54 protein-coding genes (2 of these 54 cut by a window edge) are annotated in these 57,671 nt (G+C 42.1%); 29 read left to right on the forward strand and 25 right to left on the reverse strand.

The window, feature by feature from the left end:
- Nucleotides 1-362 carry the beginning of a DUF2911 domain-containing protein gene (locus tag BMW86_RS26640; protein ID WP_177189410.1) on the reverse strand. 502 nt of this gene lie to the left of the window's left edge, so the window shows 362 of its 864 coding nt (coding positions 1-362); it begins with the start codon at nt 360-362; its stop codon lies beyond the left edge, outside the window.
- Between the two features lie 164 nt (nt 363-526).
- On the reverse strand, nt 527-943 hold the full coding sequence (locus BMW86_RS26645; protein ID WP_089785926.1) for a DoxX family protein: 417 nt from the start codon (nt 941-943) through the stop codon (nt 527-529).
- 497 nt (nt 944-1,440) lie between these two features.
- Here BMW86_RS26645 and BMW86_RS26655 point away from each other — a divergent pair, with 497 nt between their 5' ends.
- From BMW86_RS26655 to BMW86_RS26665, 3 genes are all read left to right on the forward strand, one after another.
- A complete protein-coding gene (locus tag BMW86_RS26655) occupies nt 1,441-2,010 on the forward strand; it encodes a Crp/Fnr family transcriptional regulator (RefSeq protein WP_089785931.1) in 570 nt (189 codons plus the stop codon).
- 246 nt (nt 2,011-2,256) lie between these two features.
- Nucleotides 2,257-2,931, forward strand: a complete 675-nt coding sequence (locus BMW86_RS26660; protein WP_089785933.1) for a type 1 glutamine amidotransferase domain-containing protein — start codon at nt 2,257-2,259, stop codon at nt 2,929-2,931.
- Between the two features lie 74 nt (nt 2,932-3,005).
- Nucleotides 3,006-3,311, forward strand: coding sequence for a putative quinol monooxygenase (locus BMW86_RS26665; RefSeq protein WP_089785935.1), 306 nt, complete (start codon nt 3,006-3,008; stop codon nt 3,309-3,311).
- Between the two features lie 146 nt (nt 3,312-3,457).
- On the opposite strand, the gene BMW86_RS26670 is transcribed toward BMW86_RS26665, so the two are convergent.
- From BMW86_RS26670 to BMW86_RS33405, 4 genes are all read right to left on the reverse strand, one after another.
- The gene (locus BMW86_RS26670; RefSeq protein ID WP_089785937.1) at nt 3,458-4,126 is read right to left on the reverse strand and encodes a hypothetical protein; all 669 of its coding nucleotides are present in this window, start codon (nt 4,124-4,126) and stop codon (nt 3,458-3,460) included.
- 22 nt (nt 4,127-4,148) lie between these two features.
- Nucleotides 4,149-4,817, reverse strand: a complete 669-nt coding sequence (locus tag BMW86_RS26675) for a hypothetical protein (protein WP_089785938.1) — start codon at nt 4,815-4,817, stop codon at nt 4,149-4,151.
- 198 nt (nt 4,818-5,015) lie between these two features.
- Nucleotides 5,016-5,534 (reverse strand): hypothetical protein, encoded by a 519-nt coding sequence (locus tag BMW86_RS26680; protein ID WP_089785940.1) that lies wholly within the window; start codon nt 5,532-5,534, stop codon nt 5,016-5,018.
- 325 nt (nt 5,535-5,859) lie between these two features.
- The gene (locus BMW86_RS33405; RefSeq protein WP_143056760.1) at nt 5,860-6,012 is read right to left on the reverse strand and encodes a universal stress protein; all 153 of its coding nucleotides are present in this window, start codon (nt 6,010-6,012) and stop codon (nt 5,860-5,862) included.
- A 164-nt stretch (nt 6,013-6,176) separates the two neighbouring features.
- Between BMW86_RS33405 and BMW86_RS26685 the strand changes: the two genes are divergently transcribed.
- Nucleotides 6,177-7,187: a hypothetical protein gene (locus tag BMW86_RS26685; RefSeq protein ID WP_089785943.1), complete on the forward strand. Its 1,011-nt coding sequence runs from the start codon at nt 6,177-6,179 to the stop codon at nt 7,185-7,187.
- Nucleotides 7,188-7,623: 436 nt separating this feature from the next.
- Complete coding sequence (locus BMW86_RS26690) at nt 7,624-8,007, forward strand: hypothetical protein (RefSeq protein ID WP_089785945.1); 384 nt, start codon at nt 7,624-7,626, stop codon at nt 8,005-8,007.
- Nucleotides 8,008-8,122: 115 nt separating this feature from the next.
- Here BMW86_RS26690 and BMW86_RS26695 read toward each other — a convergent pair whose 3' ends face one another.
- Nucleotides 8,123-8,809: a hypothetical protein gene (locus BMW86_RS26695; protein ID WP_089785947.1), complete on the reverse strand. Its 687-nt coding sequence runs from the start codon at nt 8,807-8,809 to the stop codon at nt 8,123-8,125.
- A gap of 471 nt (nt 8,810-9,280) precedes the next feature.
- Nucleotides 9,281-11,665 carry an ABC transporter permease gene (locus BMW86_RS26700; RefSeq protein WP_089785949.1) on the reverse strand — a complete coding sequence of 795 codons (2,385 nt, stop codon included), beginning with the start codon at nt 11,663-11,665 and terminating at the stop codon, nt 9,281-9,283.
- Nucleotides 11,666-12,068: 403 nt separating this feature from the next.
- On the opposite strand from BMW86_RS26700, the gene BMW86_RS26705 reads away from it, so the two are divergent.
- The 6 genes from BMW86_RS26705 (at nt 12,069) to BMW86_RS26730 (ending at nt 19,965) form a co-directional block, all read left to right on the forward strand.
- Entirely contained in the window at nt 12,069-13,304 is a 1,236-nt protein-coding gene (locus BMW86_RS26705; RefSeq protein ID WP_089785951.1) for an aspartate aminotransferase family protein, read from the forward strand.
- A gap of 10 nt (nt 13,305-13,314) precedes the next feature.
- Nucleotides 13,315-14,340: a zinc-dependent alcohol dehydrogenase gene (locus BMW86_RS26710; protein ID WP_089785953.1), complete on the forward strand. Its 1,026-nt coding sequence runs from the start codon at nt 13,315-13,317 to the stop codon at nt 14,338-14,340.
- Nucleotides 14,337-15,020 (forward strand): HAD family hydrolase, encoded by a 684-nt coding sequence (locus tag BMW86_RS26715; RefSeq protein WP_089785955.1) that lies wholly within the window; start codon nt 14,337-14,339, stop codon nt 15,018-15,020. Before BMW86_RS26710 ends, BMW86_RS26715 begins: the two co-directional genes overlap by 4 nt.
- 5 nt (nt 15,021-15,025) lie before the next feature.
- Nucleotides 15,026-16,159, forward strand: a complete 1,134-nt coding sequence (locus BMW86_RS26720; protein ID WP_089785957.1) for an MFS transporter — start codon at nt 15,026-15,028, stop codon at nt 16,157-16,159.
- 282 nt (nt 16,160-16,441) lie between these two features.
- Nucleotides 16,442-18,451, forward strand: a complete 2,010-nt coding sequence (locus BMW86_RS26725) for a gluzincin family metallopeptidase (RefSeq protein ID WP_089785959.1) — start codon at nt 16,442-16,444, stop codon at nt 18,449-18,451.
- Nucleotides 18,452-18,456: 5 nt separating this feature from the next.
- A complete protein-coding gene (locus BMW86_RS26730; RefSeq protein WP_089785961.1) occupies nt 18,457-19,965 on the forward strand; it encodes an MBL fold metallo-hydrolase in 1,509 nt (502 codons plus the stop codon).
- Between the two features lie 9 nt (nt 19,966-19,974).
- Here BMW86_RS26730 and BMW86_RS26735 read toward each other — a convergent pair whose 3' ends face one another.
- Nucleotides 19,975-20,481 carry a DinB family protein gene (locus BMW86_RS26735; RefSeq protein WP_089785963.1) on the reverse strand — a complete coding sequence of 169 codons (507 nt, stop codon included), beginning with the start codon at nt 20,479-20,481 and terminating at the stop codon, nt 19,975-19,977.
- A gap of 353 nt (nt 20,482-20,834) precedes the next feature.
- Between BMW86_RS26735 and BMW86_RS26740 the strand changes: the two genes are divergently transcribed.
- The 4 genes from BMW86_RS26740 to BMW86_RS26755 all read left to right on the forward strand — a co-directional run bounded on the left by BMW86_RS26740 (nt 20,835) and on the right by BMW86_RS26755 (nt 23,409).
- Entirely contained in the window at nt 20,835-21,458 is a 624-nt protein-coding gene (locus BMW86_RS26740) for a DUF1349 domain-containing protein (protein WP_255373018.1), read from the forward strand.
- Nucleotides 21,459-21,678: 220 nt separating this feature from the next.
- Complete coding sequence (locus BMW86_RS26745; protein ID WP_089785967.1) at nt 21,679-22,233, forward strand: phage tail protein; 555 nt, start codon at nt 21,679-21,681, stop codon at nt 22,231-22,233.
- 30 nt (nt 22,234-22,263) lie between these two features.
- Nucleotides 22,264-22,806 carry a phage tail protein gene (locus BMW86_RS26750; protein WP_089785969.1) on the forward strand — a complete coding sequence of 181 codons (543 nt, stop codon included), beginning with the start codon at nt 22,264-22,266 and terminating at the stop codon, nt 22,804-22,806.
- A 33-nt stretch (nt 22,807-22,839) separates the two neighbouring features.
- Nucleotides 22,840-23,409, forward strand: a complete 570-nt coding sequence (locus tag BMW86_RS26755; RefSeq protein WP_089785971.1) for a phage tail protein — start codon at nt 22,840-22,842, stop codon at nt 23,407-23,409.
- Nucleotides 23,410-23,551: 142 nt separating this feature from the next.
- Here the strand turns inward: BMW86_RS26755 and BMW86_RS26760 are convergent, their stop codons facing one another.
- The 3 genes from BMW86_RS26760 to BMW86_RS26770 all read right to left on the reverse strand — a co-directional run bounded on the left by BMW86_RS26760 (nt 23,552) and on the right by BMW86_RS26770 (nt 27,180).
- Nucleotides 23,552-25,378 (reverse strand): asparagine synthase-related protein, encoded by a 1,827-nt coding sequence (locus BMW86_RS26760; protein ID WP_177189411.1) that lies wholly within the window; start codon nt 25,376-25,378, stop codon nt 23,552-23,554.
- Nucleotides 25,379-25,497: 119 nt separating this feature from the next.
- A complete protein-coding gene (locus tag BMW86_RS26765) occupies nt 25,498-26,175 on the reverse strand; it encodes an alpha/beta hydrolase (RefSeq protein WP_089785975.1) in 678 nt (225 codons plus the stop codon).
- Between the two features lie 6 nt (nt 26,176-26,181).
- Nucleotides 26,182-27,180, reverse strand: a complete 999-nt coding sequence (locus tag BMW86_RS26770) for an alpha/beta hydrolase (protein ID WP_089788144.1) — start codon at nt 27,178-27,180, stop codon at nt 26,182-26,184.
- A gap of 170 nt (nt 27,181-27,350) precedes the next feature.
- On the opposite strand from BMW86_RS26770, the gene BMW86_RS26775 reads away from it, so the two are divergent.
- Nucleotides 27,351-28,385, forward strand: a complete 1,035-nt coding sequence (locus BMW86_RS26775; protein WP_255373019.1) for a sigma-54 interaction domain-containing protein — start codon at nt 27,351-27,353, stop codon at nt 28,383-28,385.
- Here the strand turns inward: BMW86_RS26775 and BMW86_RS26780 are convergent.
- Genes BMW86_RS26780 through BMW86_RS26800 form a run of 5 tightly spaced genes read right to left on the reverse strand, consistent with a single transcriptional unit; the run spans nt 28,370 to nt 33,384 of the window.
- Nucleotides 28,370-28,681, reverse strand: coding sequence for a GNAT family N-acetyltransferase (locus BMW86_RS26780; protein WP_255373020.1), 312 nt, complete (start codon nt 28,679-28,681; stop codon nt 28,370-28,372). The two genes, BMW86_RS26775 and BMW86_RS26780, sit on opposite strands and share 16 nt — an antisense overlap.
- Nucleotides 28,674-30,008, reverse strand: a complete 1,335-nt coding sequence (locus BMW86_RS26785; protein WP_089785979.1) for a sigma-54-dependent transcriptional regulator — start codon at nt 30,006-30,008, stop codon at nt 28,674-28,676. The genes BMW86_RS26780 and BMW86_RS26785 overlap by 8 nt, the downstream gene beginning before the upstream one ends.
- Nucleotides 29,977-32,199 (reverse strand): tetratricopeptide repeat-containing sensor histidine kinase, encoded by a 2,223-nt coding sequence (locus tag BMW86_RS26790; RefSeq protein ID WP_089785981.1) that lies wholly within the window; start codon nt 32,197-32,199, stop codon nt 29,977-29,979. Before BMW86_RS26790 ends, BMW86_RS26785 begins: the two co-directional genes overlap by 32 nt.
- Nucleotide 32,200: 1 nt before the next feature.
- The gene (locus BMW86_RS26795) at nt 32,201-32,674 is read right to left on the reverse strand and encodes a Dps family protein (protein ID WP_089785983.1); all 474 of its coding nucleotides are present in this window, start codon (nt 32,672-32,674) and stop codon (nt 32,201-32,203) included.
- Nucleotides 32,675-32,688: 14 nt separating this feature from the next.
- A complete protein-coding gene (locus BMW86_RS26800; RefSeq protein ID WP_089788148.1) occupies nt 32,689-33,384 on the reverse strand; it encodes a M17 family peptidase N-terminal domain-containing protein in 696 nt (231 codons plus the stop codon).
- A gap of 231 nt (nt 33,385-33,615) precedes the next feature.
- On the opposite strand from BMW86_RS26800, the gene BMW86_RS26805 reads away from it, so the two are divergent.
- The gene (locus BMW86_RS26805; protein WP_089785985.1) at nt 33,616-34,395 is read left to right on the forward strand and encodes an Fpg/Nei family DNA glycosylase; all 780 of its coding nucleotides are present in this window, start codon (nt 33,616-33,618) and stop codon (nt 34,393-34,395) included.
- Nucleotides 34,396-34,467: 72 nt separating this feature from the next.
- Here the strand turns inward: BMW86_RS26805 and BMW86_RS26810 are convergent, their stop codons facing one another.
- The gene (locus BMW86_RS26810) at nt 34,468-35,595 is read right to left on the reverse strand and encodes a TlpA disulfide reductase family protein (protein WP_089785987.1); all 1,128 of its coding nucleotides are present in this window, start codon (nt 35,593-35,595) and stop codon (nt 34,468-34,470) included.
- A gap of 367 nt (nt 35,596-35,962) precedes the next feature.
- On the opposite strand from BMW86_RS26810, the gene BMW86_RS26815 reads away from it, so the two are divergent.
- Entirely contained in the window at nt 35,963-36,328 is a 366-nt protein-coding gene (locus BMW86_RS26815) for a hypothetical protein (RefSeq protein WP_089785989.1), read from the forward strand.
- 371 nt (nt 36,329-36,699) lie between these two features.
- Here the strand turns inward: BMW86_RS26815 and BMW86_RS26820 are convergent, their stop codons facing one another.
- Nucleotides 36,700-37,539, reverse strand: coding sequence for an SDR family NAD(P)-dependent oxidoreductase (locus BMW86_RS26820; RefSeq protein ID WP_218149236.1), 840 nt, complete (start codon nt 37,537-37,539; stop codon nt 36,700-36,702).
- An 80-nt stretch (nt 37,540-37,619) separates the two neighbouring features.
- A complete protein-coding gene (locus BMW86_RS26825) occupies nt 37,620-38,525 on the reverse strand; it encodes a helix-turn-helix domain-containing protein (RefSeq protein WP_089785993.1) in 906 nt (301 codons plus the stop codon).
- A gap of 262 nt (nt 38,526-38,787) precedes the next feature.
- Between BMW86_RS26825 and BMW86_RS26830 the strand changes: the two genes are divergently transcribed.
- Nucleotides 38,788-39,150 (forward strand): hypothetical protein, encoded by a 363-nt coding sequence (locus BMW86_RS26830; RefSeq protein ID WP_089785995.1) that lies wholly within the window; start codon nt 38,788-38,790, stop codon nt 39,148-39,150.
- On the opposite strand, the gene BMW86_RS26835 is transcribed toward BMW86_RS26830, so the two are convergent.
- The 3 genes from BMW86_RS26835 to BMW86_RS26845 all read right to left on the reverse strand — a co-directional run bounded on the left by BMW86_RS26835 (nt 39,116) and on the right by BMW86_RS26845 (nt 40,768).
- Nucleotides 39,116-39,595, reverse strand: a complete 480-nt coding sequence (locus BMW86_RS26835) for a hypothetical protein (RefSeq protein WP_089785997.1) — start codon at nt 39,593-39,595, stop codon at nt 39,116-39,118. The genes BMW86_RS26830 and BMW86_RS26835 overlap by 35 nt on opposite strands.
- 139 nt (nt 39,596-39,734) lie before the next feature.
- Nucleotides 39,735-40,052 (reverse strand): hypothetical protein, encoded by a 318-nt coding sequence (locus tag BMW86_RS26840; protein WP_089785999.1) that lies wholly within the window; start codon nt 40,050-40,052, stop codon nt 39,735-39,737.
- Entirely contained in the window at nt 40,052-40,768 is a 717-nt protein-coding gene (locus BMW86_RS26845) for a DUF899 domain-containing protein (RefSeq protein ID WP_089786001.1), read from the reverse strand. The genes BMW86_RS26840 and BMW86_RS26845 overlap by 1 nt, the downstream gene beginning before the upstream one ends.
- 322 nt (nt 40,769-41,090) lie before the next feature.
- On the opposite strand from BMW86_RS26845, the gene BMW86_RS26850 reads away from it, so the two are divergent.
- Nucleotides 41,091-42,200, forward strand: coding sequence for an acetate/propionate family kinase (locus tag BMW86_RS26850; RefSeq protein WP_089786003.1), 1,110 nt, complete (start codon nt 41,091-41,093; stop codon nt 42,198-42,200).
- Nucleotides 42,201-42,209: 9 nt separating this feature from the next.
- The gene (locus BMW86_RS26855; RefSeq protein WP_218149237.1) at nt 42,210-44,600 is read left to right on the forward strand and encodes a phosphoketolase family protein; all 2,391 of its coding nucleotides are present in this window, start codon (nt 42,210-42,212) and stop codon (nt 44,598-44,600) included.
- A 192-nt stretch (nt 44,601-44,792) separates the two neighbouring features.
- Here the strand turns inward: BMW86_RS26855 and BMW86_RS26860 are convergent, their stop codons facing one another.
- Nucleotides 44,793-45,083, reverse strand: coding sequence for a hypothetical protein (locus BMW86_RS26860; protein WP_089786006.1), 291 nt, complete (start codon nt 45,081-45,083; stop codon nt 44,793-44,795).
- A gap of 184 nt (nt 45,084-45,267) precedes the next feature.
- Between BMW86_RS26860 and BMW86_RS26865 the strand changes: the two genes are divergently transcribed.
- Genes BMW86_RS26865 through BMW86_RS26885 form a run of 5 tightly spaced genes read left to right on the forward strand, consistent with a single transcriptional unit; the run spans nt 45,268 to nt 52,722 of the window.
- The gene (locus tag BMW86_RS26865) at nt 45,268-46,290 is read left to right on the forward strand and encodes an efflux RND transporter periplasmic adaptor subunit (protein ID WP_089786008.1); all 1,023 of its coding nucleotides are present in this window, start codon (nt 45,268-45,270) and stop codon (nt 46,288-46,290) included.
- Nucleotides 46,291-46,293: 3 nt separating this feature from the next.
- Nucleotides 46,294-49,353, forward strand: a complete 3,060-nt coding sequence (locus BMW86_RS26870; protein ID WP_089786010.1) for an efflux RND transporter permease subunit — start codon at nt 46,294-46,296, stop codon at nt 49,351-49,353.
- Nucleotides 49,340-50,641, forward strand: a complete 1,302-nt coding sequence (locus BMW86_RS26875; protein WP_089786012.1) for a TolC family protein — start codon at nt 49,340-49,342, stop codon at nt 50,639-50,641. The genes BMW86_RS26870 and BMW86_RS26875 overlap by 14 nt, the downstream gene beginning before the upstream one ends.
- A gap of 43 nt (nt 50,642-50,684) precedes the next feature.
- Nucleotides 50,685-51,461 (forward strand): hypothetical protein, encoded by a 777-nt coding sequence (locus BMW86_RS26880; protein ID WP_089786014.1) that lies wholly within the window; start codon nt 50,685-50,687, stop codon nt 51,459-51,461.
- Nucleotide 51,462: 1 nt separating this feature from the next.
- Entirely contained in the window at nt 51,463-52,722 is a 1,260-nt protein-coding gene (locus BMW86_RS26885) for a Na+/H+ antiporter (protein WP_089786016.1), read from the forward strand.
- On the opposite strand, the gene BMW86_RS26890 is transcribed toward BMW86_RS26885, so the two are convergent.
- A complete protein-coding gene (locus tag BMW86_RS26890) occupies nt 52,716-52,952 on the reverse strand; it encodes a hypothetical protein (protein ID WP_089786018.1) in 237 nt (78 codons plus the stop codon). The two genes, BMW86_RS26885 and BMW86_RS26890, sit on opposite strands and share 7 nt — an antisense overlap.
- Before the next feature lie 336 nt (nt 52,953-53,288).
- Between BMW86_RS26890 and BMW86_RS26895 the strand changes: the two genes are divergently transcribed.
- The 3 genes in view from BMW86_RS26895 to BMW86_RS26905 are tightly spaced (at most 33 nt apart) and all read left to right on the forward strand, a layout consistent with a single transcriptional unit that may run on beyond the window.
- Nucleotides 53,289-55,592: a PAS domain-containing protein gene (locus BMW86_RS26895; protein WP_089786021.1), complete on the forward strand. Its 2,304-nt coding sequence runs from the start codon at nt 53,289-53,291 to the stop codon at nt 55,590-55,592.
- A gap of 33 nt (nt 55,593-55,625) precedes the next feature.
- A complete protein-coding gene (rluF, locus tag BMW86_RS26900; RefSeq protein ID WP_089786023.1) occupies nt 55,626-56,372 on the forward strand; it encodes a 23S rRNA pseudouridine(2604) synthase RluF in 747 nt (248 codons plus the stop codon).
- On the forward strand, nt 56,365-57,671 hold the 5' portion of the coding sequence (locus tag BMW86_RS26905) for an alpha-L-arabinofuranosidase C-terminal domain-containing protein (protein WP_089786025.1). Its footprint extends 181 nt past the window's final position; the window shows 1,307 of its 1,488 coding nt (coding positions 1-1,307); its start codon is at nt 56,365-56,367; its stop codon lies beyond the right edge, outside the window. The genes rluF and BMW86_RS26905 overlap by 8 nt, the downstream gene beginning before the upstream one ends.

A 57,671-nucleotide genomic window follows, 5' to 3' on the forward strand; every position in this document is an offset into this window, starting at 1 on the left:
TCGTACGACGTTACTCCGTAAAGAGTCGTGTCCTTATTCAATATCACAGTCCATTCGCTGGTGCCTGGAATAGTAAAGATTGAGTAAGTCCCTTTGCTTATGTTTTTATTGCTGATAACAACAGGCTTACTGAATCCAATCTTTGTACAATTTCCTGCACCAGTTCTCCACAATTTGTCGTACTTGACTAATTCGCCAAATACTTTGCGCCCTCTGGCTGCTGGTCTCTCGTAGTCTACTGAAATGTTCGTTAGTCCAATCTTTTGCTCAATTCTTCCTTTCGGACTTAGACTAGGAAAGATTGTTTGTGAAAAAGAAACAAATGGCACAGTTAGAAAAAATATAATTAAAAGTGTCCTCATTTTTAGTCTTTTTCGATACCACAATCTCGGACAGCACCTTGCCCATAACATTTTATTTCCGTTACTATACACTACTTTCATAAGAAAAAAAATATTACAATCTTTGCCTGCAGATAAAATGGAATAATTAAGTATGATTATGCTTGGTTATTCCCATTTCTCTTTTACAGTTGCTTTTTAAACAGAAGGCAATCAAGACTCCATTTGCCTGAACCTGCAAAAAAGAATGTCGCAAATAATAATAGCAATAAGAATGGCAATGTCTCTTCTCCTAAAATCTTTGCGTTTCCCATTATAAAAGTTATAACTGACATGTTTATAAGCAACAGAATAGATACAACCCTTGTAAATAGCCCAGGAATCAGGAAAATTCCCCCCAATAATTCTGTTGTTTTCCCAACATAGGCCATGAATGAGGGAAGAGGAAAGTGGATATCTTTTAACCATGCTGTATTCCCCTGCATGTGGTCCTTGTTGAAAACTTCCAATCCGTATTTCATTATAATAATACCGGTAATCACCCTGAGAATAACAAGCCATTTATCAAGGTAGAGGCTGGAAGTAAATAGTTTTCTGATCATAAGTTAATGTTTAAAATGATTTTGATAAGGCAAACCTAATCTAGCTCATTTTGAAACCCGGAAATTAATTGTAAAAAAGTGTAAATTGTAATGTAAAATCTTTGTAAACATGCATTCACGGGTGTTTTCACTGATTGGAATCATCGTTGTCCCTGCTACAATTTTGGCTTTTATTAATATGAAAACGTCTACTTCTTTTGATGAAGCTGGAACTAACAGCAAAAGAGTCAAAACTGCCAGGCATATTTACGCGCGATCAGAATCAGCTTATTGATCGGAATAAATTACTGAAAGAAGGATGGGAGGATGAAGGGGAATTCCTCTGTAATTTCTTCAATTTTACATCTTCTTCATTAAATTTGCCTATATTATATAGTAAGGTAATCAATAATTGTGTTTACTTTATTTTAATACACCCGTTATTGCAGTTCCAATATACAGAACTGCAGCTATAGCTTTCCCGGAAAGGGATGTTTATAGTTTTGTAATAATAAAACATGGAAAAACTAAGAAAACATATTGAGGCAATAACACCTTTAAACGATGAGGAATTTGAGTATATCAAAACTTTTTTTTCATTAAAAAAGGTACGAAAAAAACAATACCTCATTCATGAAGGAGATGAAGTGAAATATGAATATCTGGTAATAAAGGGCATTTATAAGGTGTTTTATATTGACAATGATGGGAAAGAACATATTTTGCAGTTCGCCCAGGAAAACTGGTGGATGTCTGACTATATTGGTTATTTTAAGCAAAAGCCTGCAAGCATGTTTGTTGAATGTTTAGAGAACGGTGAGGTACTGTGCCTGACACTTTATGGGAGAGAAAAACTATCTGCTGATCTTCATAAAATGGAACATTTTTTCAGGTTAAAGCTTACCAATGGGTTTGTTGCTTTACAACAAAGGATAGCATTATTACTTTCGAGTACACCGCAGGAACGTTATGAAGAGTTTTCACAATGGTATCCTGATTTGCTACAAAGAATTCCTAAAAAATATATCGCAGAATTTCTCGGTGTTAGCCGTGAAACATTAAGCAGGTTGCACTCTGATAGCAAGTAAGGGAAATACTTTGGCATTCTCCCTTCATAATGCCGGTTATATTATTTCTAATGAATCTGTTCTTCAAATTCCAATACAATGATCTTTCTCCCCGGATGAAGTCGATGCCGTCATTCTGAAAATGTGTGATTTGGATCACTCGTTAATTGTGATTCAGATCCTTTCTCTATGCCTTCCACGATAGTAATTTTGTTGTATAAAAATTATTCAATTAGATAATTGCATTACAATTAAAATTATTTAAAGATGAAAATTCTGATCATTGTTTCAAACGCCAATACTATTGGTCCTAATAACAGAAGAACAGGTGTCTTTTTACCTGAAGTGGCACATCCTTATGCCGAATTCAGCAGAGCGAATTACCAGATAGACTTTGCGAGCTTAACAGGCGATACGCCATATTTAGATGCACTTAATCTGGCGGATGATCCTGATAACCTGTCGTTTTTAACTGGCAAAGGATGGGCCTCGATGCAAAAAGCAGTTAAACTTTCAGATGTAGATGTTAGCGGTTATGATGCTATTTTTGTACCTGGTGGTTTGGCACCTATGGTTGATATGGCCGAGAATCCATTGCTTAAAAAGGTAATCGCAGAAACATATGAACGTAATGGTGTCGTTGGTGCAGTTTGTCATGGTCCGGTGTCTTTCCTGAATGTAAAACTTAGTGACGGGTCTTATCTGGTCAATGGCAAGAACATGGTTTCTTTTACAAATGAAGAGGAGGAGAACTATGCCAGGGCAGATGTGCCTTTCTATCTGCAAACAGCGCTCACTAACCAGGGAGCAATATACCATACTGCAGCCCCGTGGTCTGCTAACAGCATTGCAGATGACAATCTTGTAACTGGCCAAAACCCTGCCTCAGCTAAAGGGGCAGCCGAGAAAATGATTGCTATTTTAGAATCTTCGAAAGCATAAGTTCCTCATAACATTGCTCCTTTTTTGGAAGAGCAGCAATACTAAAATTTATTACATAAACTAAATATCAAAAAATGAATGAGATCCCTGTTTATACATTTGCCAAATGGCAGGTTAAAGAAGGTCAGTTGGATAGCGTGTTGAAACTTCTTACTGAAGTGGCTGAGCAAAGTAGCAAGGAAGAAGGGAATTTATTTTATAAAATCCACCAAAGTAAATCTGACGCAAACACATTGATATTATTTGAGGGATATACGAATGAAACTGCGTTGGAAGGACACCGCAATTCGGAACATTTCAAAACGCTGGTCATTGGAAAGATAATTCCAAAACTTGAAAACAGGGAAGTTATTATAACATCACAGCTTATTCCTGATTAGAGGTCATTCCATGGGGAATCTTAGTTTATTACCAATCCAATGAGGTCTTTCATCTGATAGTTTTGTTTAGAATGAGTTTGGTTAATAAATGCCTGGATAAAAAGAAGGAGCCGTTCCTTTCAGGGAACGGCTCTCATAATAAATCTTTACAGAATTACAGTCCCAAATGGCGGACAATAAGGAGGGCATGGTACACCACCATCTATAATCGGTGGATCAACGAACAGCATGCCTGCGCCTGTTGTCAACTGACATTTGCCAATTGCATTTTGTGCAGCATCCACTGGTACCAGTACAAATTTATGATCTCCATCTTTAGCAATACCATTGAACAAACGAATGCCTGCACAACCGGGAGCACTCAGTAATGTTTCAAAAGCTTCTCTGCCATATAAATTTGACTTGATAGTACCCGGTTTCAGATCCTGGTATGCTTTGATCATATCAGTAGCAACATCTTTACTGATAAAGTCACCTGTTTTATCAACATTACAATTACTCTCCCAGGGGTTATAATAAGGACTGATGCTTCCCTTACCTGCTATCACAGTAGTGATGTTTACGTTGTGGTTGTCTACAGCTACCAGCACTATTGAGTGATGACCTTCATGCATGGCATTTACTAAACGTATGCCTGCACAACCTGGAACGTTTAGTAACTTGTCAAACAATTCCCTGCGGTATAGAACAGCTCCGATACCATCGGGTGTCTGATGTTGATAAGTTGCCATCATTTCAAGGGCTTCGGTCATCGTAACGATGCTGCCGATTTTGCTGATGTTGGAAAGTAAGAGTCTTCTTTTCTGTGTGATCATAAATGGAAATTATGGGAGGGGATTATAAAACAGCGAGATCAGGTTGCGGACAATAAGGAGGGCAGGCCAACGTACCATCTCCAACAGGGAAATCAATGAAAAACATACCTGCATTTGTTGTTAGCTGGCATTTAACAATAGCATGATGCATAGCATCTACAGGTACCAGTACAATTTTTTGATCTCCTTCAGCAAAACCATTGAACAAACGAAGTCCTTCACAACCGGGAGCACTCAGTAGTGTTTCAATAAGTTCCCTGCCACATACATTTGACTTGGTGGTACCGGGATGCAGATCCTGATATTCTTTGATCATGTCAACAGCATCTGTTGTGCTGATGAATTCACCTGTCTGGCAAATTACGGGACAGTTTGTTTCCCATGGGTTATAATAAGGGCTGATGCCACCCTTACCTGCTATGAGAGCAAGGATGTTTTTGTTGAAACTGTCTACTGCTACCAGCAGAGGAGTGTGTGTCCCTTCATGCATAGCATTTACTATGCGGATGCCTACACAACCCGGAACGCTTAGTAACTTATCAATCAGTTCTTTGCTGTACAAAACGGCGCCTATGCCATTGGGCACCTGGCTTTGATAGGTTGCCATCATTTCAATGGCTTGGGTGAGGGTAATGAGCTCACCGATTTTCTCAATGTTGGACAGGAGAAGTTTCCTTTTCTGTGTGATCATAATGAGGATGTTTAGGAGGGTTAAATAATAATTTGTCTTCTTCTTGGCACTTCCTTTATTTGGGCAATTACAGCTGTCGGGTTGACCATTCTTTTGAGGAATGGTTTAGATAAGATACTTATTTTCCTTTGTATAAGCAAAAAAAATCCCTGAATTGTTAGTAAAACAACTCAGGGATGATCTATAATAACATGATACCTAGCTTTTTTCGCTATGACTCATCTTACCAACATACTTACCAGTAATGGTATGTTTGCTGTATTTAAGATTGTAACTTACTCCATAACCATCGTCTGTCTTTTTAACAGTAACGACGCCACTCACCAGCTTATCTAATATAGCTCCTGACTGCGGATACGCTACACCATTTTTGTAAGTATATCCAAGATATACGGCTGCGTATTTGAAGTTTTTAACAGGATTGTATCCTACAGAGTCTGAACTGGAGTAGGTGTAAGTCTGGCCATCAGCCAGAATCATAGAGTCGAGGTGAATATATACCTGACTGGCAGTACCTGTAAAAGTACTCGTTACGGCATCTGAAAAGATAAATCCATTTGAATATTCACTTCCGAGAGTAGTAAGTATGGTGGTATCACCCTTGCCTTCACCCATAGTGAATGAACTTACTGTGCCGAGTGTTGCTTTGTCATTGTTTTTTTTGCATGCAACTAAAAGCAAGGTTGCTGAAAGCAAACCAAGTCCTAATTTTTTCATAGGTAATTTGTTGTTTGAATTGTGATTTTACGGTTTTCTGATATGGTATAAAATATTGGGTCGGTTAACTATAATTATAGTTTTTTTGCTGATTGCGATGCAAATGTATGAAGAATTTATAATTTGTATGCTGTTGCTTAGTAATTAAAGTTTTGATATTTGGAATTTATTTTATTAATATCCAGGCTGACATCTCCATTTCTAAATGCCTCATTATTAAATAACTTTGAAAAATGTTGAGTAAACAGGAGGTTATAATTATTCAGCAGAAACTTTGTACGCAGGTCATTTTAGTACCCATATGCTTTTTAAGATTTTAATTTGATTAATTATCTCCTGGTAAAATTATAACAGGTACTGTTGGATGCCAGCAGATATGTACCACAACACTTTTGTGAAATAAGTCTATGAGTAGATTTCTTGACCTTGATGTTAAAACCAGTAAGTTGATGTGATGATCTTTTACAAACTGATTAATTCCAGTTTCAACATTTTAAATACCGTTTTTTAATGGTAAAACTATGGGGAAATTATACGATTATTGCAATGATATCAAATGCAATAGGCTTATGATCAGGCAGTAATTTATACTGCAGGCTTGTTAGTCGTACTAAAATGATTTGTTAAATCTCAAAAAAAACCATGGAACAAAATCAACACAGCCCACAACAATCATTTATTCCCGCAGGATGGATTGGCGGATTTTCTACACAACCCCCCGAACAACCCTATCCAAAGTCCGAACTTCTTTCATCCCTCCCTTTTGAAGGAAATATGGATCACATTCCAAGTATTAACCGTATGTTAAGGGCTAAGTGGCCGGAATTTAGCTGGGAGGTAATTAAAGGAGACCCCACTACAAGAAAGTATCAGATGTTTGCGCCGGATATATCCAGACTTGGGTATGATAATACAGGAAGAGTCTGGTCCATAATATGTCCTCAACAAGGTGTTTATTTTCCAACGGTTGGCGTTACGTTGAACGTTGAAGTTACTGTTACCGGAAACAGAGGTTGGATCAACGAGCTTGCATCTGTAGAAGATTTATTTGCAGCAGATGTAAAAATCCAACCTACAATTTGGTTCAGTTCGGACAGTGATAGTGGTTTTTTATGGGAACTGCTTCAGAAATTGAACAAAAAATGGTCTGACAAGTTACCCCTTAGCAAATCCAAAGGGATCAGGTTAAGTACATCTAATGAGGACGGCACCAATGACATAATTCAGGTACGGATGGGTGAATACCCTGATTACCCTTTTCCTGAACGAGCCAACCATTGGGGTGAGTATGCATGGGCCGTTGCAAATTTAGCAGTAACAATTGGGAGTATAAATTCGACTTCTGATTCAAAAGTGGACGATTTTAACAGCAAGGTCATGGAGCTTTTCAATTTGGGTTCCGGTAACCTGCTACAGGAAAACAATATTTTGATCTGGAACCTCTGGGCTGGGTCGCCTGAGTTGGTAAATCAGGAGGAATGGGCTGATCATGCAAATTATTGGCGGCATTCCATTGATGTAAACCATCGCCCACCTGAAGGTGAAGGGACCAGCATAACAGATATTAATGGAGCACCGTTTGACGTTAGCGAAATTAGTTTAGGAGTTAAAATTGCCGAATTTGCAGCATGGATTGCATGGCAGCTGGCATAAAGGAGCCACCTGAAAATATGCACTTTAGATCAGGTTGTTTTTAGCAGCTATTGTGTAGCTACTAATAGCAAGTGTTTAAATTCATTTCACTAATGAATTTCAGATAAATTATCTGCAAACAGGTTCGAACTTCGTCCCCGGTAGCCCGCTCTTAAAGGGTCACAGAAATGTGATCCTTTTTTCAGTATATTTGATAAAGACACGGATATGGCAAAGAGGATACTTTCTTTTAAAAGCAAAACGTTAGCCATTATATAAAGAAATGATAGGGAAGGCATTTCTGTAGAAGAGATTACAGAGAGACTTGTAAAAGAATACTTACAACCGGAAACTATTATAAAGATACCTGCACGGCCCTTGCCAGGACGATAAGCGCAAACCCATTAGAATGGCTGATCCCGGATAGTAATAATTATACCCCTCAAACCCTCATTGTATGAAAATGCTCCTTTTGATGCTTATGCTATTATCGACACCCAAAGCCGATAAGCCGCCGCATATTGCCGTCACTATTCAAAACACTACTACCAATACCGTAAACATTGGCCTGGCCTATTACGATGCCAGCAATAACTTCCTTGGCAGTGGTTCGCATAGCGTTGCGGCTAATGCATCGGCCACAGATACCCAAACTTTCGTAGCTTATAAGGTTGTTGTTACAGTAATCAGTGGCAGTTGTACCACACTGGATTTCTGGGATAGCAGTTATACTTACGACGGTGGCTGTGCATCTAATGTTGGTGGCGTAAGTGGTGGTACTTTTTATGCGTCCAGTTATATTAATTATGTTTTGCTGGTGAATAATAGGGGATGCCGCTAAAATAAAAGGCTTTCAACCTGAAAGCCTTTTTCTCCATAAACTTATCTGTCAGTTTCATGATAAGATCTGAAGGAAGGCTTCTGAAATAAATAAAGGCACTACGTTTAAAATATTACTACTTCCCGTCCATAGGAATTAGCCAGTCACTATGGTTAGCGAAAACCTTTGTCCGGTATTTAATTCCTTTAGGCGTACCGCCATCTGTATAATGTAAATGGCCGATTTGTCCAAAATACTGATCATTTAATCCAACACCAGCAACTACCATCACCTGCTCATATTCCTGCGTATCATACTCGTGACTTGTTCCAAGTGCATATTCATGATCACCAATATAAGTAGTAGCAACTACCGTAAATCTATGCGTGGAATATACAATGTTATCATTTTTGCCATGCTCCTCTCTATTATAATCTTTAGAGAAGTCATTCAGTAATGCCCACCTTTTGCTATCATCTGCCACTATTACCGTAGACTCATCCAGTCCATCTTTTAATCCACGCTGTACTGATCTAACCCTTGCATCAAGGCTACTAAACGATAAATGCCTTGCTGTAAAATCTTCAGAAAAGTCCATTTTGTTATAGTCCATCCATTTTTTATTCAGCTGGACAACCCCCGTATTTTTTAATTGAAAAGGAGTATTCGTACTGCGTGTATCTAAGGCAGAAACAGGCTGGTCCTGCATTGAAGATAATGATGGAGTAACTGCAGGGTAGCTTTTAGCAGCAGCAGAAATGTTATCTGCATTGGAATTGTTAGCAATAACGCGGTCTCTTTTATGATTGTAAATATTGGGCATAACAGTATTAACAATGTTCACTTCAAGATACGAAATTATACAATAATCTGTATTATACAGATTACAGCTTTAATCTGCTTATAGCTAATACGTGCTATGGCAGTCCCAGCTGAAAGAACGTATAATAGGGTTATTATTATGATGAGGGTTTATATGACATCGGTTAACAACAAATTTAAATCAAAAAGGGATAAATAGGGTAGTACCTCAGTTTGATTGCATAATCTTCGTGCCAGATGTTATTGATCAATAAATACACCTTATCTGACGTGAATATTAGGTGAAGTTAAATTGAAAAACAAATCCTGAACCCATATTCCCAAGCTAAATCAGAGAACTAAACAGTCAGATGTAGTGTATTTATGATCAATAACCTCTGGCAATCTACGCTGCCATAACATTCACTACCATAAATAGAGATTATGTCGTGAAATTTTTCATAAATCATGGTATAGAATATGCATAAATATGTTACTCTATCTTCAAACTCTTCACCGGATTCCCCAACGCCGCTTTTATCGTCTGCAAAACAATCAATACCCCTGTTATCGCAGCCAGCAATACTAAGGTAAGCAGAAACGGTGTCGCCGTAATATCTACCCTGTACACATAATCATCCAGCCATCTTTTCATGATCAGATAAGCTACCGGACAGGCAACAATACCTGCCACTGCAATCACCAGCATAAACTCCTTCACAAACAACGCTACAATACTGCTGATAGAAGCCCCTAATACTTTACGGATACCGATCTCTTTAGTCCGTTTCTGAATACTTAAAGAGATCATTCCCATCACGCCTAAAAGAACAATAATGAAGGAGAGGAGGGTAGCTGTATAGGCAGCCTGTTTAAGCTGTATTTCTGTCTTATATACCCTGGCAAGGCGGTCGTCCATAAATTTATACTCAAAGGGAGTTCCTGGCATTAACGCCGCCCATTTCTTTTGTACTGCAGCGATAGAATTGGTGCCTTTTAGTTTAAAAGAAAAATACCGGAAGATAGGATTCATCTTTAAATGCAGGATAAGTATCGGTTGTACCGCCTGCTGCATAGTAGTAAAATGAAAATCTTTTGTTACTCCTGTTACAGTAAATACTGTTCCCGAAGATTTATCCTTCACCTTTCTGCCTATCGCATCTGTAGGATTAGCAAACCCCAATGCTTTCGACATAGCAGCATTGATCACTACTTTACTGCTATCAACAGGCTCATTGAAAAACTGACCGCTTTCCATGGGAATACCATAGGTGTCTGCATAGTATGCATCAGTTGTCAGCAGAATAGAAGCGACGGATGTATTGGAATCAGCTTCCGCCCTATGAACACTCATACTACCTGAACTGGCGCCATCAGGGACTTCATACGATAAAGCTACATTTCGTACTTCCGGCATATCAGCAAACTGATTACGTATTCCCCGCATATGGTTGACACCTGCAGGCGTCCAGTCTCTCGGTACCTGTGCAGAGACTACATACTCTTTATTATACCCCAGATCTTTACTAAAGAACAACTGTACCTGTTTTGTAATAATAAAAGCGCCTATCAGCACAATAGCAGCTATAAAGAACTGAAAAGCTACCAGCGATTTCCGTAACAATACATTTTCCTTCACTGTCTTTAATTTCCCTTTCAGGGAATCCACAGATTTTAAAGAAGATAAAACAAAGGCCGGATACAACCCTGCTGCCAGACCGGTTAATAGTATCAGCAACAATGGGAAAGCAATAAAGTACAAAGGAAAAGAAGTAGGGATCTTTTTATCCAGCATTTGTCCGAAAGCAGGACTGGCCAGCTGATATATTACATACGCCAGCAATGCAGAGAAACAAACCAGTATAGTGGATTCTATCAGGAACTGCCATATCAGTTGCCGTCTCAATCCTCCTAATACTTTACGCATGCCGATTTCCTTCATCCGCGAAGAAGAACGGCTGACAGACATATTAATGAAGTTGATCACCGCCATTAACAGGATAAATAAAGCAATAGCAGATAACGTATATAACATCCGCTTCACCAGGTTATTATCTTTTTCAAGATAATAATTCTTCAAGGGAACAAGAAAAGGATGCAGATTTTCATATATCTGGGGAGATGTATTTGTCTTTAGTAAGGACGCAATAGGTTTCTCAAGACTAGCTGGTTGAACCCCATTCTGCAGCTCTACATAACTTACCGTAAATATATTATTCCAGCTATCAATATTTCTCCCAAAAAAAGAGAGCGCACTGAGAGGAAGATAAAAACAATTCGCATTATCATCATTCAGGCTGGATACAGAATTTTCTCCCGGTATCTTTACCACTGCAGTAACCAGGAAGTCGTGTTTGGAGCCAGCAAAGTTTTCCAGTGTAATTGCTTTCCCGGTCACATCCGTAACACCGAAATACTTTTTAGCCATTTCATCCGTCAGTACTATAGAAAAAGGATCATTCAAAGCCGTTCTGGCATCACCATACAATACTTTGAACCCATACATATTCAGGAGAGTACTGTCGCCGACCTGTAAACCCTGCCGGAAGCTCTTTTCGCCCACAGTAGCATTGGTTGTAATACCATCGAAACGATAATAATTCTTTACCAGAGAAGGATATTGTTCTTTTAATGCTTTAGACAAGGCCCCAACAGTAGCCATATCGTACCCCATATTAGGGTCTTTCCATTTACTTTCGATAATATAATGATTGCCGGCATTTTTCAGATGGACATTCACCTGTAATTCACTCCATACATAAGCCATAATCAGCATCGCAAAAGCAATACCTGTTGCCAGCCCGATGATATTCAATAAAGAATAAAAACGGCTTTTAATGATATTCCGCCAGGCGATCAGGATGTAGTTCTTCAGCATGTGGGTTATGGATTTTGGAAGAGTGCCATCAAACAAAATGCCGTGTTTTTATATATTGATAATGAATTGATTATGATATTAAAGTAGCTCAAAACTGTCCGTTTATGATACATCCGTTGTCCGGTTATGATAACGTTGTACCGTCTGCGTAGTAATGATATTTGTCCATTTTATAGCACATAAATCATTTTAGCAAAACAAAAAAAATAAAATATTGAGAATGGAATTCTATTTTGCAATTGTATTTAACCCGTATAAATTCCATTATCCAAATTGAACGTTATCTTATGTAACCCTTAACGCCACTCAATTCATGTAAACCCGAAAATGTAAGGACACAACAATGTCTTAAGGAAAATTTATTGCCCTCAGAATAATTCCACAATCCTAAAACCATCATCCCATGTCCAGTAGTGTCCATTTCACTAAAGGTAAAGGCATACGCCTCTACACGCCCCAGAATGAAGAGTACATTGATGCCGTATCCGGAACATTTAACCTCGCATTGGGTTATAGTCACCCGGAATTAGTAGACGTACTCAAAACACAGGTCGAAGACCTCATCCACGTCTCATCTTCCTTCACAGGAGAACTTGCTCAAAACGTATTAGACAGTATCCTCGATCATGCACCGGAACACATTACAGACGGCTGGATGCGGGATATTATCGGCTCCACTGCCAATGAAGGCGCAGTGAAAATTGCCAACAAGTATAACGGGAAAAATGAAGTGATCAGTCTGTCCATGTCTCACCACGGACAAACCCTGTTCGCTACCAGTATTTCCGGAAATGCTTTCCGCCGTAAATCATTCTCTAACACCATCTCCACTCAGAATGGGATCGTCCCTGCTCCCTATTGTTACCGTTGCCCGTATTCCGCAAAAGGAGCGCCTGCATGCGGCTTTTTATGTACCGAAGCTATCCACGATTATGTACAGTATTCCAGCTCCGGTAATGTCTCCTGTCTGATCATAGAACCTATTTTGGGTAATGGTGGCAACATCATCCCACCTGAAGGTTATTTCGAAAGGATCAGGAAGATTTGTGATGAACTGGACATCGTACTTATTGCAGATGAAGTACAGACAGGCATTGGCAGAACAGGCCATATGTTTGCCAGTGAATATTACGATATACAACCAGATATCATCACACTGGCCAAAGGATTAGGCGGTATCGGTATCCCGGCAGCTGCTATCCTGTACCGTGCTGAATATGCGGTGCTTGAAAAGTTTGAACATTCTTACACATCAGGTGGTAACCTGCTATCATTGACTGCCACACAAAAAACGATGGAAGTCGTTTCCAGAGAAGGATTTCTGGAAGATGTCCGCACAAACGGGAAGATCCTCGGTGAACTGCTGAATACGCTGAAAGAAGACTACGGACATATCATCGGAGATGTACGTGGTATCGGTTATATGTGGGGACTCGAAATCGTTGATAAAGACGGGGCTCCTGATGTAAATCTATCTAACAAAATCATCGACTTAGCGCTCACAGATCATAAAATGATTTTAAGAGGATCGCGTTATGGCTTTGGTAACGTCGTAAAAGTAAGACCCGCACTCACCGCTACAATAGACGATATAGAAGAGATCTATCTCCGTTTAGACAAATTATTCAGCCAGTTATAAACCACACCCCATGAAAGCAATCGTATATAACAACCCCTGGGATATCAGGATAGAAGAGAAGGAAGAACCGGCTATCATCTTACCGGATGAAGTAATTGTAGAAATACGTGCCACTGGTATCTGTGGTACAGACCTCAGTATTATTTCAGGAGAATACCTCGCAAGGCCACAGGTGATCATCGGACATGAATCTGCTGGTGTGATAGTAGAAAAAGGTAAAGGCGTAGATAATTGTAACGTAGGTGATCGTGTAATCATAGATCCCACTTACTATTGCGGTTACTGTGATAACTGCCGCAAAGGATTACGTAATCATTGCCTGCTGAAATCTACTACAGAAGCGGGCGTATCCATCGATGGTACTTTCACCCGCTATTTCAAAACTACCCAGCGTTTCATTTATGGTTTACATGATAACATTCCCTTTGAACAGGGCGCTATGTCAGAGCCATTAAGCTGTGTATTAACAGCTGTAAAGAAACTGGCTGTAACTCCCTTCATGCGTACTGCTATACTCGGTGGCGGTCCTATCGGCCTGCTATTCTACATGGCGTTGAAACAACACGGTATCCGGGAAGGTGTGATCTATGAAACATCAAAGAACAGGATCAAGCTGATAGAGCAGAACAACGTCCTCTCCAAAGGCTGGCAAATAGCGCCGGAATTCATCCCGCAGAAAAACCAGTACGACCTGATCATCGATACCACTGGTAGTTTACTGGAAAAATCCATGTTGGCAATTGCAGATGGCGGAAAAATTTCCCTGATGGGCTTACGTAACAATCAACAGACCATCAACCCCCGCGAGATAGCAGACAGAAGTATCTCTATCATCGGTTCCATCGATTCTCAGGATACTTTTAAACATGCGGTAGACCTCATCAACAGTGGCAGATTAGAACTGGAAAAGATCATCACCAATGGGTACAGTCTGAATGATTTTACCACAGCAGTGAAAGATCTCGGCTGTGATGTGGGTACCAGACAACGGAACAATAATATCTCCAGTCTTAAATCTTTTATCTCAATAACATGAAATACATCATCTTCGACATTGACGGTACTTTAACAGATACCACTGAAATAGACGATCAATGTTTTACACAGGCGATAGAAGATACATTTGGCTTCTACGACTTTGAAACAAACTATGGACATTATAAGAATACCACCGACTCAGGTATCATAGACCAGCTCTTCCGCGAAAGACTGGGCCGTTCTTACAACCCAGAAGAACAGCACAAATTCATTTTGCATTTTTGTAACTTACTGGAACAGGCGTATAAAAACAACCCGGACTGTATCCGTGAAATAAGCAAGGCTGCTAAGATCATAGAACTCCTCTGTCAGCAGGAACATCTCAGCATAGGACTGGCAACAGGTGGCTGGCGTGAATCCGCATTATTCAAGTTACGTTGTGCCGGCATCAATATTGATGGATGTACCGCAGCTTCTTTTGCACAGGACGCCATGGCCCGTCAGGATATCATCGGGCATACTATCCGCAGGATGAATGTAAAGCATCATCGCGAACAGCACGTATCCGATATCGTATACATAGGAGATGGCAACTGGGATTACCTGGCTACGATTGAATTAGGTATCCGCTTCATCGGTATAGAAAATAAAAGACTGGCTCATCTGAACGATATCATCAAAATTGCTGATTATGATGATTTACATCAGCATATCGGCATGATGCAACACATTGATTAAAACATATGACCATTAACACAAAGCGGTCTTACCGTATTGCCACCAGCATCTTTTTCTTTATAGCAGGCCTGACTTATTCAAGTTGGGCCTGCCGTATTCATGATATAAAAGCCCACTTCGGCCTTAACAACGCAGAACTGGGCAGCGTATTATTCTCCTTACCCGTAGGACTGATGATCAGCTTACCCATCTCAGGCTGGATGGTTACCCGTATCGGCAGCAGGAGAGTCCTCATCACCGCAGGTCTCTTTTTTCCTTTCATGCTTTGCATCATTGGCCTTAGTACACAAATCTGGCAACTGGTCATCGTTCTTTTTTTGTTCGGTTTCATGAACAACGTATTCGAAATAGCGATGAACACCCAGGCTGTAGGAATAGAATCCTTATACAAGCGATCTATCATGGCTTCCTTTCACGGACTCTGGAGTTTGGCAGGATTCACCGGTATCGGTATAGGGACGCTGGCAATCGCCTTAAAATGGCCAATACACATACATTTTATCACCATCGGGATCATCTGCTGGACATTGGTATTAATCTGCTGGAAAAACTTATTACCGGAAGATGAGGTATCTGAAGGATCCCAGCCCCTTTTCGCAAAACCAGACGGCCACATCTTAAAACTGGGATTAATAGCTTTTGCCAGCCTGGTAACAGAAGGCACCATGTTCGACTGGAGCGGGGTATATTTCCAGAAGATCATCAACGTCCCCGAATCACTAACAACAGTAGGATACATTGCCTTCATGGGTACAATGGCAGGGGGCCGCTTCGCAGCAGATTACATAGTCACCCGGTTTGGCGTGAAACATGTATTGCAGTGCAGTGGTATCATCAGTACCAGCGGACTATTACTGGCAATAATATTCCCCAACATATACACAGCTACACTGGGCTTTCTGTTAGTAGGTATCGGGGTCTCCTCTGTAGTTCCACTAGTACTGGCATTAGCCGGCAAATCCAAAACATTACCCCCGGGAGTCGCCATTGCAGCAGTATCCACAGTAGGTTTCCTGGGCTTCTTACTGGGCCCGCCACTCATTGGATTCATCGCAGAAGCAATGGACCTGCGCTGGTCCTTTGCACTGATAGCCATTCTGGGCTTTGGAACAACTTTACTGGCATCTAAAATAGAGTAGTGCCTCAGTTTGATTACATAATCTTCGCACCAGATGTTGTTGATCAATAAATACACCTTATCTGACGTGAATATTAGGTGAAGTTAAATTGAAAAACAAATCCTGCACCCATATTCCCAAGCTAAATCAGAGAACTAAACAGTCAGATGCAGTGTATTTATGATCAATAACATCTGGCAATTAACATTCAAACTGAGAATCGACGGGTAAAAAATACAAACAAGTTGGTATTTTTTACCTGTTATAAATTCGATATATTGTATTCCAAAGAAATGTACCCCAATGGATATGCTTGTCCCCAAAACAAAACTAGCTAAGCTCAATAAGCCAGTATCGCGCAAATTAAGAGCTTATGCCTTCGACCCTTCTCTATCATTGTTAACAGATACTGTACAGGTTAATAATATTGTTTACAAAGTTGAATGGGAAGAACTACAGCAGGCTGGAACAAAAACACTGCCTGCCGGTGAGTATATAGAGATCATTGATTATGACCCCGCTTCCGGTGTTTTTTATCCACCGGTAGATCTGAACGATCCATACTTACTGGCTCAGGACGGACTAAATCCCAGTGTCAGTAATCCGCAATTCCATCAGCAGATGGTCTATGCCGTGATAATGACCACCATAAAGAATTTTGAACGGGCATTGGGCCGGAAGATCCAATGGTCTCCTCATATTTATCTTACTGAAAGTAACAAAATAGGAGGTAGCAGTTTTGTACAAAGGTTGCGTATTTATCCGCATGCCTTAAGACAGGCAAACGCCTATTACAATCCTCAGAAAAAAAGCCTGCTCTTTGGATACTTTCCTGCAAAACCAGCAAATGTGCAGTTACAGTTACCCGGTGGTACTGTATTTACCTGCCTTAGTCATGATGTAATCGCACACGAAACAACACATGCCATCCTGGACGGACTGCATCAGCGATATATTGAAGATACGCATCCGGATACCCGGGCCTTTCATGAAGCATTTTCAGATATTGTAGCCTTATTTCAGCATTTTACTTTCCCTGAAGTACTAAAACACCAGATTGCCAAAACAAAGGGCGATCTGAATGCCCAGAATCTCCTTGGACAATTAGCCCAGCAGTTCGGCCTGGCAATGGGAAGTTATGGTAGCCTGCGTGATGCCATTGGGAAAACAGACCCGGTAACAGGAGAATGGACACCTCAGAAACCTGATCCGGAAGAATACGCTACTAAAATGGAATTCCATGATCGTGGCGCTGTACTGGTAGCTGCTATATTCGACGCATTCCTCAATATTTATAAACAACGTATCAAACCATTGTTAAGGGTCTCCACAGGCGGAGAGGGAGATCTTCATCCTGATATGGTCGATCTGTTAGCGAATACAGCTTCAGACACTGCTTCCCGTATCCTCAAAATATGCGTCCGGGCACTGGACTATTGCCCTCCGGTAGATATCAATTATGGGGATTATCTGCGGGCACTCATTACCGCAGATGTTGATATGGTAGCTGAAGATGAAAAGAATTACCGCGTTGCTTTCATAGAAAGCTTTCAAAAACGGGGCATCTTCCCTACAGGTGTAAAAACAATGTCCGTGGAATCATTGGTGCATGAGCCGTTCCCTGAATTTGAACTCGCAGAAGATGACGAAGAAATATTTATTAAGTTCCTCAAAGAGTTTAAGGAAGCGGTTGCCTATGAAACAAGCAGGGAGAAAGTCTTTGATACAACTAAATATTTTATCTCAGGAGATAAGAAAAAGAAAATTACAGGATTATATGATCGTATTAATTCAAAATTCATTTTGAGCAATGCCGGTAAAAAATTTGCGGAACTCTCCGGTTTATTATTCCCGGAAGGTACAATGGCTTGTGAGGGCCTGGGATTCGGTCATTCGGATTACTCTGATTTAGCTAAATATTCAGTAGAGAATCTCTGGCTGGCCAGCAGGATCACACCGGATGATAAAATAATAAATCATGTGATCATTAACCTTGTGCAGAAAAGAGGCATAAGAGTAAACATTGATGCAGAACAGAATTTTTCAGTCGCAGGTTATTTTGATCCCGGAAAAGATAAACCGGATAATGGATTTATTTTCCGTGGCGGATGCACACTGATCTTTGACCTTGATAAAATGCAATTGAAATATGCTATAAAAAAAGGGATTGATGATGTTGAGCGTATGGAACGTCAGTATAAATACAAGAACAATATCGGCGCAGATAAAGGCGAAGTATACTTTTCTGATAAAACACTCGCAACGCTTTCAGGCCCTTTCGCATTCATGCATTCATTTACCCATCAACATTAATTAAGATGAAAAATATTGATTCTATCAAAGTGCGAATGTACAGGCATGGCTTTGGAGATTGTTTCTTACTGCAATTCTTTGCCGGAGCTACCCGCAACTTTACCATGCTGATCGACTGTGGTTTAAAGCTGAATGATAGTGTAGAGGGAATCACGCTGGATAATGTAAGAGATGATATTGTAAAAGAATTAAAAGGTAGCAGGAAAACCGTGCCTCAGCTGGATGTATTGGTAGCTACCCACGAACACTGGGACCATGTATCAGGATTCCATCCGGATAAGAAACTGTTTGATAAATTGCCTATCGGTAAGTTATGGCTGGCATGGACAGAAAACCCTGAAGATAAAGATGCTAAAGTATTGAATAAAGGTCTCCGGAAAAGAGTAAAGGCGCTTAAAATTGCCGCAGAACATTTGAAGAAAAAGACAGATGAAAATGCGGCTGCTTTTAAGCTGCAGATAGGTGGAGATAATATGCTGATCCAAAGAAAAGCGTTTAATAATTCTTTGGATGGATTGCTTGAATTCTTCGGGCCCCTGGCATTAACAACAACACCGGGAGGAATAAAAGTGAGCGATCAGTTTAAGATCAGTCTTGATACGCAGAATGCGATGGACCATCTGCGGACTTTAGCAAAGAAAGGTGAAGCAGGAATAGTCTATCTGGACCCTGGTGAGTTAATTGAAGAGAAAACAAAATTGCCCGGCATCCGCATGTATGTAATGGGGCCACCCAAAAACAAATTATTGAATAAAGCCGCGCCATCAGGTGGTGCAAAAAAAGAAGTCTATTTTGGCGATAGCTCACTGGCTGGATTTGTAGAAGGGATCTTTGGAATGGATGCCCAGGATCCTTCACTGGATGGTGGCCGGCCATTTGGGACTGCAACAACCATATCACTGGCAGAGGCGGAGCAGCTGGATTATATGAAAGCCTCCTATTTTGATCCTGAACAGTCTTACCGCAAAATTGATGACGACTGGCTGGATATGGCGGGTGCATTAGCAATGCAAATGGATGCTGATACGAATAATACCAGCCTGGTGCTGGCAATAGAATTCATTGATAGCGGCAGGGTGCTTTTATTCCCGGGAGATGCACAGGTAGGGAACTGGCTTAGCTGGCATGAACACGAATGGGAGGTAAAGAACGATGGGAAAAAGGAAACGGTGAATGCGGAACATTTATTAAATAATACCGTATTCTATAAAGTAGGGCATCATTGCAGCCATAACGCAACATTGAAGGAGAAAGGTCTGGAGATGATGACACATGAGGATCTTGTCGCTTTTGTTCCTGAAAAAGAACACCAGTATAAAGGCATTCCTCATACACCGCTTTTAAACACGCTGCTGGAAAAAACGAGAGGAAGGACAGTAGTTTCCGCAGATGTAAATTTCCCTGCGGGAAATGTACTTAAAAAGAAACCACAAGGGTTGAGCAGGGAAGAATGGGCACGTTTTAAAGAGCAGTTGACAATTACAGATTTATTCGTAGAATATATAGTAAAATAATATGGCCGCTTACATCGAATGATGTAAGCGGTTTTTTACTTTTTCAGCAATATTCTTCAATTGATGGATATGCCTTTGTGTATGCACTATTATAAAATGATTCCATTCCATCCTCGTCAATTCTCCAAATCCGGGCATAGCAAATTCCAGACAGGTAACACTTTGATCCTGCTTTTTAAGATTCTCACCCACTTCATCAAGTGTTAATGTCAGACACTTTAGCAATAACTTTTTATCATGTGGATGATCAGAAGGAATAATAAACTCCGGAGATTTAAATTTCTCATTGAAGTTCAAAAACAGGTCCTCTATACTTTTGATCTTTTCTCCGGGATTTCTTTCAGTAGGAGCTACAGCACCCTGTAACACCTGGGATACACCGGATACAGATTTATAGATATGTTCACCTACCTGTCCGGCAGTCCAGCTACCTTCAAAAGGGACCATATTCATTTCTTCTTCATTGAATGAAGACAGGATCTTTATAAGTGCCGCAGCAGTATTATGTAATTCCATAACGATCTCAATTATTATGAACCAAATGTCTATACTAAAATGGACAATACAGGGGCGTATTCACGACTTCTTAAGGGGGGATTTAGGACATTAATTTCCAGTAGTACCTCAAGTTCCTCAGTTTGATTACATAATCTTCGAGCCAGATGTTATTGATCAATAAATACACCTTATCTGACGTGAATATTAGGTGAAGTTAAATTGAAAAACAAATCCTAAACCCATATTCCAAAGCTAAATCAGAGAACTAAACAGTCAGATGCAGTGTATTTATGATCAATAACATCTATAACATTCGAACTGAGTCTCTACCTAATTTTCCTACATTTGCCCTACTTTTAAAACAATCGTTTATGAGAAAAACCCTTTTATTCGTTTTCGTACTTAGTTTTTGTATTGGTAACCTGCATGCTCAAAATCAATCTCCTGTTATGAAATGGTTTAATGAACCCGGCAAATGGACCGGCAACGCTAAGAAACTGGATGTAACCGTAGACCCTGCCACCGATTACTGGCGTGTAACCCATTATGGCTTTATCCGCGACAATGGCCCTTTTTATTTCCAGGAACAGGAAGGTGACTTTGAAGCCAGTGTAAAGATCACCGGACATTACCAGGAACTCTTCCACCAGGCTGGATTGATGGTAAGAATTGATAACAAGAACTGGATCAAAACAGGGATTGAATATGTAGATGGTGTACAGAACGTAAGTGCAGTAGTAACAAGAGAAGTATCCGACTGGTCAGTAGTACCACGTCATGATAGTCCGGAGTCCGTTTGGCTCAGATTATTGAGAAAAGGGGACTTCGTAGAGATAAAATATTCTTTTGATGGAATAAAGTATGATATGTTACGACTGGCATACTTCCCGCCCAATGTAAAAGCACAGATAGGAGTAGTAGCTGCTGCTCCCGGTAAAAAGAGTTTCCCTGTAGTGTTTGAAAATTTTGAAGTAAAAGCTGTAGAGAAGAAGTAATGATATAGAAATCAGAAAAAATCCCCCTGCAACACAGGGGGATTTTTTTTTGATCATACCCCGCTAAATTATTTGTTTTGAACATTTTTGAGCCTTTACTGTTAACTAAGAACTAATAACCATTATAATCCCTCAATAACAACTGTATATCATGGATTAACATCAGCTCAATTTCCTACTCTTTTATAACTCCAATTTACTCACCTCAAAATTTACACTTATGGATGGTTTCGTTGGCGAAATCAGGGCTTTCGGATTCAATTTTACACCTAACGGCTGGCTTGCCTGTGATGGTACTACGTACAACATTAGTGCGTTCCAGACCCTCTTCGCAATTATCGGTATACAATTCGGCGGTAATGGCACTACCAATTTTAAAGTGCCGGATCTCCGCGGAGTCGTATTAACAGGCGTTAATCCGGCTGCAGCCGGTTTTACTGTACCAGGAGCCAGTGGGGGCAGTGCACAGGTCACCATTACAACGAACACAATGCCCGCCCACAATCACAACATCCAGGCAGTCACACGTTCCAGTCTGGCACAGACAGCCCTGGCCACCGCTACGCCGGCAAGTAATGTTTATCTCACCAATGCCTTTTCATCTGGCTTGTCACAGGGCATTGTTGTGTATTCTAATAATAAGAATAGTGGCACAGTATTGAATCCGCAAACGATAATGCCTGCCGGTTCCAGTATACCACACGATAATATGTCGCCTTATCTGGCACTGACTTATTCCATTTGCGTGAGTGGCATATTCCCTCCGCATCAATAGCATTTCTTAACCTTATCTTATTTTTTTCATATGGATAATTATTTAGGAGAAATCCGGCTTTTTGGTTTCGGAGGTATTCCCAGAGGATGGATATCCTGCAGCGGACAGCTTTTGTCTATTGCTCAGAACCAGGCATTGTTTGCGCTACTCGGCACATTTTATGGCGGAAATGGCACAACAACCTTTGCGTTGCCTAATTTAAACGGTAGAGCCATTCTTGGACAAGGTACTGGTAGCAGCGGTACTTATCCGATTGGTAGTATGTCGGGCTCAGAGAGTGTTACATTGCTCTCGCCCAATTTACCCGCTCATAATCACCTGGTAAATGCGAACATTTCATACGATCTCGGTAGTCCTTCCACTAACTTTTTTGCAAACTCCAATACGGCTGGAAGTGGAGTAACTGCAAATAAAGCGGGTGTAAATCTGTACGCTCCTGCGGGAGGTGCTCTTACTCCACTTGCGCCTGCCATTACACTTTCGGGAGGAAACCTGCCTCATGAAAACCGGCAGCCATTCCTTGTTATGAACTACTGTATAGCGTCTGCAGGAATATTTCCTTCCAGACAGTAACCTCATTTACCTCAAAACGTTTAATTGATTTATATGGATAATTACCTTGGAGAAGTAAGAATCTTTGCGGGCAATTATGCCCCTCAGGGATGGGCATTCTGTAATGGCGCACTGCAAAGTATCGCTCAGGAATCTGCACTGTTTGCCTTACTCGGTACCACTTATGGTGGAGATGGCATCACTACATTTGCATTGCCGGATCTGCGGGTAAGAATACCGCTGAATCAGGGGAACCTGGCGGGTGGACAAACTTATATCATCGGACAACAGGGTGGTACACCAAATGTGACACTGTTGCAGAATAATATGCCTGCACACACGCATGCATTATTAGCCACCACCAGCGCAGCTACTACCAGCGATCCTACTAATAATTTACTCGCCCAGACAAACGGGAATAATAGTGTAAAGCAACCACCTTATCCGGATGTTAAACTCTATACAACACTACCATTGCCATCAGGGCCCAGCGCACCTAACGTTATGCTCGATCCTACTGCACTAACGATGACAGGAGGGACTCAGCCTCATGATAACATGATGCCGTATGTATGTATTAACTACATTATCGCACTGAATGGTATCTTCCCATCTTTCCAATAAAAAAACTAAAAGGGTCATGTTTGAGAACATGACCCTTTTAAAAATTTCTACTCTGTTTTTTCAGAACCGAAATCAGTTCCGGCACCGCCATTACCAGGAGTGATACCATTTAGTTTGTTTTTCATGTAATTTATTTTAGGTGTTAAGAAATAGTGGAAAAACTGTACCCTTTTGCATGTAAATCAGAAAGTATAGTACTGGCAATTACACCCTGTGTGGTACATATTATATCTTGCACATCATTACTGCCGGTATATCCTTCCCTGGATAAATAATGCTTAAAGCCAATTGCATATTTTTCGGATGTGATTACCTCCTGAATAAATCCGGCATGTTTCATCGTACGGGAAACGTAATCAGGTGAATACATTCCTTTATCATGTCTCCATAATACTTCCGGAGGCATTATGCCAGCCATTGCATGCCTGAGCAGACTTCTTTTATAACCTCCGCGAACAAACAGCTGCTGTGGCACATCGATCATAAATTCCAATACATGTTTATCGAAAAGTGGTACTGCAGACTGCATCCCAAATCTTTCATTTCGTTTTGCCAGCATCGCAGGAAATATCCCTGTTCGTCCATTCCGGATTTTATTACACATAAAAGAAGTAATATCCTTTACAGCATCAAAATTCAGGTCCTGTTTATATTTATTGAAAAATCCATTTTGCAGCCATGCGGCAGTTACTTCATCTGATTTTTTCTTTCTCCATCGTGTATGAGATAAATATTCTCTTTTGATGATTTCCATCAATCCTTTACCTTCTGTTTTTGAAAAGCCTTTTATCAGCTTCCAGGCATCTGTGACACGTCCTTTGTTGATCATGTTGCGAATAACGGGATTTCCTTTCCATGATACCCAATGATCTCCGCCATAGCCCGTATAAAGCATACCTATATGTTTATCTCTGGCAGCATTGAGAATCGCATAGTCCATATAATAAAAAACATTCGGGAACGTTTCATCATTTTCAAAGGCCGCTACAATATTATCAAAGGGACCGTATTCTTCCGCTGTTACATAGGTTTGCACCAGGTTTGGGCAATGTTTGCCAATGATATCAATATATTTCTTTTCATCCTGTTCATCTTCTGTATGAGCATCTGGCAACACAGATGAAAAAGCATACAATGGTTTGTTAACACGTGCCAGCAAATCGGACAGGATACAGGTTAATGCAGAGGAATCAAGTCCGCCGCTTAAGGTAATGCCTATCGGCTTATCTGTAATCATCCTGTTCTTTACCGCCTCAAATAGTAGTTCTTTGAGACATCCTGTCCATTCTTCATCTCTCTTAAATGAATATTTTCCACCCTCAGGCACCCAGTATTTTTTGATGCAGATATTGTTGTCTTTTAATATCAGCATATTCCCGCCGCACAATGCAGATATATCTGCATCGTAAGTGCCGGAAGGATCTGACTGCCGGAAGTAGTATTCCATCAGGCTGATTTCATTAAATTGATAAGGACCAGGCTTTACAGCCGCTATACCTTTCTGCTCGCTGCAGAAAATAAAAGTATCCGGGGAGTCGTAATAATATAATGATCTGAATCCGATATGATCTGTGGCAATAAAACATTGCTGTGTGATGCGGTTCCATATGCAAAAAGCATATTCGCCTTCCAGGTGCTGCACACATTGTTCTCCCCATTTAAGATAAGCATGGTGTAACAATACAATGTCCGTAAGGGCATTTTGTGCACCCGTTTGTTGTATGATGTATGCGCGGTTATCAATACGGATATCTGCGGAGATGATAAGGTCCTGTGTCACAAATGGCATCTTTTGTTGCTGTTCTATCGCCACCATCAACAGTTTACAATGCCCTATCATAACGTGTTCATCCTGCCATATCTCCATTCCATCGATAGCCCTGTGTGCTAAAGAAACCTTCATACGATGAATGGTTCCCTGGTCTACCGGCTTTTTATTTTTATGTATGATGCCAAAAATAGCACTCATGATATGGACGTTTGAACACTTTATAACAAAGTATTGTCTGGAATGTTCAAACAAAAAAAGGAGGAGACCAGCAGTTCTTTCGAACATGCCAGGTCATCCCCCTCTAATAAGCTGTATAATTAAATAGATGCCGCTTTAATAATCACATCTGCTACTTCTTCAGGCTTCGTCATAAACAACGTATGCCCACCAGTCATTTCTGTAACAATGCAACCTGCGCGTTTATACATAGTACGCTCCAGTAATGGATTAATAGTACCATCATCCGTAGGAAAAATAGCAAAGGAAGGTTTGCTTTTCCAGGCAGCCTGCGTAACCGGTGTTACAAAAGACTTCACCGTTAAAGGAATCTGCGAATCATACATAAAGGCAGATTTCTCCGCAGACTGGCCTACCGCAAACGTTGAATTAAACAATGCCTTATCAAGATATACATTGCCCTTTTCATCCGGAGCCAGAATGCCATTCACTTCCAGTATCGCTTCAGACTGCACCAGTGCCAGTGTAGATTCTCCTACCTCCGGAATAAATGCTGCTACGTACACCAGACTGGCTACATTCGGATGTACACCCGCTTCTGTAATAACAGTACCGCCCCAGGAGTGACCCACCAGTACAACCGGACCTTTCTGCCTGTCAATGGCCGCTACAGTAGCGGCTACATCATCTTCCAGCGTAGTCGTTGGGTTCTGTACAAGCGTAACATTGTACCCTTTTGCCTTCAGGATCTTATAAGCTGGTTCCCAGCCGGAAGCATCCGCAAAAGCACCGTGTACAATAACAATATTCTTGATCATAATATTTTATTTTAAGTATTTCCTTAACTCTGCTGCTGCATGAACAAATACCGATTTAGACTGAGGTGTTTCTGCCAAAGGATTTAACAAACCAAAATCATGAATAGCACCATTATAACGGACAGTAGTCACCGTTACACCTGCTTCATCCAGCTTACGGCCATACGCTTCACCGCCATCCCGGAGTATATCCGCTTCTGCTACGTGTATCGATGCCGGAGGAAGACCCTTTAATTGTTCCAGCGTAGCATTAATAGGAGATGCATAAATCTCTGCACGTTGTTTAGGATCTTTTGTATAGTTATCATACATCCATTTCATCAACGGCGTTGTCAGGAACCTGTCTTTTCCAAAACGTTTATAGGAATCATGCTCAAAGTCAGCATCTACGATAGGCCAGAGCAGTACCTGTAATTTAATCTCAGGTCCTTTATTCTCTTTTGCCTTCAGCGCAGTTACCGCCGTCATGTTGCCGCCAACGCTGTTCCCAACTACAGCCAGTCTTTTACCGTCTACATTAATCTCAGCGCCATGTTCAGCCACCCATTTGGTAGCAGCAAAGATCTCATTCACTGCCTGTGGGTACTGTGCTTCCGGAGAAGGTGTGTAGTTAACAAATACACCCACCGCGCCGGATAATACAGTAAGATCACGTACCATACGTTTGTGTGTAGGGAAATCTCCTAATACCCAGCCACCACCATGGATGAAAATAAATACGGGTAACACATCGTTATTCCCGGCAGGACGAACGATATCCAGTTTGATAGTGAATCCATCCGCTGTGATAGTCTTCTCAGAAAAATCCACTCCCGAGTAATCTACCTTCACAGAGGCCTGTGCGCCTACCAATACTTCCCTGGCAGCTGCCGGAGATAATGTTTCCAATGGGGCTCCGCCACCACCATTAAGCGCCGCTAAAAACTTTTTCGTATCTGCGGACAATGCCGGATCTTCTGCTACAGGTGGGATAATGATCTCACCTTGTTGTTGATTTTGACTCATAATCACGGGTTTATTGTACGGTACCAGTGTCAAAGCCCGTACCATTCATTTAAACAATTGATATTCATTTTATTAAGTCCGATATCGGATAAAATTAATCTACGGTATATCGTAATTTTATGAGAGCTTTACGCTCCGTCATTTACCGGAACAATGTAACTTTGCACCCAATGAAAAAAGAGAGTTCACAGGAAAAAGAGAAGGAGCAGACAGTATTGCTCTCCTTCAGCAATGACCTTTCTGATACCAGTTTCTCAGAAATAATAGGAGCGGGTACTGAAATGCAAAAGATCTTCCACCTGATATCACAGGTGGCTCCTTCAGAATCTACCGTGCTGCTGATGGGAGAAACAGGTACAGGTAAAGAACTGATAGCACGCGCTATCCATAATGGTTCTCCCTATAAAGGCAAACTGATGGTGAAAGTAAATTGTGCTACTTTACCACCTAATCTTATAGAAAGTGAATTGTTCGGACATGAGAAAGGTAGCTTCACCGGCGCTACAGAACGTCGCATAGGTAAGTTTGAACTCGCCAATAACAGTACACTGTTCCTGGATGAAATAGGGGAGCTGCCTATGGAATTACAGGCTAAATTATTAAGGGTATTACAGGAGAAAGAGATAGAACGTATAGGGGGAAGAGGAAGTATAAAAGTAAACGTGCGTATCATCGCTGCTACCAATCGTCATCTGCAGAAAGAAGTGGATGCCGGCCGGTTCAGAAGCGACCTGTTTTACCGGCTGAACGTTTTCCCTGTTACATTACCACCCCTGCGCAACCGTAAGGAAGATATCCCTGTACTGACTACCCACTTTGTTGCCCGTTATGCAAGGAACGCCGGCAAAAAGATCAATAATGTATCTCCTAAAGTAATGGAAAGCCTGCTGACCTACTCCTGGCCGGGAAATGTACGCGAGCTGGAACACCTGGTAGAAAGGAGTGTACTGCTTACCAATGGAACGACTATCAGGGAAATGTATCTTCCTGCCGGTAATCAGAAGGAAATGAATACCGGTGAATTTACGATAGTACCACTGGATGAAATGGAACGCACGTACATCCTGAAAGTATTAAAAGTCTGTAAAGGGCGTATTTCAGGCCCTTTTGGGGCAGCAGTTAAGCTGGGGCTGCCATCTACCACCCTGATCTCTAAAATGCAGAAACTGGGCATTAAAAAGGAGCATTTTCACGATCCTTTGTGATACTCAGGGTCCAGCTGATGATTATACTCCGGATGTTTGGTCAGGAATTTCGCCACAAAGGGGCAATACACCATCACGGGCTTTTTATGTTGCTTTGCATAATCAAATGCCGCTATCGCCAGGGTACTGGCAATACCCTTTCCTTCCATCGCTTTGGGTACAGTCGTATGCATCAGCGCGATATCCTTTTTATAGAACCGGTAGGTCAGAGAGGCTTTTTCTCCATCCTGCTCAATCTCAAACTGCTGTTCCTTCTCATTATTGACAACTTCCATAGCCATAAAGAATTTATACATACCCCTGTTTAATACCTAACTTCTTCATCTTGGAATAAAGGGTAGTAGCAGGCAAATTTAATATTTCTGCGGCACCACCCGGACCGAAAACTTTTCCGTTACAGGTCTTCAATACCTTCATGATATGCTCCCTTTCCATTTCTTCCATCGTTTTTACACGACTCTCATCCTCATAAGCGGTAGTAACTACTGGCATTTCAATCCTGTTGATTTCACTCCCGGTAGCCATCAGTACATTCCTTTCTATCAGGTGCTCCAGCTCGCGTACATTCCCCGGCCAGTTATACTGCATTAACTGCATCATTACCTGTTCAGAAATATTGTCTACATTTTTACCTGCCTTCCGCGCATATTTCTGCAGGAAATAATTAGCCAGTTCTTCAATGTCTTCTTTGTGTTTACGCAAAGGCGGCAGTTCTACCGGGAATATATTCAACCGGTAATAGAGGTCCAGCCGGAAGCGCCCTTCTGCCACTTCTTTTTCCAGGTTACGGTTAGTAGCTGCTATCACCCGCACATCTATCTTCAGGGTCTGATTACTACCCAGTCGCTCTATTTCCTTCTCCTGTAATACCCTTAATAATTTGGCCTGTGAATCCAGTGGCAGTTCACCTATTTCATCCAGGAAGATAGTACTCTTGTGGGCCAGTTCAAACTTTCCAATGCGCCTGTTGTTAGCGCCCGTAAACGCCCCTTTCTCATGCCCGAATAATTCCGATTCGACCAGTGAGACAGGCAGGGCTGCACAGTTAATGGTCACAAGCGGCATATTCCTGCGCCCCGAAATATTATGAATAGCATGGGCTATTTTTTCTTTGCCGGTACCGCTTTCTCCCAATATCAGTACAGCGCTTTCAGATGGTGCTACAAGATTAATTTTTTCAAGGGTATCTTTAAGCCCTATGATCCCTTCAGTATTGGAAAGTGCCGAAGGAATACTATCTGTCTGTTTTGTTTCAAGAGTATACCTGTAACGGGCAATGTCCAGCATCACCAGCAGGTCTCTTTCCCGGAAAGGCTTTACCATAAAGCCATAGGGCTGTGTTTCCTTCACGGCTTCCAGTATACTCTGATTCGTATTAGCGGAGATGTACAGGAATGGTATTTTCTTTTCATGCAGCTCCCATGCAAGATCAATGCCGGTCTCTTCACCTCTCAGTATGATATCCAATAGCACCCAGTCGGGCTTTTTAGATGTTATCAACAGTTTTGCCGCATCAACAGAAGAAGCAGTTCCACACACATTATAGCCGGCTTTAACCAAAATTATCCTGAGATCATTTGCTACTATAAATTCATCTTCTACGATCAGTATTTTTTCTTTCATATACTAACTGATGATTATTAAAAACAATCTCTATTTTTAACCCGTTATCGTTTTTTATATTAAATGTCCCCTCTAATTGTTCGCTCAATCCATGCATCAGACTCATACCCAGAGAATCGGTGTTTTCAGGCTCAAAGTCTTCAGGTAATCCCACTCCATTATCCGATATATTTAGCTGGTAAGTAGTCCCATGTAATCTTTTCAGTGATATGATCACTTCTCCTGCCCGGTTCCCGGGGAAGGCATATTTTATGGCATTGCTGATCGCTTCATTCAGTATCAGTCCAAGTGGAACAGCCTTCGCTACATCCATTTCTACCTTCTCTACCTGTAACATAAACACGATCCTGTTCGTAGTATTAAAAGACTCCTGCATATAACTCACCAGTTCCCTGATATACCAGCTCATCTCAATACAGTCCAGGTTATCCGACTGATATAGTTTCTGGTGAATGAGTGACATGGCATGCATTCTATACTGACTGTTACGGATCGCTGTTAACGCATCTTCATTATCTAAATAAGCAGATTGTGTATTCAGTAAACTGATCACGATCTGCAGATTATTTTTTACCCGGTGATGGATCTCTTTCAATAACCATTCCTTTTCTCCCAGCAGTTTTTTTAATAACTCATTCTGATCATTGATCTCTTTCTGCTGTAGCTCCAGTTTCGTATTACTGCGTTCTTTGGAACGATAACTGATATAAATCAGACCAGAGAACAACGATAACAAAATCACCCCGGCAATGATCACATTCCTGATCGTTCTTTCTTTTTGTAAGCTGTTATATTGCAGCTTACTTTTCTGGGTTAATAATTGAATATCCTTGTCTTTCTTTTCTGTCTCAAACTGTAACTGTAAACTGCTGAACTGTTTACTTTTTTCAATATTAAAGATAGAGTCCGATAAAGATTTATATAACTGCTGATGCTGAATAGCGGATATATAATTACCCTGTGCAGAATCTACGCGAAACCAGTCCAGCTGGTTCAGAGACCTCACCAGGTTATCGCCTAATACTTTACTGGTATTATCCAGTTCTTCGAGATATTTATAAGTTTGATCGTATTGTTTAGTTTGAATAAGGTACCTGATAATACTCCGGCATAAAGTAGGCTGAGCAGCATCATGATCACTTAGCTCATTGTGAAATTTTACTATTTCTTTATAATAAACAGCAGCCTTATTATAATTTTTCATATCCATATAGATATTGAAATAGATATAAGGAATTCTCAGTCTTATTTCAAGTGAGGAAGGTGGATATTTTTTGATCATAGCATCCAGTAACGCCAGTGCATCCTTGTATTGTTCCACCATGAGCAAGCCTGATGCAATATTGCTTGTAATGAGCTGGTAGGATGCTGTATCCTTATGTGTGATGGCTACTTCCAGGGCTTTGTTCCAGTAATCGCGTGCTGGCTGATATTCCCGTAAGTTATAATAGATCAGTCCCACATGATTGTAGATCGCACCCATTTGTATACTGCTGTCTTTTAATGTTTCAGCTGTTTTTACAGCCAGCAGTCCATACTTTAACGCCTGGGTGAAATCGCCTTTCTGCTGATAGGCATTACCGATCAGATCATATATCCCCTGTACATCTTTATATCCTGCTACCTTTGAGTATACAAGGGATTCCTGTAGATAATTCAGTGAGGTAGCTATATCTCCTTTAATATGGCAGAAGTCCCCCAATACCTGTAACGTAATGGCTACCTGTTTTAAATCGCCGGTTTCCTTAAAAAGCGGTAATGCTTTGTTATAATAGTAAATGCGTTGTTCAAGATCGTTCCCTTCGTTGTGATAATATTGTGCAGATTCGATGTAACCTTCAGCCAGTAAATGTTTTAAATCATAAGTGGTATACATGGCAAGGGCCTCTTTCAGCAGTTGCGCTGCTTTTTTCCATTCCCCTTTCTCTCTGTAAATCTGTGCCTCCAGCAAAAGCCCTTTACCGCTACCTTCCCGGTACTGTAAAGCAGCGCTTAATTTTAACGCTTCTTCATTCAGCAGTAATGCACTGTCAAGGTCACGCTTAAGTTCTCCCTCTTTCATCAGGTAGTACCGGCTGTTAGTCTGCAGTTGCTTCACCCTGTTTGTATCTGCTGTATGCTGTGCATATACAGATACATGAACGAAAACCACTGCTGCGAACAACAGTGGTTTTAAAAATATATTGCTCATACTATTCTAAGTGGGCTCTAAGCATCCAGGCCATCTTTTCGTGCGTCTCCATTAAACCGGTGATGTAATCACTGGTACCTGCATCATGCAGTGCGGTTACATAATTGTTGATATTCTCACGCAGGTGGATCAGGATACTTTCATGATCTGCCAGTAATTCCTTAATAAAACCAGCGCTGTTATTCTTTTCCCTGGATTGTTCGGAAAGATGTGTCAGTTCCAGGTATTCTTTTAAAGAAGCGGGTGCATAATGCCCCAGACTTCTGATCCTTTCAGCTACATCATCTACGATCTGTTCCAGTTGTCCGTACTGTTCTTCAAAAAATTTATGCTTGGACAGGAAGTCTATACCTATGACATTCCAATGCGCCTTACGTGTTTTGGTATACAGTACAAATTCATCTGCCAGGATTCTGCTCAGCGATAGTGCTACTGCGGCAAGATACTCCTGCTTAATACCGATTTTTGCTTCCATTTGTGTATATTTTATTAGTTGTTAAATGATGTTATTGCTTCTTTGATACCCTGTCCAGCAGTGGTGTAGAAGGATGGTCCGGCCAGCAAAGTTACTTTTACCAGAGGTTTATATGAAGACATCTTTTTTTCTCTAAGATAAGCTTCCGTACGGTAAGCGTTAAACATACCTTTCACTACATTGCCTGCTACCAGTGCTGTAGGAGAGTCTATCCCTGCATCTTTCAGATCGCTGGCAAAAGCAAAACCGGTGACCCCTAAACGCAGGGCTTCCCGCATGGCCACACTGGCGATATCTGTCATCAGTTCCGGTGTAAATTTGTTCCTGTCACCCAGTCCTATCAGCAGTACTTTCTTCGGACTTATCGCTCCCGCTGGTGGAGTGATAAGCAATGTTTCAAATGTATGCCCCGTAAATTTTCCGCTTTTCCTGATATCTGTGATAATGCCGTTCAGGTCTTTGTCCAGATGTACCATACCATTCACCGCTGCTGGTAAAGCTGGTGGTGCATTAAAGATATCTCCTTCTGTGTATTCGAACACACAGGCTATCTGCAAAGGAGTTATTGCTGTAGAGGGGCCTTGTACCATTCCTTCTATGGCTACACCATCTATCTTACCCCAGATGGTGGAAGTGCCGGTGGCTGTGACCTGGGCAAATGTGCCAAAACCTGTAAATAAGAGAAGACCTGAGACGATAAGTTTTTTCATTGTGATGTAACGCATTAGCTTTAATGAATATAATGCGGAGAATGAATAGTTATTCAATAAAGATGCCATGCGGTTAACTAATTGATTGTTATTTATTTATACTAATTTTGGATAAGGATGAATTTACGATATATCGTTAATTGACGAACCATACTCGAAATATAGATGATATCCCGTTCCTGCCCGGCATAATTTTTAGACTAAATTCGCAGTACTAATAAAAGTAAGATCATGCCTGAATTACCGGATTTGCAAGTTTTCAGCAATAACCTCGATAAGAAACTGTCCAGGAAAACAATAGACCATATCACCATTTCCAAGGCAAAAAATATAGTCGCTAACGCAGCTACTTTCAGAAAAGCATTTGAACAGCAGAAGTTGTCGAAAGTATACAGGGAAGGTAAGGAACTTCGTTTTGAATTCAGAAATGGTAGTATTCTGGGGATGCATCTGATGTTACATGGAGCACTACACCTGTTCAAAGATGATAACGAGACCAAACATACGATTGCTGAGTTACACTTTACAGATGGTACCGGTCTTGCATTGACCGACTTCCAGCGTATGGCTGCCCTCACAGTAAATCCTCCAAAGAATGAGGCACCGGATGCGATGTCGGAAGACCTTACTGCTGCTTACCTGGAAGAGAAAATGTCCGCTACCCGCACGACTATCAAAAAGCTATTGCTGGATCAGCATATTATCCGTGGTATAGGTAATGCTTATGCAGATGAGATCCTGTGGCATGCACGTCTTTCCCCGTTCTCCATCTCCAACAAAATCCCGCCTGCAAAGATTAAAAAGCTGGCGCGTACCATCTATTCCGTATTATCAGATGCGATAGATAAAATCCAGAAAAAGAACCCTGATCTTATCAGTGGAGAGATAAGAGACTTTATGGAGATCCACAATCCCAACCTTGAAAAAAGCCCTACCGGAGTAGAGATACAACAGCAGGCTGTTGGTGGAAGGAAAACTTATTTCACAGATGAACAGGAATTATTTGAGTAGTATATATAATAACACGAAAAAGGCCGCCAAAAATGGCAGCCTTTTCTCACTTGACAATCTTAAAAATATGTACTATTGAGCAAGAACACTTATTAATTTATCCTTCAGCGCATTACCCTTTAAGTTACGGGCAACGATATTCCCTGAAGGATCTATCAGTACATTCTGTGGTACTGAAGTCACATCATATAATCCGGCCACCTCATTCTTCATATATTTCAGATCGCTTAACTGCAACCAGCTGGTACCATCCTGCTGAATCGCATCTAACCAGCTATCTTTACGTTCTTCCAATCCAATCCCAAGCACAGTGAAATTCTTTCCTCTGAACTGTTTGAAAGTCTCTTTCATTTCCACATTAAGTGCTCTGGAAGTAGGAGACCAGCTGGCCCAGAAAACAAGCAATACATACTTACCTTTGAAGGAAGAGAGCGTTACTTTATTACCATCTGTATCTTTCTGTGTAAAATCAGGAGCGGTAGTACCAACTGCCGTCGTCTTAAACTGATTCATCTTTTTCAGGAAAAGTTTTCCTCTTACAGATTGTTGTGTGCGATCACTCAACGCAAGGTAAGCAGGTTCCACATCCTGATAGTCAATGAAATGACCGGCATATTCTTCCAGTATATCCAAACTGATATACATATCACGATAGGTCAGCACAAACTCCTTCATCATTTTCCTCTTCTCATCCATGGCAGCACGGAAGCGATCCATATAGTTCCTGCGTGTAGCAGTATCTTTCTTCGCGTTGCTGGAAGCCCCTTCTAAGGTTAAAGCATTTAGCTTAGCTTCAATAGGCGCCATATAAGCCTGGTACACCTTGTAATCTTCCTGGGATTTAGACCCGCTTGATTCAAAATTGACAATATCTTCATTAGATGTTAACCAGATAGTTGCGCCTGGTTCAACATACAAACGCGCGATGTTATTGCCGTCAAAAAAACTTTTTGGTTCTCCGTCTTTACTTACTGAAAAGATAGCACATACAGGATAATTAGTATAGTGTACCATTTCGAAAGTACCGTTATTAATGTCTGCAGAATCATATACAGCCTTACCATCCACACTGTACCCGATGTAAACTTTAGCAGGAGCTTTCAGACTACCTAATTTTCCTTTGATAGTGAAAGGTACCTGTGCAATAGCGGACAAAGACATACAACATACCGCCAGAACCGTTAAACTTCTTTTAATCATTCTATTTACTCTTTAGAAAAACTATTGTTCACTGTTCGAAAAATAATCCCTTTGTATATAAGACAACTTTTAATAGGTGATATGCGTACAAGCTTTAAAAAAAAATCTAACATATAGATTTTGGCCTTTTAGTACTCATAGATATTAAGGATATCAGAAATGTGGCAACAGTGTGGTCTAAAGGGGGTTATATGAAAAACTACTCAAGCTCTCATTTTACTCCTCAGAAAGGTAAATGATTGAGGCTCCGTTACTTAATTTTTTTTGCCGGAAATACTCCACTCATATAGAAAATATTTTATGTAAGTATTTAAATAAATGTTAAATTGTATGGAGAAGGCAGATTATTAATATACAATTAGAATCTATGAAGAAACTATTACTATCCCTGGTTATCATCGCTGTCGCATACACGCTCTTTTCATTTACTACTTTACAGAAAAAAGTTGCTACACCAACTGTTACTGAAATCGGTTATCAAAAAGATGGCTCTTACCTTTATACCTTTTACGCAGATCTGTCAAAGGCTTCTCCGAATCCAATCACTTACATGCAGGTACAGAAAGTTACCAATGGTAAAGTGCTGACATTGGACGATTTCTCTGGTACTGTACTTTTCCAGAAATCCCAGAAATTCACCATCAACAACAAAATGACCGTTTCATTCTACGATGGAGATAAATTAATCTCTAAAGATCTGAAAGGATTAATAGAAGGCGGAATTTTACCTTAATCATTTACCCAACCAATATTCTGAACGATAAGATATAAAAAGAAGGGGGAGTCTCAATCGAGACTCCCCCTTCTTTTTATAATAAGACGCATATTCATAACCCAGACTGTCTGCAATCTCCGCTACACTCCAGGTAGTATGCTGCAACAGTGCCTTCGCCTCTGCAATACATGATCTTCGTGCCAGATGTTATTGATCAATAAATACACCTTATCTGACGTGAATATTAGGTGAAGTTAAATTGAAAAACAAATCCTGAACCCATGTTCCAAAGCTAAATCAGAGAACTAAACAGTCAGATGCAGTGTATTTATGATCAATAACATCTGGCAATCTACGCTGTCATAACATTCAAACTGAGGCACTATGAACTAAAAATCAGTAGCAGTAGCCAAAGATCTCAACCTTTCAGTATCCTTCCTCACGGCATCTATCTTCACATCTATCAGCTTATAAGCATCCGCACCTATGAACAGATGTACCGGCGGATTAGGCTCTTCCGCAACCTTTATCAGCAGCTCAGCTGCTTTTTCAGGATCTCCGGGCTGATTACCATTAATCTCATTCTGATGCTGCGCCTGTGAATCCCTGGCTGCCTGATAAACATCCAGTTGTTTAGCAGATAAAAGCAAAGAATCCTGAGATAAGAAATCAGTACGGAAATAACCTGGATACACCACGGTTCCATACACATTAAAAGGTAACGCTTCCGCAGCAAAAGACTCCGTCAATCCTGCTACCGCAAATTTCGAAGAAATATAACTGGACCATCCCGGGAAATTCCCAATGAACCCGCCAACAGAAGAAATATTATACACCCTGCCGGACATTTGCGCACGCAGGTGAGGCATCACACTGCGCATCACATTCAACAACCCAAATACATTGATATCAAAGTTCTTGCGTACTTCCGCATCACTCATTTCCTCAATAGCGCCAAGCTGTCCGTAACCGGCATTATTCACCACTACGTCAATCGTACCGAATTTCGCCAGTGTATCAGTAATCGCTTTCTGTACACTCTGTTCATCCGTCAGGCTCACTTCCAGCGGAAGAAAGTTATCAGAAGCAGCAGTACCCACCGCTTTAATTAATGCATCAGCTGTTCTTGAAGTAGCAGCTACTTTATATCCTGTTGCAAGGAGTTTCTTTGTGATTGCAAGTCCGAGGCCTTTGGATGCGCCTGTAACTAACCATACTTTGTTGCTCATAATTTTAAAATATTATGATACAAAGGTAGATGGTACATAAGGTCTGATCGTTGTACAAACCAAACCAAAAGTTGTAAAAATCAAACAATAGCCATTCTGAACGACTTTGGAGTAATCTGTGCGTTCTTTTTAAAGAAGTTAATAAAATGGGGGAGTTCTTCAAATCCCAGGCACCAGGCAATCTCTGAAATATTCCAGTCGGTATGCTTCAGTAATGCCCTGGCCTCCTGTACAATCCTTTCCGCAATCAGCTGGGAAGTCGTTTTGCCGGTCACTTCCTTCAAAGCCCGGTTTAAATGGTTCACATGTACCGCCAGCTGACTGGCAAAGTCTGTGGGAGTGCGGAAGCCTACCTGCTGCAGGGGAGATTCTATAGGAAACTGTCTTTCAAGCAGTTCCATGAACAGGGAAGCTACCCTGGTAGAAGCATTGGAATGCGTATAAAGGGTGGAAGTCGCAGGTTGCATCTTCTGGGCACTATGGATCAGTTCAAACACAAGGTTCCTTAATACATCATATTTATAGGTATAATCCGAGTTAATCTCCACAAACATCCTTTCAAAAATATCCCTGATATGCTCAGCCTGATCCACCGGCAGATCGAAAATAGGATTCCCTCCCGGCTTAAACACAGGGTAATCTTTCAGGTTCCCGAACTGATTAAAAAACGCTTCTGTAAAAATGCAGAAAATACCGGACTGCGTATCTTCCAGTTGCTCCCAGGTATAAGGAATATGCGGATTGGCAAACAATAAAGCCCGCTCATTGATTTCCACTATCTTATCAGCATAATGAATCCTCGTTTTCCCTACAATCAGGCTTATTTTAAAGAAATCTTTACGGCTGTAAGGCAGCGGTTTCCCCGTATGCGGGGCACAATCCTCGATTCTAAACACATTGAAATGCCCCATTTCCTTTTGCAGGTTATCCGGCATCCAGTTCATCTTGGACTGATAAAATTCCTCGATAGATTGCATTTTCTCCATGCCATAAAGTTACAAAAATCAAACAGGCCCGCAAAATGGTAGTACCTCAATTTGATTACATAATCTTCGTGTCAGATGTTATTGATCAATAAATACACCTTATCTGACATGAATATCAGGTGAAGTTAAATTGAAAAATAAATCCCGAACCCATATTCCAAAGCTAAATCAGAGAACTAAACAGTCAGATGCAGTGTATTTATGATCAATAACATCTGGCAATCAACATTCAAAATGCCAATAAGAACGTAATTTGCAGCCTATGTCAGTAGCAATGGATATCATCCGGGCCTTAGACCCGTCAGGATTGGAGCGTTTTAAAATAAACCTGGATACACCTGTTCCAAAGGAGAAAATAGGAGAGGTATGGACAATAAAGGTAGTGCCGCACGAAAAGGCGGAAGTCAGCAGGAAGGAATTCAATAAGCTGTTTGATAACAACAAGGTGTCAAAATCCTGGGTAGTGGAAAGCAAACCGGAAGCAATAGCCGTATTGCAGGAAGTATACCAGCAGTTTGCGGATAAATTAAGCACACCTTTCAGCGAAAAGCAATTGAATATAGAAGATTTACCAGACGTGGGGCGTTATACTATCCTGATTCATATCGCGGATGTATGGGAGTAACTGTTATAGCTGCTCCGTGTCTGAAGCATGGCTGAGCCATAGATGCGCCGTATCTGCGCCCTATTAACCGCGCACTTTGCCGTATAGGGGGTATTTTAAATAAAGACTTAACAGGTTTCAGATATTCCCTCTCCAGCTTCTCCTTCACAACATCAGCAGGAAGCCCTTCTTTCAGCCATAAAATGGCCTTCCCGGTCATTTCCCTGTATAACGGAAACACCTTCTCCGGAAGCTGCCTGTACACAAAAGAAGCAATCCCGGCTGCAATCTTTAATCGCATTGAACTATCCCTGAAGCCTTTAAAAGCACGGTCTTTTTTAATCCTTTTACCGGTAATGGAGCTTTGCATCCGCACATAGTAATTCCCGTCCTGTAATTGATATACAGTAAGACCTTCTCTTGTACCCGTAAAAGGGGGAGGAGTACTCCCTATCCACTTTGCCATAACTAAATTTACGGATAATATCCGGTATAGATTCGCTTTAACCGCGCACTTTTTAAAGGCAAAAAAGCAAGACAGGGCCGCATCCTACGTTGATCCTTCGTAAAGGAACGTAAGATGAACGCAGGATCACTATATCTTATCAGAATAAAAATAAAACTACGCCTCCGGTGAAGGCAGTCAGTAGAAGGGTCAACCGGTTAGCTTTTATAATCTGATCTCCTGAAGGATAAATTTTCAGACAGATATACCTCGCGGTGAGATAGGAGAGAGAAGATACACAAAGTACCAATAAAAATAACCTCAGATAAGTGGCAACAGGCACAGACAATCCAATCCCTGTGCCTAATGCCACATAGGCTGCCAGGCATAACGGGCACTTGGGAATAAGCACCAGTACAATCCCCGGCAATAACCAGCGTTTAGAAGAAGGCTGTTTAATATGACAGCAACTGTTCATTAGTGACAACAGGAAGAATGTGCAGGAGCAGTCTCATATTTATCATGATGTTTCATCCAGCTGCCCATATCTCCTTCTTCATTCCTGCCCTTAGGCATCAGATCGAGAATACCATAAGTACCGATCACCTGTTCCACACCTCTTGCAAAAGTAGAATAGGTATGATAAATAGTACCATCCTCATCTTTATAAAAAGTACTGACACCTGGTAACTCTTCTCCTGCCCAATTGATTGTACCATAATTATAATTCACCTGATCGGCCTTGTCAAAAGAAACATGATAATCAAAATTAAAATCATTTTCGTTGGATGATACCCAGGTAAAGTTCCATCCCATTCTTTTCTTAAAAGCTTCTATCTCCGGTAACGTAGCCCGGGAGATCACCACTACAGATACATCATGATGCTCCAGATGAGGTAATGTGCCATCAAGATGATCTGCCATAAAAGAACAGCCCGGGCATCCTTCTTTCCATCCCGGCCCCAGCATAAAATGCTGAACAAATAACTGACTGTTACCCTTAAAAAGATCAGATAATGATTGTTTCCCCTCTGGTGTATCAAAAATATATTCTTTCTCTACTTTCACCCTGGGCAACTGCTGCCTCAGCTGACTTAATTCATCTTTCAGATGTGTAAATTCTTTCTCTTTAGCAAGGAGTTGCTTACGTGTAGCAATCCATTTTTCTTCAGAAACAATGGGAGTATTTATCATAACAGGCAATTTTTACAAAGTTGAGATAGAATAGCAAATAAATAGCAGGGTAAATGGGACATTATGAGGGTGTGATTGGGACAATAAACAGATAACTATTTTAACGGTCCGGGCAGAATGCTGACTTCCATACTGCCCGGCATAAGAAATGTCTCTGTTACATCAAAAGATCACGTATATCCTGATAGTGGGACCACCACTGCGTATGTGGTGAAAATACGCAGGTCGATCAGGTAAAAGGATAACAAATGCTGCTATTGTGACAACAGGCCGGCAATAAACCTATAGGAGGTGGCCTGAAAGTTGATGCCCTTTATCAACCATGAAGGATTGCATACTAACTATCAACGGAGGTTCATCCAGCATTAAGTTTGCCTTGTACAAAGCACAGGAGAGACTGCTGTACGGAGAAATAGAACGCATAGGTATTGCAGGTACAACACTTGCCTGGAACAAAACAGAAAGTATAAATATAACAGCAAAGGACCTCAGCACTGCTGCTGAGGTCCTTATAACATGGCTGGAAAAACAACACAGCTTTACAAATGTAAAGGCCATAGGACATCGCGTGGTATACGGTTTGAAGCATACCAAACCAGAAAAGATCACCCCGAAATTATTAGAAGAACTAAAGAAAAGCAGTCTGTTAGACCCCGAACATATGCCCGGGGAAATCAAACTTATAGAAGTCTTTATGAAACTGGGTCTTCCTCAGATCGCCTGTTTCGATACTTCCTTTCACGCTGATATGCCCGCTATTGCAAAGTTATTACCCATCCCCAAAAAATATAATTTACAACGATACGGTTTTCACGGCCTCTCATATACTTATTTAATGCAGGAATTAGGCAAAGATGCCGGTGATAGAACCATCCTCGCTCATCTGGGGAACGGGGCCAGCCTCGCTGCCATAAAACAGGGGAAAAGTGTAGACACCACAATGGGGTTTACCCCCACATCAGGTCTCCCCATGAGCACCCGTACCGGCGACCTCGACCCCGGTGTTGCCTGGTACCTCATGAATAAGGAAGAATTAACACCAAAACAATTTAATCACCTCATCAATCATGAATCCGGTTTGTTGGGTATTTCCGGTATCAGCCCTGATATGCGGGAATTAAGCAAACATGAAAAAGGCAAAGAAGCCATTGAATACTTCTGCTACCAGACAAGAAAATGGATAGGCTCCTACGCCGCAGTATTAGGCGGATTAGACACATTGGTATTCGCAGGAGGAATAGGAGAGAACTCAGCAGCAGTAAGAGAAATGATCTGCGAAAATCTGGAGTTCTTAGGAATAAAATTAGATAAAGATAAAAACGTAAATAACGAACGACTCATATCTACCGGTGAAACAAATGTCTATGTCATTCACACCAACGAAGAGTTAATGATAGCAAAAATGGTTTCTGATTTCTCATTTGAAGATTAATAATTTTTTATGGAAACAAAAGACATGCAACAAGTGATTCAATTATCCACTGACACACTCACAAAGATGCACGCTTATTGGCGGGCCGCAAATTATTTGTCCGTAGGACAAATATACCTGATGGATAACCCCCTGCTTAAAAAACCCTTAACGCTGGAGCATATAAAACCCCGGCTCTTAGGCCACTGGGGCACCACTCCCGGCCTGAATTTTATTTACGTTCACCTCAACCGTATCATCAATCAGTATGATCTTAACATGATCTACATTACCGGTCCGGGACACGGTGGCCCGGGAATAGTAGCCAACACTTACCTGGAAGGTACTTACAGCGAGTTCTTCCCCAACATCTCCGCAGATGCACTGGGCATGAAAAGACTCTTCAAACAGTTCTCCTTCCCCGGTGGTATCCCCAGTCATGTTGCAGCGGAAACCCCAGGCTCCATCAATGAAGGTGGGGAACTCGGATACTCCTTACTACACGCTTACGGTGCCGCCTTCGATAACCCCGATCTCATCGTTGCCTGCGTAATAGGAGACGGAGAAGCCGAAACCGGCTCTCTCGCCGCCAGCTGGCACTCCAATAAATTCCTGAACCCTATGCACGACGGTGCTGTTCTACCCATCCTGCACCTCAACGGGTATAAAATAGCCAACCCAACGGTCCTGGCCCGCATTCCAAGAGAAGAGCTGGAACAACTATTTTATGGCTACGGCTACAAACCTTATTTCGTAGAAGGAGAGGACCCCGAGCTGGTACACCGGCAAATGGCAAACACATTAGATACCATCATCCACGAAATAAAAACTATCCAGCAATCTATCCGCAGCAACGGCTTCACAGAACGTCCCCAATGGCCCATGATCATCATGGTTACGCCTAAAGGATGGACAGGCCCCAAAGAAGTAGACGGACTGAAAATAGAAGGCACCTGGAGGGCTCACCAGGTACCATTGGCAGCACTAAGAGAAAAACCGGAACACATAAAGATTTTAGAAGAGTGGATGAAGAGTTACAAACCGGAAGAACTCTTCGATGAAAACGGGACTTTCAACCAGGATCTCGCCGCATTAGCACCCAAAGACAAACGCCGCATGGGGGCAAACCCCATCGCTAATGGCGGACTGCTAATACAAGATCTCAACATGCCCGAGTTCAGGAAATACGCAATAGACGTTCCCCAACCCGGGAAAATCACCAGCGAAGCCACCGTTGTCATGGGGGCATTCGTCAGAGACGTCATGAAACTCAACTGGAAAAGACGCAACTTCCGGGTCTTTGGTCCGGATGAAACAGCATCCAACCGCCTCACTCATCTCTTCGATCTCACCGGCAAAACCTTCACCGGCGAAATCGAAGAAACAGACGAACATATCTCCCCGGACGGCCGCGTGATGGAAGTACTCAGTGAAAACCTCTGCCAGGGATGGCTGGAAGGCTACCTGCTCACCGGCAGGCACGGACTATTCTCCTGTTACGAGGCATTCATCCACATCGTGGATTCCATGTTCAACCAGCACGCTAAATGGCTGAAAGCTGCTAATAACATATCCTGGCGGGCGCCTGTAGCCTCACTCAATTACCTGCTCACCTCGCACGTATGGCGACAGGATCACAACGGCAACAGCCATCAGGACCCCGGCTTCCTCGATATCGTTGTCAACAAAACCGCTGAAATAGTACGCATCTATCTGCCACCAGACGCTAACACCTTACTCTCCGTTACAGACCACTGCCTGCGCAGCCGTAACTACATCAACGTAATAGTCGCCGGCAAACAACCCGAACTGCAATGGCTGGATATGGACACTGCAGTGAAACATTGCACTGCCGGCCTGGGCATCTGGGAATGGGCCAGCAATGACGCTGGCCAGGAACCGGACGTAGTCATGGCCTGTGCCGGAGACGTGCCTACCCTGGAAACTATCGCGGCCGTGGAACTACTCCGCCAGCAATTCCCCGAACTAAAAGTGCGTGTGATCAACGTCGTAGACCTGATGACCCTGCAGCCTAAAAGCGAACATCCACACGGCCTCAGCGACAAAGAATTTGATGCGCTCTTCACAAAAGATAAGCCCATCATCTTTGCCTTTCACGGCTTCCCTTTGCTGATCCATCGCCTCACTTACCGCAGAACAAATCATGATAACCTGCACGTAAAAGGTTATATAGGCGAAGGCACTACCACCACACCTTTTGATATGGTCGTATTAAATGAGCTGGACAGGTTCCACCTCGTAGGAGAAGTCATAGACCGGGTTCCCGGCCTCGGCTCACGTGGTGCCTACACCAAACAATATATAAGAAATAAACTGCTGGATCACAAAGCATACGTCACTACCTACGGGGAAGACATGCCCGAGATCCGCAACTGGCAATGGAGACAGTCAAAAGGGTAGCCCTGCAAACTCAAAATAATACATAATCTTCGTGCCGGATGTTATTGCTCATAAATACACCTTATCTGACATGAATACTAGGTGAAGTTAAATTGAAAAACAAATCCTGAACCCATATTCCCAAGCTAAATCAGAGAACTAAACAGTCAGATGTAGTGTATTTATGAGCAATAACATCTATAACTGAAAAGGCTAAGAAATAAGATTCAACGCAAAAAGAATAGTCGTAATAAATAAAATAAACAAACCACCTAAAAACAGATAGTCGGCAATATTCTCATATTTTCGGATATCACCCCTGATGGAAAGAAAAGAGAGAATACAACTAGACATAAAAAAAATAATAGCGGCAGTCGTACTCTCATCGATTGCCGTTTTTTGTGAAATGTTCAGTAATTTTAAAGAGGTAAGCACCACAAAACAAAGTCCTAACAAATTTGATGACGCATTCAGTATATGCGGTGACTTATGATTATCTTTCATAGTTATCTAGTTGTTTTTTTAGATAGATGTTCCACCGCCTAAAAAGACCATTTTCACTCATTTAACGATTCTTTTTGCCTGTCTGGCTACTAAAAACCGTCTTACTTTTTATGAAAAGTACCTTTAACGGATAGATAAAATTATGGTTTTCGGAATGTAAGGCTTTGTTAAAATTTATTGTAATATGGGTCGCACCGCGCTTTTTCTTTTAATTATTTTGAGTGCATGTCATAGTAAGAAACCAGATGCAGATAAGCGTAACGGGGCTCCGCCAACTGCTGATGTCATGATCGCCAAACCGCAATCCGTCAGCAATATTGTTGAAGCAAATGGTACCGTTGTCGCCAATGAATTTGTACAGTTACACCCGGAAGCCAGCGGACGTATCACTTATCTGAATGTACCCGAAGGCGTGTTCGTAAATCAGGGGACTGTTATCGCCCGTATCAATGATGCCGACTTACAGGCACAGCTCAGCAAATCAAAAGTACAACTGGAACTGGCAGTTAAAACAGAAGAACGCCTGAAAAAGTTGTTAGCCATCAACGGGATCAACCAGGCAGATTATGATTCCGCTCTCAACCAGGTACAAAGTATCAAAACAGATATCGCCTACTACCAGGCACTCATCGATAAAACAGTGGTGAAGGCGCCCTTCTCAGGCACCGTAGGACTGAGATTAGTAAGTATAGGGGCATACGTTACACCCACAGATGTGATCGCTTCTATCCAGCAGTTAAATACATTAAAAATCGACTTCACACTCCCCGAATCATACGGGGCGCTCGTGCATAAAGGCAATGTGGTCACCATAGAAACGGATACAGATGATTCTGTAAAACAGAAAGCTACCATCATCGCCGTAGAACCACAGGCCAACACTACTACCCGCAACCTTAAAGTACGGGCCAGCTTACAAAATGCAAAAGCACATCCCGGCAGTTTCGTAAAAGTATATGTAGATGCCGGTGAAAATAAACATGCCATCATGTTACCTTCCAGTGTACTCATCCCCAACGATCAGAACAATCAGGTGGTGATACTGAGGGATGGCAAAGCAAAATTCGTAAGCGTGGAAACCGGTATCAGAGAAGCATCCAATGTAGAAATTACAAAGGGTATCAGTGAAGGGGATTCAGTGTTGATTACCGGGGTATTGTTTGCAAAACCCGGCGCAGTTATTAAAGTACTAAGTGTTAAGAACTAGCAGATGAATATATCGGAGTTGTCGCTTAAAAGACCGGTGCTTGCAACGGTAATGAACCTGGCTTTAATCCTTTTCGGTGTAGTGGGATTCACCTTCCTGGCCGTAAGGGATTATCCCGCTATTGATCCGCCTGTTATCACAGTTTCCACTTCTTATACCGGTGCAAACGCAGATATCATAGAAAGTCAGATTACCGAACCACTGGAAAAACAAATCAATGGTATTCCCGGTATCAGAACTATCACTTCTTCCAGTTCCCTCGGTGCCAGCACCATCACGGTAGAATTCAACCTGGGCATAGACCTGGAAGCTGCTGCCAGTGATGTACGCGATAAGGTGAGTCAGGCTACCCGTAACTTACCACAGGATATTGACGCGCCGCCGGTAGTAACGAAAGCAGATGCCAACGCAGACTTCATCGTGATCATGGCCGTGCAGAGCCGCACCAAAAGCCTGCTGGAATTAAGTGATTACACAGAGAACGTATTACAGCAACAGTTCCAGACCATCAACAACGTAAGTTCCATCAATATCCTCGGTCAGAAACGCTACTCCATGCGCATCTGGCTGAACCCTGATAAAATGAGTACGTACAACGTGGCCTTTACTGATATCAGTACCTCTCTCAACAATGAAAACGTAGATCTGCCACCAGGTAAAATATATGGTAACAAAACAGAGTTAACCATCCGTACCCTGGGCCGTCTCACAACAGAAAAACAATTCAGCGACCTGATAATAAGAGAAGACAGCAGCGGCATCGTTCGTCTCTCAGATGTCGCCAGAGTAGAACTGGGTCCTGAACAATATGAGCAAAGCTGGAAATACAATGGTGTAAACGCGGTAGGGCTGGCCATCATCCCACAACCTGGTGCTAACAACATCCAGATAGCAAACGACTTTGACAAGCGTTTAAAAGAAATAGAAAAATCTAATAAAGATGATATCCAGTTTCGTGTACTGGTAGATAACACACGTAATATCCGTCTCTCTTTAAAAGAAGTACAGGAAACATTACTGATCGCCTTCGGCCTCGTAGTACTCGTGATCTTCCTGTTCTTCCGTAACTGGCTCATTGCAATTAGACCATTAATAGATATCCCGATATCACTTGTGGCTACCTTCTTCGTGATGTACGTAGCTGGTTTCACCGTAAATATCTTAACATTATTGGGGATCGTACTGGCAACAGGGTTAGTGGTGGATGATGGTATCGTTGTCACGGAAAATATCTTCAGGAAGATAGAAGAAGGGATGTCTATCAAAGAAGCTGCGCTGGAAGGTAGTAAAGAGATTTTCTTTGCCGTTATCTCAACCTCTATCACATTAGCAGTGGTATTCCTGCCGGTGATCTTCTTACAAGGCTTCGTAGGCCGGTTGTTCCGTGAATTTGGGGTAGTGCTGGCAGCGGCCGTATTAATCTCCGCCTTCGTATCTCTTACTATCACGCCTGTACTAAACGTAGTCCTCAACAGGAAAAACGCAGAACATGGCTGGTTCTACAAGAAAACAGAACCTTTCTTCGTAGGCATGGAGAACGGCTACAGACGCCTGCTGGAAAACTTCATGAAACTACGCTGGACGGCATGGCTGATCATTGCTGCCTGTTGTGTGGCAATAGTACTCACAATGGCAGGATTAAGAAGCGAGATCGCTCCGCTGGAAGACAGGAACAGCATCCGTTTCAATGTCACCGCAGCAGAAGGTACCAGTTTCAGTCGCATGCAATCCATCACCGACAAAGTATCCGACTATCTCTACGATTCCGTCCCTGAAAGAGACTTCGTGTTCAGCAGAACACCCAGCGGTGCTACCGGTGCGGTAAATGCTTCCCAGCCGAGGATCGGTCTTGTGGATCCCGAATTCCGTGATCGCAGTCAGAATGATATCGCTACAGACCTGCAGAAGAAACTGAGCCGCTTTAACGATGCCAGGATCTTTGCCATCCAGGAACAAACCATCTCCGTAGGTTCCGGTTCCAAATCATCAGTACCGGTGCAATTCGTATTGCAGAACCTCGATCTCAATAAACTAAAACAAGTCATTCCTAAATTCCTGGAAGAAGCACGTAATGATAAAACGTTCTCCAACGTGGATGTGGACCTGAAATTCAATAAACCTGAGATACAACTGTCTGTAGACAGAACCAAGGTAAAAGATCTGGGCCTTTCTACTGCCGATGTAATAGGTGCTGCACAAGCCGCCTTCAGCGGTGGCAGGCTCGCATATTTCATCATGAACGGTTACCAATACCAGGTAATAGGACAGGTAGAAAATAAAGACCGTAACAAACCTTCAGACATAGAAAAGCTCTATGTAAGAAGCAGTAACGGCAACAACATCCCTCTGGATGCCGTGATCCATTTACAGGAAAGCAGCAGCCCTTCTATCCTGTATCACTACAACAGGTATAAGTCGGCTACTATTTCCGCTTCCTTAGCACCCGGCAATACGATCGGCGATGGTATCAATGCCATGCAGGCTATCTCTGCAAAAGTACTGGACCCTACTTTCCATACTTCTCTCGCTGGTTCTTCGAGAGACTATGCTGAAAGCTCTTCCAACACCGCTTTTGCATTTGGTCTGGCTCTTATTTTAATCTACCTGATCCTGGCGGCGCAGTTCGAGAGCTTCATCGATCCGTTGACGATTATGCTCACCGTGCCATTGGCACTGGCAGGGGCTTTACTCAGTCTCTGGGTATTCGGACAAACACTGAATATCTTCTCTGAAATAGGTATGATCATGCTCATAGGACTGGTAACCAAAAACGGTATCCTGATAGTGGAATTCGCAAATCAGAAACGTGAACTGGGCATGGACAAAATGGAAGCCGTAATAGAAGCTGCACAACAGCGTTTACGTCCTATCTTAATGACCAGCCTCGCTACATCACTGGGTGCATTACCAATTGCATTAAGCCTGGGTGCAGCAGCTGCCAGTCGCGTTCCATTAGGTATCGTTGTAGTAGGAGGGATCTTATTCTCACTGATCCTCACCCTGCTGGTAATACCTGCAGTATATACATTCATCTCAGGCAAACATAAACATGACCATAAGTAGACTGAAATATATATTATTACTGTTCCCATCTTTAGCGATGGCACAGCAAAAGCTGGATTTACCAACAGCTATTAACCTGGCGTTGAAAAACAGCCTGGATATCCAGCTGTCTAAAAATAACCTGGAAGCAAACACCATCTACAACAACTATGGTGTAGCGGGTGGATTACCTGTCATCTCTGCTTCCGGTACACAAACATCGCAAAGTACAGATGTGAATCAGCGGCTGAATACCGGTGTTACAATACAGCGCAACGGTACTACTACAAATACTTTAAACTCCGGTGTAGGTGCCAGTGTACTGGTGTACAACGGACGTAGAGTAATAGCTACCAAACAACGTCTTGCCACATTGGAGAAACTCAGTCAGCGTGAACTGGATTCCATGATCATCAACGTAGTAGCTAACGTACAACTCAAATACTTCGATATCGTTCGTCAGCAGAGTTATGCCAATACCCTGCAGACATCTATCGCTGTATCCCAGCAAAAATTAGACATCGTAAAAGCAAAGAGGGAACTGGGATTATCCAATGATGCAGACCTTTTCCAGGCACAGGTAGATATCAATACACAAAATCAAACCTTACAGGCACAACAACTGATCATCGATCAGGATAAAACAGATTTACTTCGTCTCCTTACTTTAAAGGCAGATTCGGGTATCCATGTCAGTGATACGATCATCATCGATAAAAACATTTCCCTGGATAGTGTATTAGCGAACATGGAAACAAAGAATCCGCGTCTGTTAGCGGCAGACTTACAGATACGCATCAACGAATTAAGGGAAAGGGAAACCGCTGCACAGCGTTATCCTTCTTTAACGCTGAACACCGGGTTTAACTACAACCGTACAGAAGCAGGGGCGGGTAACGTATTATTTAACCAGAACTATGGCCCTTATATAGGGGCCGGACTGGTAATCCCCATTTTCAATGGAACGGCGTACCGCCGGCAATCGCAGGTAGCAGCTATCAACACAAAAAATGCAAAGATCGAAAAGGATATCTATACAAGAGATTACACGGCCAATGTCATCAAGCTGTGGCAATCATATAACAACAACCTGCAGCAGATAGAGACTTCCGGTAGTAATTATGATCTCTCTTCCAAACTCCTCAACCTGGTATTACAACGTTTCCAGTTAGGACAGGCTACTATTGTAGATGTAAAAACAGCTCAGCAGAGTTTTGAGAACGCGGGTTATATACTGGTGAATTTATCCTATGCTGCAAAGGCTTCAGAGATTCAACTGAAGTTATTAGCCAATACATTAGATTATTAGATATTAAATAATTTGTATATTTTAGAGGTTTTAAACTCATTTGATGAAAGAAACCTTTAGAATCATCCGTCTGTTTAGTGAATTTACCAATCCCTTTAAAATCGTATCAGGAGGCATCCTGATGGGTATTCTGGCATTCATAGTGGCGTTAGTGTTAGTGATCTTACTACGCAGGTACATGCTGGTGCCCCGCCGTTATCCGGTATTAAAGTATATCGCCTGGACCTACTTCCTGTTACTCCCCCTGTTAGCTGGTTTCTTCGGTTTTAAATGGGGATTATTCAGTAGTCTCAGGAAAGACATTAAACAGCATACCAGCACTTATATAGAACACATCCCTGCTTCTTTTGATGATCAGACATCCGGGGCTATAAGAGCGTTCTTTAAAGATGATATTACTCATTATACTTCCAATCAGCTGATAGATACCGCCGCAGAGATCATCTACAGGCAGTATTACGCCACCCTGGATAAACAGGCATTGCTGAAAGATAAAAGCAACATGCTTGTAAACTTCATCGTAGGTATTACCAAAGGCAAGGGCGTAGCCTATTTCATGAAGAGATCCATTCATAAGCTGTTATCAGAAAAAGCAGGATTAGATGAAGATGTCAGTAAAGACTTAATGGCTTCGCGGATAGATGAAATAATTAAAGCAGGATTATTTGCAAAGATCATCCTCATTCAATTAGATCATTTTTTACAGGGCGTACAAAAAGGAATATTAGTTACTTTTTTCTTAATACTCTTAATACCCGTAATAGAAATCCTGATTGCTCATTATCTTCACCGGAAGAAAATAAAAGCAGAAATTCAATAGTATGGATCAATACGGGATTATTTTATTACTCCTTGCTATCATGCTCGGGTTATCAGCAATTGCTGAAAAAATAAAACTGCCATACCCCATATTACTGGTGGTAGCGGGCATCGGCGTGGGTTGTATCCCCGGTATGCCCAAAATAGAACTGGACCCGGAAATCGTCTTCCTGCTGTTCCTGCCACCTATGCTCTACGATGCAGCATACAACATCTCATTAAAAGAGTTCAAAAATAATATCAGCACCATCATGACCCTGGCCTTTACGTTAGTCTTTATGACAGCTTCAGGTATAGCCGTGATGGTGCATTACCTAATCCCAGGTATGACCTGGCCGCTCTCATTTGCCCTGGGAGCTATCCTCTCTGCCACAGATGCCGTAGCTGCCATGAGCATCACAAAAGGATTAGGGCTGTCACATAAAACGATGACCATCTTGGAAGGAGAAAGTCTTATCAACGATGCTTCCGGCCTGATTGCTTATCGCCTGGCTGTAGCAGCAGTAACCGGTTCTTCCTTCATTTTATGGAAAGCAGGTGTGCAATTCCTTTTCCTGCTCGTTGGAGGTTACCTGGTAGGATTAGTATTAGGGTTGGTATTAACTTTCCTCTTAAAACATACCCATCGTAAAAGCGTCGTCGCTATCAGCTTCACTTTATTAATGCCATTTATCGCTTACCTGACGGCAGAAGAATTACATGTATCCGGAGTAATTGCAGTAGTGGTAATCGGGTTTATGATCTCCAGGCTTAGCAGGGCAAAGAATTTAGCGGGAGAGACGAGAGCTTCTTACAAATCAATCTGGGAAATCATCGTATTCATCTTAAATGGATTGATCTTCGTACTGATAGGAATAGAATTCCCATACGTAATAAAGAATATAGATCCGGCACTGATCTGGCCACTGATAGGTTACAGTTTCCTGATTTGCCTGCTGGCACTTGTTATCCGCATGCTGAGGATCTTCCTGCAACGGGTAAACCTGGAAAAAACTTTTCAGCGGAAAAGTATAGCCCGTCACAGGCGTGCATTACTAAACTGGAAGGAATGCCTGATCATTGGCTGGTCCGGCATGAGGGGTATTGTATCGCTGGCCACAGCATTGGCTTTACCGCTTACTTTAAGCGATGGCACAGCATTCCCGCAAAGAAATGTGATTATTTTTATCTCTGTGGTGGTAGTATTGATCACACTGGTGGTACAGGGGCTGAGTTTACCTCTGCTGGTCAGGTTCCTGAACGTTAAACATCAAAATCATTGAAGACCAGCAAGATGTTTACCGGTACTCTTAAAAATAATATTATCTACATCTTCAATTGTCAGCACATTTTCCAGTGAGGCAAACTGCATGGGCAGCGGAGAAAATAACCATACACCTCCCTGAGGCACAACACCATACGCCGCATTACCTACTTCAATTTTATAGTATTTCTTGGTCTCCTGGAACGCAAATCCATGCTCAATCAATATCTCCGGGCTGATCGGTCTCATGTATACTGTTTTTTGTAAATATAACGATTGTTTCATATAAATACATCTTTTGGTAGTGCCTCAGTTTTGATTACATAATCTTCGTGCCAGATGATATTGATCAATAAATACACCTTATCTGACGTGAATATTAGGTGAGGTTAAATTGGAAAACAAATCCTGAACCCATATTCCAAAGCTAAATCAGAGAACTAAACAGTCAGGTGCAGTGTATTTATGATCAATATCATCTGGTAATCACATTCAGGCTGAGTCTTTTTAGACAACCCCAGTGAACCTAAATACGTAGATAATTGTTAATCAATCAGGACAAACAATTTTATCTACACCACAACAATGCAGAATTTTTTTAAAATTATTCTGGAAGATATTCAGGCAGGATACTGGACACTGGATTTTCCGGATTTTTCCACTTATTTCAGCCCTGGTTTTAAAGCCAGACTGGGGTATGAAGAACACGAAATACCTGATACCCTGGAGACCTGGAAATCATTAGTCCATGTAAAGGATCGTGAACATAATTTCAGGTTAATAGAAGAACATCTGCAAAACAAAGGCAAAACCCCTTACTCCGCCGAAATACGCTATTATCATAAAAATGGCAGTACCATCTGGACAGTCTCCACCGGTCGTACCCTGGAATGGGATAGTGAAGGGAATCCTTCCCGGATGGCGGGCAGTATCATCGATATCACCCAGAGAAAACTGACAGAAGAACACCTGGAAGTAATATTTGAATACTCTACAGATGCTCATTTACTATTTAGTAAAAGAGGGATCATAGATTGTAATAAGGCTGCCTTAAAATTGCTGGGCTTCGAATCCAAAGAAGCATTGCTGGAAATGAACCCGCATCCCGCTGTCTTTTCTCCTGAATACCAGCCGGATGGACGGCTCTCTATGGAAAAAGCAGAGGAGATGGACAGGCTGGCCTATGAAAAAGGGTTTCATCGTTTTGAATGGATGCATAAGCGCATTACAGGCGAAGAGATAATGGTTGAAGTCACGCTCAACCCCGTATTTATCAATGATGAAAAAGTACTGCTGGTTGTCTGGCACGATATCACTGAACAGAAGCTGTCAGAAAACAAACTCCGCCGCAGTGAAATCATGTTAAACGAAACCCAGCAGCTCACTCACAGCGGTAGCTGGGAACTGGACCTTGTCACCGGCCGTAATTACTGGTCAAAAGAGGCCTGTAATATATTCGGACTGGAAGATCATGAGGAAGGACCACAAACCGCCGAATTCGACAGCATGATCCACCCGGACGACCGGGAATTCTACCTCAACGCTATCAGGGATGCACTCCGCGAAGGTAAAACCTCTAACCTGGATGTTCGTATCATACTAAAAGACGGTACCATCAAACATATCCACGCAATTGGCAAACCACAGCATAATGAACAGGGAAGAGCAGTGAAACTACATGGAGCAATTATGGACATCACTGAATGGAAGGATGCCAAGGAAGCATTAATTAAAGCTAAAGTCCAGGCGGAACAGGCTGCCATTGCAAAATCGCAGTTCCTTTCCACCATGAGCCATGAGATCAGGACACCCATGAATGCCGTCATAGGCTTTACCCATTTACTGATGCAGGACCCTCGTGAAGACCAGAAAGAATATCTGAAAACCTTAAAGTTCTCGGCAGAAAATCTGCTGGTACTCATTAACGATATCCTTGATTTCAGTAAGATAGAAGCCGGCAAGATAGAGTTCGAAGATGTAGATTTCAGCGTTCGGGATCTGATCAGCAATATCAAACAGGCTACCAAACAAAAGGCCAGTGAGAAAAACATCCAGTTGAAACTCCTGGTTGATGATGATATCCCGGAAATAGTAACCGGAGATCCTGTAAGACTGGGTCAGATCCTTACAAACCTGGTCAGCAACGCCGTAAAATTCACCAGTAAAGGCAGAGTTACTATCTGTACCACACTGATAGCCAACAACAGCAGCAAAACAACCATCAACTTTGAAGTGAAAGATACCGGTATCGGCATTCCAAAGGATAAACAGGAATCCATTTTCGAAAGCTTCACCCAGGCAAGTTCAGACACCACCCGCAAATATGGAGGCACCGGCCTCGGACTCACCATTACCCGCCGCCTGCTGGAATTACAGGGTAGCGAAATCCGCTTGAAAAGTGTAGAAGGAGAGGGCTCCGTTTTCTCTTTCGACCTCAGCTTCGGAAGCAGCACCAAAAAGATCAGCAAATCAAAGACATCTCACAAAATGTATAAAGAAAGTCTGAAAGGTACCCGGGTATTGATTGCAGAAGACAACCAGATCAACGTTGTGCTGGCAAAGGAATTCTTCCGTCGCTGGGACGTGGATTGTGACGTTGCCGAAAACGGGATCATCGCCCTTCAGCTGGTAAAAACAAACGACTACGACCTCGTACTCATGGACTTACAAATGCCCGAAATGGACGGTTACGAAACCACCGAACAAATCCGTAAACTAAGTGGTACCAGATACAAAGACCTGCCCATCGTGGCCCTCACAGCCTCTGCCATGCTCAATATCCAGGACAAGGCCTTTATCGTAGGCATGAATGACTACATCAGCAAACCTTTTAATCCCGATGAACTATACAGTAAGATAAAACAGTATAGCAGGCATTTCAATAACTAATATTGAAGTAATATTGCAGGATATTAGGGTCATATGGATAAAAGCATCAATAAATATATTAGTGAAACAGGCTTTTGCAGCCGCAGGGAAGCAGATAAGTACATAGAGCAGGGCCGCGTTACCATTAATGACAATATCGCTTCTAAAGGGAACCGCGTAGAGGACGGAGACGTAGTGGAAGTAGACGGGGAACCGCTCAAAAAGAAGAAAGCCACCGTCTTAATCGCCCTTAACAAACCTAAAGGCATCACCTGCACCACCGACCTGAAAGATAAGACCAATATCATCGATTACGTCAATTTCTCCTCCCGTATCTTCCCGATCGGGCGACTGGATAAACTCTCTGAAGGACTCATCTTCCTCACCAACGACGGGGACATCGTAAATAAAATATTACGTGCTGGTAATCAGCATGAAAAGGAATACTACGTAGTAGTAGATAAACCCATCAACCTGGAATTTATCAAAGCCATGCGCAACGGTGTACGCATCATGGGTACCACTACCCAGAAATGTTTTGTTCACCAGGAAGGCAGCGACCGGTTCCGGATCATCCTCACACAGGGACTCAACCGGCAGATCCGCCGCATGTGTGAAGCCCTCGGTTACAATGTGAGAAGCCTGAAACGTATCCGTATCATGAACATGACACTGAAAGACCTGGCTCCCGGCAAATGGCGGTATTTTACCAAAGAAGAGACCACTACCATCAATGAAATGGTAGCTACCAGCAGCAAAACAGCAAAAGGCAATAACGATAACGACGGAATGGATGAATAGAAGATCTTTCATGAAAATGAATACCGGTCTTCTCACCGGTGTTATGGTACCTGGAACAGTCAAAAAACTGTTCAGCAACAAAACGGCTGAAATCACCGTTCACCCGGAAACCGTCACCGGAGATATCTCTCCCAATATTTACGGCCAGTTCATAGAACACCTGGGCAGAGCTATTTACGGAGGCATCTACGATGAAAAAGGCTTCCGCAAAGATGTATTAAGCAAAGTACAGGCATTACACACGCCACTGATGCGTTACCCCGGTGGTACCGTTACAAAAATCTATCACTGGAAAGACGGCATAGGCCAGAACAGGCCCGTACGTAAAAACCTGATCTGGGGTGGTAACGACAACAACCATTTTGGTACAGATGAATTCATGGAATACAGCCGCTTAATAGGCGCTGATCCCTTCCTCACCGTAAACATGTCTACCGGTACCGCAGAAGAAGCTGCCGACTGGGTAGAATACTGCAACGGGGCAGATACCTACTACGCCGGCTTAAGAAAGCAAAATGGTCACGAACAGCCTTATAAAGTAAAATACTGGGGTCTCGGTAATGAGGAAGCGGCAAAAGAAGATGCCGGTACCTTACAGGACCCGCAGGACTACATAAAAAAAGCCTGGTATTATGCCAAGCTGATGAAACTACAGGACCCGGAGATTGCACTGATCATGGTAGGGGATAAGGAAAACTGGAATAAACAGATCTTACAGGAACTCCATCCTATCTGCGATTATATCTCCCTGCATCTCTACGCCAGTACCAAACCCGGCGATCCGGCATCCCTGTTCACTTCCATTGCAGAAATGGAAACGAATATCCGGGCTACTGCTGCTCAAATCAAAGCATTCACGCCGGAAAAAGTAACGAACTTCAGTAAATGGTATCGTTTCCCCGCCCGTCAGCAACCAGTGAAGATCGCACTGGATGAATGGGGTATCTGGGAAGCAGGTGGAGAAGGGGCCTATGGCCTGGAAATGAAGTACAACTGGAACCATGCCCTGGGCGTTGCTACCTTCCTGAATATCTTTCAGCGTAATGCGGATGTAATCGGACTGGCTACCTGGGCGCAAACCGTGAACGTACTGGCTCCCATTATGACAGATGCTACTTCTTCTGTTTGCCAGACCATCTTTTACCCCATGGAACTCTACAGAAGGCTCTGTGGCAACAGGAGTATCGCTAACGAAATGAGCGATACAAACAATGCCCTGGACATTGCTACTTCTATCAATGATAAAACAGGCATGATCACTGTTGCTATCGTAAACAGGGACAGTAAAGATGCCATAGA

This window comes from Chitinophaga sp. YR573 (assembly GCF_900110995.1).
In the GTDB taxonomy this organism is placed as follows: Bacteria; Bacteroidota; Bacteroidia; order Chitinophagales; family Chitinophagaceae; genus Chitinophaga.

What these genes read in the sequence shown, in the direction of transcription:
- BMW86_RS26810 (WP_089785987.1), bottom strand. Translation starts at nt 35,595, where the DNA reads ATGATTAAAAGAAGTTTAACGGTTCTGGCGGTATGTTGTATGTCTTTG.
- BMW86_RS26865 (WP_089786008.1), top strand. Translation starts at nt 45,268, where the DNA reads ATGGGTCGCACCGCGCTTTTTCTTTTAATTATTTTGAGTGCATGTCAT.
- BMW86_RS26740 (WP_255373018.1), top strand. Translation starts at nt 20,835, where the DNA reads ATGAGAAAAACCCTTTTATTCGTTTTCGTACTTAGTTTTTGTATTGGT.
- BMW86_RS26785 (WP_089785979.1), bottom strand. Translation starts at nt 30,008, where the DNA reads ATGAAAGAAAAAATACTGATCGTAGAAGATGAATTTATAGTAGCAAAT.
- BMW86_RS26860 (WP_089786006.1), bottom strand. Translation starts at nt 45,083, where the DNA reads ATGAAAGATAATCATAAGTCACCGCATATACTGAATGCGTCATCAAAT.
- BMW86_RS26830 (WP_089785995.1), top strand. Translation starts at nt 38,788, where the DNA reads ATGTCAGTAGCAATGGATATCATCCGGGCCTTAGACCCGTCAGGATTG.
- BMW86_RS26870 (WP_089786010.1), top strand. Translation starts at nt 46,294, where the DNA reads ATGAATATATCGGAGTTGTCGCTTAAAAGACCGGTGCTTGCAACGGTA.
- BMW86_RS26720 (WP_089785957.1), top strand. Translation starts at nt 15,026, where the DNA reads ATGACCATTAACACAAAGCGGTCTTACCGTATTGCCACCAGCATCTTT.
- BMW86_RS26745 (WP_089785967.1), top strand. Translation starts at nt 21,679, where the DNA reads ATGGATGGTTTCGTTGGCGAAATCAGGGCTTTCGGATTCAATTTTACA.
- BMW86_RS26805 (WP_089785985.1), top strand. Translation starts at nt 33,616, where the DNA reads ATGCCTGAATTACCGGATTTGCAAGTTTTCAGCAATAACCTCGATAAG.
- BMW86_RS26700 (WP_089785949.1), bottom strand. Translation starts at nt 11,665, where the DNA reads ATGCTGAAGAACTACATCCTGATCGCCTGGCGGAATATCATTAAAAGC.
- BMW86_RS26825 (WP_089785993.1), bottom strand. Translation starts at nt 38,525, where the DNA reads ATGGAGAAAATGCAATCTATCGAGGAATTTTATCAGTCCAAGATGAAC.
- BMW86_RS26790 (WP_089785981.1), bottom strand. Translation starts at nt 32,199, where the DNA reads ATGAGCAATATATTTTTAAAACCACTGTTGTTCGCAGCAGTGGTTTTC.
- BMW86_RS26835 (WP_089785997.1), bottom strand. Translation starts at nt 39,595, where the DNA reads ATGGCAAAGTGGATAGGGAGTACTCCTCCCCCTTTTACGGGTACAAGA.
- BMW86_RS26770 (WP_089788144.1), bottom strand. Translation starts at nt 27,180, where the DNA reads ATGAGTCAAAATCAACAACAAGGTGAGATCATTATCCCACCTGTAGCA.
- BMW86_RS26820 (WP_218149236.1), bottom strand. Translation starts at nt 37,539, where the DNA reads ATGAGCAACAAAGTATGGTTAGTTACAGGCGCATCCAAAGGCCTCGGA.
- BMW86_RS26715 (WP_089785955.1), top strand. Translation starts at nt 14,337, where the DNA reads ATGAAATACATCATCTTCGACATTGACGGTACTTTAACAGATACCACT.
- BMW86_RS26890 (WP_089786018.1), bottom strand. Translation starts at nt 52,952, where the DNA reads ATGAGACCGATCAGCCCGGAGATATTGATTGAGCATGGATTTGCGTTC.
- BMW86_RS26755 (WP_089785971.1), top strand. Translation starts at nt 22,840, where the DNA reads ATGGATAATTACCTTGGAGAAGTAAGAATCTTTGCGGGCAATTATGCC.
- BMW86_RS26775 (WP_255373019.1), top strand. Translation starts at nt 27,351, where the DNA reads ATGAAAAAAGAGAGTTCACAGGAAAAAGAGAAGGAGCAGACAGTATTG.
- BMW86_RS26660 (WP_089785933.1), top strand. Translation starts at nt 2,257, where the DNA reads ATGAAAATTCTGATCATTGTTTCAAACGCCAATACTATTGGTCCTAAT.
- BMW86_RS26710 (WP_089785953.1), top strand. Translation starts at nt 13,315, where the DNA reads ATGAAAGCAATCGTATATAACAACCCCTGGGATATCAGGATAGAAGAG.
- BMW86_RS26780 (WP_255373020.1), bottom strand. Translation starts at nt 28,681, where the DNA reads ATGTATAAATTCTTTATGGCTATGGAAGTTGTCAATAATGAGAAGGAA.
- BMW86_RS26730 (WP_089785961.1), top strand. Translation starts at nt 18,457, where the DNA reads ATGAAAAATATTGATTCTATCAAAGTGCGAATGTACAGGCATGGCTTT.
- BMW86_RS26735 (WP_089785963.1), bottom strand. Translation starts at nt 20,481, where the DNA reads ATGGAATTACATAATACTGCTGCGGCACTTATAAAGATCCTGTCTTCA.
- BMW86_RS26705 (WP_089785951.1), top strand. Translation starts at nt 12,069, where the DNA reads ATGTCCAGTAGTGTCCATTTCACTAAAGGTAAAGGCATACGCCTCTAC.
- BMW86_RS26795 (WP_089785983.1), bottom strand. Translation starts at nt 32,674, where the DNA reads ATGGAAGCAAAAATCGGTATTAAGCAGGAGTATCTTGCCGCAGTAGCA.
- BMW86_RS26685 (WP_089785943.1), top strand. Translation starts at nt 6,177, where the DNA reads ATGGAACAAAATCAACACAGCCCACAACAATCATTTATTCCCGCAGGA.
- BMW86_RS26880 (WP_089786014.1), top strand. Translation starts at nt 50,685, where the DNA reads ATGAAAGAAACCTTTAGAATCATCCGTCTGTTTAGTGAATTTACCAAT.
- BMW86_RS26690 (WP_089785945.1), top strand. Translation starts at nt 7,624, where the DNA reads ATGAAAATGCTCCTTTTGATGCTTATGCTATTATCGACACCCAAAGCC.
- BMW86_RS26665 (WP_089785935.1), top strand. Translation starts at nt 3,006, where the DNA reads ATGAATGAGATCCCTGTTTATACATTTGCCAAATGGCAGGTTAAAGAA.
- BMW86_RS26725 (WP_089785959.1), top strand. Translation starts at nt 16,442, where the DNA reads ATGGATATGCTTGTCCCCAAAACAAAACTAGCTAAGCTCAATAAGCCA.
- BMW86_RS26645 (WP_089785926.1), bottom strand. Translation starts at nt 943, where the DNA reads ATGATCAGAAAACTATTTACTTCCAGCCTCTACCTTGATAAATGGCTT.
- BMW86_RS26675 (WP_089785938.1), bottom strand. Translation starts at nt 4,817, where the DNA reads ATGATCACACAGAAAAGGAAACTTCTCCTGTCCAACATTGAGAAAATC.
- BMW86_RS26765 (WP_089785975.1), bottom strand. Translation starts at nt 26,175, where the DNA reads ATGATCAAGAATATTGTTATTGTACACGGTGCTTTTGCGGATGCTTCC.
- rluF (WP_089786023.1), top strand. Translation starts at nt 55,626, where the DNA reads ATGGATAAAAGCATCAATAAATATATTAGTGAAACAGGCTTTTGCAGC.
- BMW86_RS26840 (WP_089785999.1), bottom strand. Translation starts at nt 40,052, where the DNA reads ATGAACAGTTGCTGTCATATTAAACAGCCTTCTTCTAAACGCTGGTTA.
- BMW86_RS26695 (WP_089785947.1), bottom strand. Translation starts at nt 8,809, where the DNA reads ATGCCCAATATTTACAATCATAAAAGAGACCGCGTTATTGCTAACAAT.
- BMW86_RS26850 (WP_089786003.1), top strand. Translation starts at nt 41,091, where the DNA reads ATGAAGGATTGCATACTAACTATCAACGGAGGTTCATCCAGCATTAAG.
- BMW86_RS26845 (WP_089786001.1), bottom strand. Translation starts at nt 40,768, where the DNA reads ATGATAAATACTCCCATTGTTTCTGAAGAAAAATGGATTGCTACACGT.
- BMW86_RS26815 (WP_089785989.1), top strand. Translation starts at nt 35,963, where the DNA reads ATGAAGAAACTATTACTATCCCTGGTTATCATCGCTGTCGCATACACG.
- BMW86_RS26855 (WP_218149237.1), top strand. Translation starts at nt 42,210, where the DNA reads ATGGAAACAAAAGACATGCAACAAGTGATTCAATTATCCACTGACACA.
- BMW86_RS26655 (WP_089785931.1), top strand. Translation starts at nt 1,441, where the DNA reads ATGGAAAAACTAAGAAAACATATTGAGGCAATAACACCTTTAAACGAT.
- BMW86_RS26760 (WP_177189411.1), bottom strand. Translation starts at nt 25,378, where the DNA reads ATGAGTGCTATTTTTGGCATCATACATAAAAATAAAAAGCCGGTAGAC.
- BMW86_RS26875 (WP_089786012.1), top strand. Translation starts at nt 49,340, where the DNA reads ATGACCATAAGTAGACTGAAATATATATTATTACTGTTCCCATCTTTA.
- BMW86_RS26885 (WP_089786016.1), top strand. Translation starts at nt 51,463, where the DNA reads ATGGATCAATACGGGATTATTTTATTACTCCTTGCTATCATGCTCGGG.
- BMW86_RS26670 (WP_089785937.1), bottom strand. Translation starts at nt 4,126, where the DNA reads ATGATCACACAGAAAAGAAGACTCTTACTTTCCAACATCAGCAAAATC.
- BMW86_RS26680 (WP_089785940.1), bottom strand. Translation starts at nt 5,534, where the DNA reads ATGAAAAAATTAGGACTTGGTTTGCTTTCAGCAACCTTGCTTTTAGTT.
- BMW86_RS26895 (WP_089786021.1), top strand. Translation starts at nt 53,289, where the DNA reads ATGCAGAATTTTTTTAAAATTATTCTGGAAGATATTCAGGCAGGATAC.
- BMW86_RS26800 (WP_089788148.1), bottom strand. Translation starts at nt 33,384, where the DNA reads ATGAAAAAACTTATCGTCTCAGGTCTTCTCTTATTTACAGGTTTTGGC.
- BMW86_RS26750 (WP_089785969.1), top strand. Translation starts at nt 22,264, where the DNA reads ATGGATAATTATTTAGGAGAAATCCGGCTTTTTGGTTTCGGAGGTATT.